Source organism: Arthrobacter sp. B2a2-09, assembly GCF_027587375.1.
Classification (GTDB): Bacteria; Actinomycetota; Actinomycetes; order Actinomycetales; family Micrococcaceae; genus Arthrobacter.
In genome coordinates, this window is record NZ_JAMXIC010000020.1 from 55,575 (window position 1) to 103,284 (window position 47,710).

The 47,710-nt window shown below is 64.1% G+C and carries 46 protein-coding genes and 1 riboswitch (1 of these 47 running past the window's edge); of the genes, 17 read left to right on the plus strand and 29 right to left on the minus strand.

The features are described from left to right. Both NFJ07_RS18740 and gluQRS read right to left on the minus strand, forming a co-directional pair. Window positions 1-491, minus strand: the 5' end (the start) of a protein-coding gene (locus NFJ07_RS18740; protein WP_269996657.1) for an NADP-dependent oxidoreductase. The gene continues 556 nt to the left of window position 1, outside the view; only the first 491 of its 1,047 coding nucleotides appear in the window; its start codon is at window positions 489-491; the stop codon falls past the left edge of the window. Further along, entirely contained in the window at window positions 492-1,400 is a 909-nt protein-coding gene (gene gluQRS, locus NFJ07_RS18745; protein ID WP_269996659.1) for a tRNA glutamyl-Q(34) synthetase GluQRS, read from the minus strand. It abuts the gene before it with no gap. A 101-nt stretch (window positions 1,401-1,501) separates the two neighbouring features. Between gluQRS and NFJ07_RS18750 the strand changes: the two genes are divergently transcribed. Further along, complete coding sequence (locus NFJ07_RS18750) at window positions 1,502-1,726, plus strand: cold shock domain-containing protein (protein WP_269996661.1); 225 nt, start codon at window positions 1,502-1,504, stop codon at window positions 1,724-1,726. A 332-nt stretch (window positions 1,727-2,058) separates the two neighbouring features. Here NFJ07_RS18750 and NFJ07_RS18755 read toward each other — a convergent pair whose 3' ends face one another. The 8 genes from NFJ07_RS18755 to NFJ07_RS18790 form a co-directional block, all read right to left on the minus strand. Beyond that, window positions 2,059-2,649 carry a TetR/AcrR family transcriptional regulator gene (locus NFJ07_RS18755; protein ID WP_269996663.1) on the minus strand — a complete coding sequence of 197 codons (591 nt, stop codon included), beginning with the start codon at window positions 2,647-2,649 and terminating at the stop codon, window positions 2,059-2,061. Between the two features lie 74 nt (window positions 2,650-2,723). Next, window positions 2,724-3,893: a pyridoxal phosphate-dependent aminotransferase gene (locus tag NFJ07_RS18760; RefSeq protein ID WP_269996665.1), complete on the minus strand. Its 1,170-nt coding sequence runs from the start codon at window positions 3,891-3,893 to the stop codon at window positions 2,724-2,726. A gap of 65 nt (window positions 3,894-3,958) precedes the next feature. Beyond that, window positions 3,959-4,756, minus strand: coding sequence for an SDR family oxidoreductase (locus NFJ07_RS18765; protein ID WP_269996667.1), 798 nt, complete (start codon window positions 4,754-4,756; stop codon window positions 3,959-3,961). Between the two features lie 110 nt (window positions 4,757-4,866). Continuing rightward, window positions 4,867-5,907: a biotin-dependent carboxyltransferase family protein gene (locus tag NFJ07_RS18770; protein WP_269996669.1), complete on the minus strand. Its 1,041-nt coding sequence runs from the start codon at window positions 5,905-5,907 to the stop codon at window positions 4,867-4,869. After that, complete coding sequence (locus tag NFJ07_RS18775) at window positions 5,894-6,709, minus strand: 5-oxoprolinase subunit B family protein (RefSeq protein ID WP_269996671.1); 816 nt, start codon at window positions 6,707-6,709, stop codon at window positions 5,894-5,896. Before NFJ07_RS18775 ends, NFJ07_RS18770 begins: the two co-directional genes overlap by 14 nt. 47 nt (window positions 6,710-6,756) lie before the next feature. Further along, window positions 6,757-7,560, minus strand: a complete 804-nt coding sequence (locus tag NFJ07_RS18780; RefSeq protein WP_269996673.1) for a LamB/YcsF family protein — start codon at window positions 7,558-7,560, stop codon at window positions 6,757-6,759. Between the two features lie 111 nt (window positions 7,561-7,671). Next, window positions 7,672-9,021 (minus strand): MFS transporter, encoded by a 1,350-nt coding sequence (locus NFJ07_RS18785; protein WP_269996675.1) that lies wholly within the window; start codon window positions 9,019-9,021, stop codon window positions 7,672-7,674. Between the two features lie 48 nt (window positions 9,022-9,069). Continuing rightward, window positions 9,070-9,702 (minus strand): RraA family protein, encoded by a 633-nt coding sequence (locus tag NFJ07_RS18790; RefSeq protein WP_269996677.1) that lies wholly within the window; start codon window positions 9,700-9,702, stop codon window positions 9,070-9,072. Window positions 9,703-9,968: 266 nt separating this feature from the next. Between NFJ07_RS18790 and NFJ07_RS18795 the strand changes: the two genes are divergently transcribed. Then, window positions 9,969-10,427 (plus strand): Lrp/AsnC family transcriptional regulator, encoded by a 459-nt coding sequence (locus tag NFJ07_RS18795; RefSeq protein WP_269996679.1) that lies wholly within the window; start codon window positions 9,969-9,971, stop codon window positions 10,425-10,427. A 103-nt stretch (window positions 10,428-10,530) separates the two neighbouring features. On the opposite strand, the gene NFJ07_RS18800 is transcribed toward NFJ07_RS18795, so the two are convergent. Both NFJ07_RS18800 and NFJ07_RS18805 read right to left on the minus strand, forming a co-directional pair. Then, a complete protein-coding gene (locus tag NFJ07_RS18800) occupies window positions 10,531-12,084 on the minus strand; it encodes an HNH endonuclease (protein WP_269996681.1) in 1,554 nt (517 codons plus the stop codon). 316 nt (window positions 12,085-12,400) lie between these two features. Beyond that, the gene (locus NFJ07_RS18805; RefSeq protein WP_269996683.1) at window positions 12,401-12,856 is read right to left on the minus strand and encodes an Lrp/AsnC family transcriptional regulator; all 456 of its coding nucleotides are present in this window, start codon (window positions 12,854-12,856) and stop codon (window positions 12,401-12,403) included. A 103-nt stretch (window positions 12,857-12,959) separates the two neighbouring features. Here NFJ07_RS18805 and NFJ07_RS18810 point away from each other — a divergent pair, with 103 nt between their 5' ends. Both NFJ07_RS18810 and NFJ07_RS18815 read left to right on the plus strand, forming a co-directional pair. Next, window positions 12,960-13,595 (plus strand): LysE family translocator, encoded by a 636-nt coding sequence (locus tag NFJ07_RS18810; protein WP_269996685.1) that lies wholly within the window; start codon window positions 12,960-12,962, stop codon window positions 13,593-13,595. 60 nt (window positions 13,596-13,655) lie between these two features. After that, window positions 13,656-13,979 (plus strand): hypothetical protein, encoded by a 324-nt coding sequence (locus tag NFJ07_RS18815; protein ID WP_269996687.1) that lies wholly within the window; start codon window positions 13,656-13,658, stop codon window positions 13,977-13,979. Here the strand turns inward: NFJ07_RS18815 and NFJ07_RS18820 are convergent. Then, the gene (locus NFJ07_RS18820; RefSeq protein ID WP_269996689.1) at window positions 13,976-14,965 is read right to left on the minus strand and encodes a hypothetical protein; all 990 of its coding nucleotides are present in this window, start codon (window positions 14,963-14,965) and stop codon (window positions 13,976-13,978) included. The two genes, NFJ07_RS18815 and NFJ07_RS18820, sit on opposite strands and share 4 nt — an antisense overlap. 197 nt (window positions 14,966-15,162) lie before the next feature. Between NFJ07_RS18820 and NFJ07_RS18825 the strand changes: the two genes are divergently transcribed. Continuing rightward, entirely contained in the window at window positions 15,163-15,636 is a 474-nt protein-coding gene (locus NFJ07_RS18825) for a DUF4383 domain-containing protein (protein WP_269996691.1), read from the plus strand. A gap of 181 nt (window positions 15,637-15,817) precedes the next feature. Here the strand turns inward: NFJ07_RS18825 and NFJ07_RS18830 are convergent, their stop codons facing one another. The 5 genes from NFJ07_RS18830 to NFJ07_RS18850 all read right to left on the minus strand — a co-directional run bounded on the left by NFJ07_RS18830 (window position 15,818) and on the right by NFJ07_RS18850 (window position 21,774). Next, window positions 15,818-16,492, minus strand: coding sequence for a response regulator (locus NFJ07_RS18830; protein ID WP_269996693.1), 675 nt, complete (start codon window positions 16,490-16,492; stop codon window positions 15,818-15,820). Continuing rightward, a complete protein-coding gene (locus NFJ07_RS18835) occupies window positions 16,485-17,897 on the minus strand; it encodes a sensor histidine kinase (protein WP_269996695.1) in 1,413 nt (470 codons plus the stop codon). The genes NFJ07_RS18830 and NFJ07_RS18835 overlap by 8 nt, the downstream gene beginning before the upstream one ends. Window positions 17,898-18,288: 391 nt before the next feature. Next, a complete protein-coding gene (locus NFJ07_RS18840) occupies window positions 18,289-19,482 on the minus strand; it encodes an NAD(P)-dependent malic enzyme (RefSeq protein WP_269996697.1) in 1,194 nt (397 codons plus the stop codon). 239 nt (window positions 19,483-19,721) lie between these two features. Next, a complete protein-coding gene (locus tag NFJ07_RS18845; protein ID WP_269996699.1) occupies window positions 19,722-20,324 on the minus strand; it encodes a TetR/AcrR family transcriptional regulator in 603 nt (200 codons plus the stop codon). A gap of 121 nt (window positions 20,325-20,445) precedes the next feature. Continuing rightward, a complete protein-coding gene (locus NFJ07_RS18850) occupies window positions 20,446-21,774 on the minus strand; it encodes an MFS transporter (protein WP_269996701.1) in 1,329 nt (442 codons plus the stop codon). Window positions 21,775-21,936: 162 nt separating this feature from the next. Between NFJ07_RS18850 and rraA the strand changes: the two genes are divergently transcribed. From rraA to NFJ07_RS18865, 3 genes are all read left to right on the plus strand, one after another. After that, window positions 21,937-22,419: a ribonuclease E activity regulator RraA gene (gene rraA / locus NFJ07_RS18855; RefSeq protein ID WP_269996703.1), complete on the plus strand. Its 483-nt coding sequence runs from the start codon at window positions 21,937-21,939 to the stop codon at window positions 22,417-22,419. Between the two features lie 105 nt (window positions 22,420-22,524). Beyond that, the gene (locus NFJ07_RS18860) at window positions 22,525-24,177 is read left to right on the plus strand and encodes an MDR family MFS transporter (RefSeq protein WP_269996705.1); all 1,653 of its coding nucleotides are present in this window, start codon (window positions 22,525-22,527) and stop codon (window positions 24,175-24,177) included. A gap of 287 nt (window positions 24,178-24,464) precedes the next feature. After that, on the plus strand, window positions 24,465-25,928 hold the full coding sequence (locus NFJ07_RS18865; RefSeq protein WP_269996707.1) for a sugar porter family MFS transporter: 1,464 nt from the start codon (window positions 24,465-24,467) through the stop codon (window positions 25,926-25,928). A gap of 144 nt (window positions 25,929-26,072) precedes the next feature. Here the strand turns inward: NFJ07_RS18865 and NFJ07_RS18870 are convergent, their stop codons facing one another. The 3 genes from NFJ07_RS18870 to NFJ07_RS18880 form a co-directional block, all read right to left on the minus strand. Continuing rightward, entirely contained in the window at window positions 26,073-27,299 is a 1,227-nt protein-coding gene (locus NFJ07_RS18870; RefSeq protein ID WP_269996709.1) for an MFS transporter, read from the minus strand. 43 nt (window positions 27,300-27,342) lie between these two features. Further along, window positions 27,343-27,789, minus strand: coding sequence for a MarR family winged helix-turn-helix transcriptional regulator (locus tag NFJ07_RS18875; protein ID WP_269996711.1), 447 nt, complete (start codon window positions 27,787-27,789; stop codon window positions 27,343-27,345). A 76-nt stretch (window positions 27,790-27,865) separates the two neighbouring features. After that, entirely contained in the window at window positions 27,866-28,369 is a 504-nt protein-coding gene (locus tag NFJ07_RS18880; RefSeq protein WP_269996713.1) for a GNAT family N-acetyltransferase, read from the minus strand. 170 nt (window positions 28,370-28,539) lie between these two features. On the opposite strand from NFJ07_RS18880, the gene NFJ07_RS18885 reads away from it, so the two are divergent. Continuing rightward, a complete protein-coding gene (locus NFJ07_RS18885; protein WP_269996715.1) occupies window positions 28,540-30,018 on the plus strand; it encodes an amino acid permease in 1,479 nt (492 codons plus the stop codon). Window positions 30,019-30,117: 99 nt separating this feature from the next. On the opposite strand, the gene NFJ07_RS18890 is transcribed toward NFJ07_RS18885, so the two are convergent. Next, on the minus strand, window positions 30,118-30,849 hold the full coding sequence (locus NFJ07_RS18890) for an NAD(P)-dependent oxidoreductase (RefSeq protein ID WP_269996716.1): 732 nt from the start codon (window positions 30,847-30,849) through the stop codon (window positions 30,118-30,120). Between the two features lie 60 nt (window positions 30,850-30,909). Between NFJ07_RS18890 and NFJ07_RS18895 the strand changes: the two genes are divergently transcribed. Next, entirely contained in the window at window positions 30,910-31,398 is a 489-nt protein-coding gene (locus NFJ07_RS18895; protein WP_269996718.1) for a MarR family winged helix-turn-helix transcriptional regulator, read from the plus strand. A gap of 114 nt (window positions 31,399-31,512) precedes the next feature. Here NFJ07_RS18895 and NFJ07_RS18900 read toward each other — a convergent pair whose 3' ends face one another. The 3 genes from NFJ07_RS18900 to NFJ07_RS18910 form a co-directional block, all read right to left on the minus strand. Further along, window positions 31,513-32,667 carry a mannitol-1-phosphate 5-dehydrogenase gene (locus tag NFJ07_RS18900; RefSeq protein ID WP_269996720.1) on the minus strand — a complete coding sequence of 385 codons (1,155 nt, stop codon included), beginning with the start codon at window positions 32,665-32,667 and terminating at the stop codon, window positions 31,513-31,515. Next, window positions 32,667-34,661, minus strand: a complete 1,995-nt coding sequence (locus NFJ07_RS18905) for a PTS mannitol transporter subunit IICBA (RefSeq protein ID WP_269996722.1) — start codon at window positions 34,659-34,661, stop codon at window positions 32,667-32,669. The genes NFJ07_RS18900 and NFJ07_RS18905 overlap by 1 nt, the downstream gene beginning before the upstream one ends. A 68-nt stretch (window positions 34,662-34,729) precedes the next feature. Then, window positions 34,730-35,452 (minus strand): TetR/AcrR family transcriptional regulator, encoded by a 723-nt coding sequence (locus NFJ07_RS18910; protein WP_269996724.1) that lies wholly within the window; start codon window positions 35,450-35,452, stop codon window positions 34,730-34,732. Between the two features lie 117 nt (window positions 35,453-35,569). Here NFJ07_RS18910 and ptsP point away from each other — a divergent pair, with 117 nt between their 5' ends. From ptsP to NFJ07_RS18925, 3 genes are all read left to right on the plus strand, one after another. After that, complete coding sequence (gene ptsP / locus NFJ07_RS18915) at window positions 35,570-37,258, plus strand: phosphoenolpyruvate--protein phosphotransferase (protein ID WP_269996726.1); 1,689 nt, start codon at window positions 35,570-35,572, stop codon at window positions 37,256-37,258. A gap of 39 nt (window positions 37,259-37,297) precedes the next feature. After that, window positions 37,298-37,576 carry an HPr family phosphocarrier protein gene (locus tag NFJ07_RS18920; RefSeq protein ID WP_269996728.1) on the plus strand — a complete coding sequence of 93 codons (279 nt, stop codon included), beginning with the start codon at window positions 37,298-37,300 and terminating at the stop codon, window positions 37,574-37,576. A 167-nt stretch (window positions 37,577-37,743) separates the two neighbouring features. Then, window positions 37,744-38,718, plus strand: coding sequence for a class I SAM-dependent methyltransferase (locus NFJ07_RS18925; protein WP_269996730.1), 975 nt, complete (start codon window positions 37,744-37,746; stop codon window positions 38,716-38,718). A 139-nt stretch (window positions 38,719-38,857) separates the two neighbouring features. Here NFJ07_RS18925 and NFJ07_RS18930 read toward each other — a convergent pair whose 3' ends face one another. Then, on the minus strand, window positions 38,858-40,114 hold the full coding sequence (locus tag NFJ07_RS18930) for an acyl-CoA dehydrogenase family protein (protein WP_269996754.1): 1,257 nt from the start codon (window positions 40,112-40,114) through the stop codon (window positions 38,858-38,860). Between the two features lie 209 nt (window positions 40,115-40,323). Beyond that, window positions 40,324-41,109, minus strand: coding sequence for a TetR/AcrR family transcriptional regulator (locus tag NFJ07_RS18935; protein ID WP_269996732.1), 786 nt, complete (start codon window positions 41,107-41,109; stop codon window positions 40,324-40,326). A gap of 60 nt (window positions 41,110-41,169) precedes the next feature. On the opposite strand from NFJ07_RS18935, the gene NFJ07_RS18940 reads away from it, so the two are divergent. Continuing rightward, window positions 41,170-41,568 (plus strand): helix-turn-helix domain-containing protein, encoded by a 399-nt coding sequence (locus NFJ07_RS18940; protein WP_269996734.1) that lies wholly within the window; start codon window positions 41,170-41,172, stop codon window positions 41,566-41,568. Between the two features lie 7 nt (window positions 41,569-41,575). Here the strand turns inward: NFJ07_RS18940 and NFJ07_RS18945 are convergent, their stop codons facing one another. Beyond that, on the minus strand, window positions 41,576-42,196 hold the full coding sequence (locus NFJ07_RS18945; RefSeq protein ID WP_269996736.1) for a TetR/AcrR family transcriptional regulator: 621 nt from the start codon (window positions 42,194-42,196) through the stop codon (window positions 41,576-41,578). A 40-nt stretch (window positions 42,197-42,236) separates the two neighbouring features. On the opposite strand from NFJ07_RS18945, the gene NFJ07_RS18950 reads away from it, so the two are divergent. Together NFJ07_RS18950 and NFJ07_RS18955 are read left to right on the plus strand one after the other, a co-directional pair. After that, the gene (locus tag NFJ07_RS18950) at window positions 42,237-43,340 is read left to right on the plus strand and encodes a flavin-containing monooxygenase (RefSeq protein WP_269996738.1); all 1,104 of its coding nucleotides are present in this window, start codon (window positions 42,237-42,239) and stop codon (window positions 43,338-43,340) included. A 153-nt stretch (window positions 43,341-43,493) separates the two neighbouring features. Beyond that, a riboswitch (cyclic di-AMP (ydaO/yuaA leader) is annotated at window positions 43,494-43,644 on the plus strand. A gap of 2 nt (window positions 43,645-43,646) precedes the next feature. Beyond that, entirely contained in the window at window positions 43,647-44,711 is a 1,065-nt protein-coding gene (locus NFJ07_RS18955; protein ID WP_269996740.1) for a hypothetical protein, read from the plus strand. A 161-nt stretch (window positions 44,712-44,872) separates the two neighbouring features. On the opposite strand, the gene NFJ07_RS18960 is transcribed toward NFJ07_RS18955, so the two are convergent. Continuing rightward, window positions 44,873-46,087 (minus strand): PucR family transcriptional regulator, encoded by a 1,215-nt coding sequence (locus NFJ07_RS18960; RefSeq protein ID WP_269996742.1) that lies wholly within the window; start codon window positions 46,085-46,087, stop codon window positions 44,873-44,875. Window positions 46,088-46,307: 220 nt separating this feature from the next. Here NFJ07_RS18960 and ald point away from each other — a divergent pair, with 220 nt between their 5' ends. Beyond that, window positions 46,308-47,426: an alanine dehydrogenase gene (gene ald / locus NFJ07_RS18965; protein ID WP_269996745.1), complete on the plus strand. Its 1,119-nt coding sequence runs from the start codon at window positions 46,308-46,310 to the stop codon at window positions 47,424-47,426. The last annotated feature ends 284 nt before the right edge of the window (window positions 47,427-47,710 follow it).

Here is a 47,710-nt window from a genome sequence, read left to right on the forward strand (position 1 = left end):
AGCTGGATGGCGAGGGTTCCTACTCCGCCCGCGCCTCCGGAGATGAACAGCTTGGTCCCAGGCTTGACCTTGAGCTCGTCGCGCAGTGCCTGCAACGCGGTGAGGCCCGCCAAGGGAAGGCTCGCGGCCTCGGTGTAGTTGACCGACCTTGGCATGAGCGCCACGAGATCCTCGTGGACGGCGGCGTGCTCGGCAAAGGCGCCCAGCCGGGTCTTGTCCACACGGGCAAACACCCGGTCTCCCGTGGCAAAGCGGGTGACACCCGGGCCTACGGCTTCCACTATCCCGGCCAGTTCGCTTCCGGCCACCAAGGGTAGTCTTGGCCTGGTGATCACCCGGACTGCACCTTCACGCTGCTTGTAGTCCACAGGATTGAGCCCCGCGGCAAATACCTTGACCAGGACCTCGCCCGGGCCGGCAATCGGCCTGGGGACGTCCTGCAGCTCCATTGCGTCGGCGCCGCCGTAGCGGGTCAGCACATAGGCGAGCACTTAGGCCCCTTTCCGGAGGGTTGATTGCTGATTGCCGTTCCATATCCATGGCCCGCGTGGCAATCGGGCCGGATCAAATCTATCCAAGGCCTCGCCAAGCGGCCCTCCCGGCAACCCCAGCGATTCCAGGATCATGTCCCGCACCTCTCCCGCAGACAGCCCGACGGCGGCAAGGTCGCCGAGCGTCACTGCACCGTCGCGCTTGGCCAAGCGGGCGCCATCGCGATTCAGTACCAAGGGGACATGGGCGTATTCCGGAACGGGCACGCCCAACAAAGAGGCCAAATAGGCTTGGCGGGGTGTGGAGGACAGGAGGTCGTCTCCGCGGACCACTTGGTCCACGCCTTGCTCCGCATCATCCACCACCACGGCCAAATTGTAGGCAGTGACGCCGTCGTTCCGCCGGAGCACAAAGTCATCAACGACGCCCGTGAATGACCCGTGCAGCCCGTCCTGAACAGTCCACACATGCGTTTCGGAACGGAGCCGGATGGCGGCCGGGCGGGAGGCCCGGCGGATCTCAAGCTCCGCCGTCGAAAGGTTCCTGCACGTCCCCGGGTAGGCACCTTGAGGCGCGTGCGGGGCGGACGGCGCGTCCTGGATTTCGCGCCGCGTGCAGAAGCACTCATATGTCAGTCCGGCGTCGGTGAGCCGTTCGATCGCGGCGTTGTACAGCCCGGAACGGTTCGTCTGTCGTACGACGGCGCCATCCCACGTCACGCCGACAGCTTCCAAGTCGCGGAGCTGCACGGCTTCGGCGCCGGCCCGCGCACGGTCGAGGTCCTCCACGCGCAGCAGGAAGTCGCGGCCAGTGGAACGCGCGAAGAGCCACGCGAGCATGGCGGTACGCAGATTGCCCACGTGGAGCTCGCCGGAGGGGCTCGGAGCGAAGCGGCCAGCGGAAGTCATGGCACAAGACTATGCGCCGCCGGGCGTGCCTGCAGGATTCCGGCGAGGGTCCGGGCACTGGGACAATTGCCTACGTTTAATTTCCAAAGAGAGGACCAACGTTGAGCTCAGCTCGAATCAAGGCGACGGTTTCCTTGTGGAAGGCAGAAGAAGGCTGGGGGGAACTTATTCTTCCTGACGGGAAGAAATGCTTCGGGCATTTCTCGGTCATCCAGCAATCCGGCGGATACAGGTCCCTCAATGCGGGTGATCTGGTGGAGGTCGAGTGGATGTCCGCCTCCCAAGATGAGTACGACTATGTCGCGGTGTTGATTCAGCCCCTTTGAGAACACAACCCGGGCAGCACAAGAGCCCCTCAGCTACCGCAACGCGTTCGGTGGCTCAGGGGCTCTTATGGTGCCGGCCGCCCTTTATGACGACGCCGACGGGGTGCGGAAAGACGATGCTGTGAACAAGAGTCAATCAGCGGCTGCGTCCTTGCGGGACGGTGTTTCGGGTGGCCGGGTGGTGTGCCGGGGGATCCGTAGCCTGTGGGGTCCGGCGGTAGCCTTTCCCTTCGTTGCCACTATTTCAACAGGAACACTACAACTGGCGCAACGGACTCAACCGTCACTGGTCAATCTGACTAATTCCTCAACAGAAGACGAACAGGAGATGGTCACTTTGCCGAAGTTGGCTCGGCAGCGGCCCACGCGGCCAAGGCTCCGCGGAGAGCAGCACAAAGCTTGGTGGACACTTGGTCCTTGTCCAGGCCGACGGTGTTGAGCAGATCGAAAATTTCTCGGGGGTCAAAGAGGATATTCCAAAGGAACATGGCCTCATCCCCCAGGGGCCGGAGGCCGAGCTCCTCACAGGCCTCCCGGAGTGGCCGCTCCAAAGCCTCAGCCTGGATAGTCAGGTAGTAAGCGCCGGAGCGAAGACGGGCCAGGTACCCCTCGCCGGAACGGGTGTGGACCATGGAACCGCCATGCTTGATGACGAGTCCCACCCAGTGCCGGCTGACGCTCTCTAACAGCTCCACCCCGGACGTGGTCTGGGCAACACTGAAATCGCGCAGCTTCTCGCCAACACCAAAGCGGAACGCGGCCAGGACGTCCTCCACCGAGGCGAAATGTCGGTACGCCGTTGCGGGGGAGATCTCAGCTTCACGGGCGATGTCCGTCATGCTCACCGGGCCCTTGGCCTTGGCGAAGAGCTTCCCGGCGGCCCGCACCAGCTGGCGGCGGTTGCGTTGGGTGTCGCTGCGCATGGGCGCCCCCTTCCGTGTCAGATTCCAGCGTAGCGCCTGAACAGGTGGCGCTACGCTGGCCACGTCCGCGGCACTCACCGGAGCTCGGCCAGTCCGGCCGCCAGCCGCTCCACACCGGCGGTGATCGCCTGGGAGCTGGCCGCGTAGGACAGGCGCAGGTGGAACTCGCCGTTTCGGCCGAACTCGCTGCCGGGACGGACGGCCACGCCGTGATTGCGCAGGTGGGCCACCATTGCGGCCGCCGGCAGCTCGACGTCGTACTTGGGGAAAAGGTAGAAGGCCCCTTCCGGTGAGCTGACCGTGAGACCCGGAATCTGCTGGAGGCCGTTGGCCATGAGTTCCCTGCGCAGGGCATAGGAGGCGTGCATGCGTTCGATGTCCGGCCCACAGGTCTTCAGGGCGGTCAACGCGGCGTATTGCACGGCCTGGTTCATGGAGCCGTTGAAGGTGTTGTGGACCCGGGCTGCGGAGGCGATGACGTCGGACGGGCCCCAGAGGTAGCCGACGCGCCAGCCGGTCATGGCATAGCTCTTGGAGAAGGTCTGGCAGTAGATGGTCCGGCCGGACAGGGCTTCGATTTCCAGTGCAGAGGTGAAGGGCTCGGGCGTGTAGACGAGATCGCTGTAGGCCTCGTCGGAAAGGATCAGCGTGTCGGTTCCGGCGACCATGTCGGCGAGGGCTTCGAGCTCGCGGCGGGAATGAACGATGCCGGTCGGATTGGAGGGGTTGCAGAAGACGAACATCCTGGCGCCTTCAAGCGCTGTGGCCAGCGCCTCGAGGTCCCAGTGCAGGTCATCGGCCAGCGGCACCGGCACGGTGATGCCCCCGGCCATGCTCACGAGGTCCGCATAAAGGGAATAGGTCGGGTCCGGGATAACCACTTTGTCGCCCGGGTTGACGATGCCAAGGATCGCCGCGGACAGGCCGGCCGTGCCGCCCTGCGTGATGAGCACGTCGCCGGGGCTGGCCACTCCGCCGAGGAGCTGGCCGATACGGGCAGCCAGCTCCTCGCGAAGCACCAGCTCGCCAAGCAACGGCGAGTAGTGGGTGAAGCCGTCCTCAAGGGCGCGGGCGGCTGCTGCTCGAACCTGGGCCGGTGTGTCGAAGTCCGGCTCGCCCATGGCCAAGGAGACGAGGTCCCCTTTGGATTGGGGCTGCTGAACACGCAGCGATGTGCGCTGGATGCGCTGCACAGCTTCGGAGGGCTGAAAATCGGCGACGGCGGTGGCTGGCTCGAGTGACATGAGGGTCCTGATCTGGGTGGTGGCTGGTGTTGTTTTGAAGACGGGCGGATAGAGTCTGCGGCGTTTCATCGCTGGGGCAATTCGTCGGCGGGGGCTCCGGCCCAGCGGCTGATCTCGATGTCGCCCGAGGTGTCCCGCTGCATGGTGGGGGCGATGACGAGCTCTTGGACCACGGTGCGCTGTGGCAACGTGGCCACGAGGTGGATGGCGCGGGCCACGTCCTCGGGCTGGACCATCGCATCGCGCTCCTCGGCACGGGGCGGGCGGGCGCGGTTGTCCAGGATAGGCGTGGCGGTCTCACCGGGCAGGATGGTCACCGCGCGAAGTCCATCGTTGCGGAAGGTGTTGTGGAGATAGGTCATGAAGTTCCGGACCGCGGCCTTGGCCGCACCGTAGGCGGCGCCCCCGAGCAAGTTGGGGTTGACGGCTGCGAGCGAGGAGACGGTGATGATGGTTCCGGTCTTGCGGTCCAGCATGTCCGGGAGGACTGCCTGGCTGAGCAGGTAGACGGCGTTGAGGTTGACGTCGAGGACGTCATTCCACTCCTGCTGGCTGATCCAGCGGACGTTGAGGACCTTGCTGGCGCTGCCTGCGTTGTTGACGAGGATGTCCACCTGGCCGAGATTCCCGTGGATCCAGTCCAGCAGCGCGTCCACGTCGTCTTTGGAGGTGATGTCCGCGGCCCGGGCAACTGCGCGGCCGCCGTCGGCGACGATTTCCGCAGCGAGTTCCTGCAGGACGTCTTCACGCCGCCCTACCAGCACCACTGCGGCACCTTCGGCTGCCAGCAGGGCCGCCGTCGAGCGTCCCATCCCGGTCCCGGCCCCGGTGATGATCGCGAGCTTGCCGTCCAGAAGTCCCATGGTTTCAGTTCCTTGTGTTCTTAGTGTGAATCATTTGAGATACCTATCACATATGAGAAGAGTTTCTCATTTTAGAGAATGGTGGTCAAGTGTTTTCTTCGGCCTGTGGGTCACGCCGCAGCCGGACTCTGCGAAGGGGCCGCCGCGGAACTTGTGGAGACAGGGAGCCCGACGGCGGCGAAAAGGGCGTGCACGCGCCCTTCCAGATGCGCGAGGAGGCGCTGCTGTTCGCGATATTGTTCGACCGCTTGGACGTTGCTGATCCAGCGGAAGGTCATCTTCCGGCCGGGACTGGCCTGGCCCAGCATGGACAGGGAGGCCTTGGCGGCGACCGCCACGATCGGATAGCCCGCGGTGAGGGTCCGTGAGCGGCCCAGGATGATGAGCTCGTCGCCATGCGGGATTTCGAATGCACCGATCGGCACACCATGGGACACGATTTCCCCGAGCCCCTCGGGATGCACAACTGGTCCGTCCAGGCGCAGGCCCACGTGGTTGGATTTAGCGCCTACGGTGTAATTACTGGAGCTGAGCAGTTTCCGGATGCCGGGCGTCCGGTCCGTTTCAGGGCCTTCGACGACATCGATAGTCCACACGTCCGGGCTGAAGTCCGGCACTGGAACTGGAAGTTGGAACAGGGGCTGGGTCAGGAACGGGTGGGTGAATCCGCGGTACCGGCTGTGGAGAGTGAGGATCTGTCCCGGAGCAAGTTGTTGGGGGAAGCCCATACGTGATTCGGGCGCGGCGCTGCCCATGAAGCGGGCGGTTTCCAGTTCCCCGCTGAAGGCCAGGTAATTCCGCATGCCGCCACTGGCCTTGGCAATCACAACACGGGCTCCGGCCGGAATACAGAGCGGCTCCCACATGGCCACCGGATCGCCGTTCACCGTGACTTCGGCAGGAACCCCGGTCACGGCGCACATCACGTCATGCGTGGCCGTGAACGCAAAGCGTCCGCCCATGATTTCCAGGCACGTTGCCTTGCGGCTATTGCCGACCAGGATGTTGGCCGCGGCCGCGGAGTGCTGGTCCGCCGCACCTCCGCACGGGACGCCCATGAACTCGGAATTCTCGCGGCCCAGGTCCTGGAACGTGGACAGCCAGCCGGCCTCGCTCACTTTGATGCCGATCGCGCGTTCAGGGAAGGTCACTGTTGGCCCCTTCTGAGCCGGCCTTTGGGCTGGCGCCGGCGCTCAAACTAGCGCCGCCGTCCGAGGCCCGGAGGAACTGCCCCTCGAGCCGCGCCCATTCGCGCTCCGGAACGACTTCAAAACGCACCGAGTCCCCCGGCTTGTAGGAGGTAGCAGGATCTTCGCGGATGTCGCAGATGGTGAGCGGGGTCCGGCCGATCACCTTCCAGCCGCTCGGCCCCGGGAACGGCTGGATGATGGCATTGGTGCCGGCCACCATGACAGACCCGGGTTCCACGTTGGTCCGAGGCTCGACGCAGCGGCTGACCTGGCCCGGGAACTGCACGCCGCCCATCATGGGGGCCATGGCCGCGGCCAACAGGTTGATGGTCAGCACCGAGGACTGGAACTTCCGCAGCACCGCCTCAGGACTCAGGCCCAACTCCTCGGCCACGCCCGGAAGGTCCGGGGAGAATTCCTCGCTGGCCACCATCGGGATGACAAAAAGTGACTGCGAGGCGCTAGCGGCTCCGGGCTCCAGGGCGTTGCCGGCAACCGCAAGGCGGATGGTCTGGGCCAGTTGTTCGTGGGTCACCGCCAGGCAATCGAACTCGACCAGCAAGGACTCAACACCGGCCACGATGTCCAACACCCCGTACGGCCGCACCTCCAGCAGCACATCGCGGAGCCGGCTGCCCGCCGCCCGGCGGAAGTCGGCGTCGTCGTTCTTGACCCTGAGCATGAGGGCTGAGTCGCCGAACGGCTCGGCTTCCAATTCGGGCGGGTGGCGCAGCCGCTCCGCGGGTGCTGTGTGCGTGGTCATGAGTCCTGCTCGGTGGTACGGGTGATGGATCCGGGGGTTGCTCAGCTTCAGACCGTGGCGAGCCGGGCCTTTTCGGCGAGGACTTCCTGCAGCCCGGTGGCTTTGATCCCTGCCTTGTCGAGGGCCGAACGGAGGGCGGTGCCGTTCTGGAGGACCTGCGGGTGGTCGCCGTGGAGGAGGACGACGTCGGCATCGTGACCGAGCGGGACCACCTTGCCGGTGACGGCGCGGACAGTTCCTTCTGTCACCACCTGGACCACGCGGCGGCCGATTTCCTCGGGGTCGTGCAGGAGTGCGCCTTCGCTGTTGCGGGAGACGGGCATGCCGTCTTCACCGTAGCCGCGGTCCGCGAGGAAGACGTAGCCAACCTTAAGACCGCGCTTGCGGGATTCGTCGGCCAACAGGCCGTTCTGGCAGATCACGATATAGGCGGGATCGTAGGCCTTGATGGCGTCCGTGATGGCGCGGGCGTGCTTGGCGTCCGTCTGGGCGATGCTGCCCATGCGCCCGTGCGGGGCCACGTGGCTGATCTTGCCGCCGTGGATGCGGGCGAACGCGTCCAGGGCGCCGATCTGGTAGAGGACGTCGGTGCGGATTTCTTCTTCGCTGGCTTCGATGAGGCGGCGGCCGAAGCCCACCAAGTCCGGATATCCGGGGTGGGCCCCGAGTTCGATGCCGCGTTCCACGCAGGCCTTGACGGTGGCATCCATGACCCTCGGATCGCCGGCGTGGAAACCGCAGGCGATGTTGGAAGCGGTGACGAGGCCCAGGAGGGCGTCGTCGTCGCCGATCGTGTAGTTGCCGTAGCTTTCGCCGAGGTCTGCGACGACGGCTACTGAATTGATGCTCAAGGTGACTCCTGGTGGTTCTGTTCGGTACTAAGGGTTCGAGGGCTTAGCGCTCGACGGCGGCGGCTGCCGTTTCGGTGGCGGGCGGCCGCCGCCGTCGGGGTTCTGGTCTTGCTAGTGCGTCTGCAGCGGCTGACCCTTGGTTTCCTTCAGGAAGTAGACCGAGACGAGCGTGATGATGGCCGTGCCGATCGAGGCGTAGGCGGGAACCATGCTGTTGCCGGTGGCCTTGATGAGTTCGGTCATGACCAGCGGGGCACTGCCGCCGAAGATGATGGTGCTGATGCTGAAGCCGATGCTGTACGCGCTGTAGCGGACCGTGGTGGGGAACATTTCGGTCAGCACAGTGTGGACGACGGCGGCGTGGCCGGAGAACGCGATGGCCATCACGACCGTGGCAACGCAGGCCAGCGGCATGTTGCCGGTGGTGATCATGGCGAACATCGGGTACGAAACCACGGCCATAAGCACGGCGGAGAGGGCCAGCACGGGCTTGCGGCCGATACGGTCGGACAAGCGGGCCATCAGGGGGATCGCGATGATGATGGCCACCAGGCTGACGGCAGTCACGAGGAGAGCCTGGAGCATCGTGAAGTTGTTGGCGGCGCCCAGCTGGGTCTTCAGGTAGGTGGGCATGTAGGCGAACAGCAGGTAGTAGCCGGGGCCGTTCAGTGCCGGGAGGAAGATGGTCAGGACGATGGCCTTGAGGTGGCGCTTGGAGGTGAAGACGGTGCGCAGCGGGTTGCGTTCCACCTCGTTGCGCTCACGCAATGCCGCGAAGTGCGGGGTGTCTTCCATCTTGGAGCGGATGTAGAAGCCGACATAGCCCAGGGGCAGGGCGACGAGGAACGGGATGCGCCAGGCCCAGGCTCCCATGGTGGAATCCCCGAGGGTGGTGATGAGGGTGGCGGAGATGGCGCTGCCGAAGAGCAGGGCGCAGAAGGAACCGACCGCGATGAAGCTCATGGAGTAGTTGCGGTGCTTGTTGTGTGCGTATTCACCCACGAAGGCCATGGCGCCTGCCACTTCGCCGCCGGCGGAGAATCCCTGCAGTATCCGGAGCAGGATCAGCAATGCCGGAGCAGCCCAGAAGATCACAGAGTACGACGGGATCAAGCCAATACAGGCCGTGGCCCCGGAGATGAGGAGCAGGAGGACGGCGAGCAGGTTCTTGCGGCCCAGCCTGTCACCCAGGAAACCACAGATGACGCTGCCGAAGGGGCGGGCCAGGAAGCTCACCAGGAAACCGACGTTGGTCAGGAGCAAGGAGCCGACGTCCTTGGAACCCATGATGTTGATGGCCAGGTACGTGGTCAGCAGGCCGTAGATACCGTAGTCGTACCATTCCACGAAGGAACCCATGGTGCCGGCAAAGGTTGCCTTGCGCACCATCCTGCCGTCCGCGGTAACGACCTTGATTTGAGCGGTGTTCAGATCCACTGAGTCCGTCGATTGCTTTGTCATGGTGGGTGCTTTCAGTCTATGAGGGGGCTGGGGTGGGAGAAAGCGCTGCTAGCTGTATTCGCGGGTGATTTCCGCGGTCATCTCGGCCTCGTGCGCGGCCACGGCGATGACTCGTTCCAGGATTTCCGCGGCGCGGGCCTGGGGGACGATGACGACGCCGTCGTCATCGGCAGCGACGATGTCGCCTGCCGAGCAGACGATGCCGCCGATTGCTACGGGTTCGCCGATGACTCCCGGACCGTTCTTGAACGGACCGGCAGGGGTGACACCGCGGGCAAAGACGGGGAACTTGATTTCGGTGATGGTGGCACGGTCCCGGATGTAGCCGTCAATGACGGCTCCGGTGGCGCCCGCGGCTTCGAAGCGCTGAGACAGCTGCTCGCCCACCAAGGCACGGTGTTCGTGGCCGAAGCCGTTGATCACCACCACGTCACCGGGCTCGATGTACTTCAGCGCTTCGATGACGGCGGCGTTGTCTCCGGCGGCGCCCAGGACCGGGAGTGCCGAGCCGACGCAGCGGGCGCCTTCCCAGACCGGGCTGATTCCGCCGTCGACGATTCCGAGCCGCTCCATCGCGTCACCGATGTTTGCCACCGGGAACGCTTCGAACGCGCGGACCAGTTCGCGGGGCGGCCGGGTCCATGATGCGGTGCGGACGGTGAGTTCGAGTGTTGTTGCCATTTTCTTCGCCTTTGGTTTCTTCCCAGGAGCCGGCGCTTTGGGCGCCGATCGTCTTGAGACGTCAATCACATATGAGAAGAGTTTCGCGTTTTAAATTCATGCCGTCAAGGGTTTCCCGTTACGGGCATGTAAATGATTCGCAACCATGGCTCGCGGGCAACTCGGTTCCGCTGGCGGGCCGTTCGGCAGGCATTGTGCGGGAGAATAGGTTCGGTTGGACATTCTGACCAGTCAGATCTTCGGCGACTAGGCAGAAAGCGGCAGCGATGCAGGAATTGGATTCAACGGACAAGCGCATCCTGGCCGCGCTCGACGACGACCCTCGGGTGCCGATCATGGTTCTCGCCCAGCGCTTGGGCTTGGCGCGCGGGACGGTCCAGTCGCGCCTGGAGCGTATGTCGGCGTCGGGTGCTCTTCGTCCGAACAGCAGCCGGGTACTGCCCTCGGCGCTGGGCCGCGGTGTTGCGGCGGCGGTGAGTGCGGAGTTGGATCAGAGCCGACTGAACGAGGCGATCGCAGCCCTACGCGACATCCCCGAAGTACTCGAATGCCATGCGCCAGCCGGGGACACCGACCTCATCATCCGCGTGGTCGCCACAAGCCCGGACGATCTATACCGGGTGTCGGAAGAGATCAGGCTGTGCCCGGGAATCGTCCGCACGTCCACGAGTATGTTCCTGCGCGAGGTGATTCCGTACCGGACGACGGGGTTGCTTCGGGGGTGAAGGGTGAAGCGCGCGGGTGTTAAGGGCGCCCGGTGGTGGGGCGCCCAATAGCGGCGCGCACCCGGCCGGGCGCGTTGCCGTGCGGCAGGAACAGCGGACGTGTCTAGGCTGGTCGGCGCAGTTCCGGCCGGTGGCGCCTGTGGAACAAGTCGCCGAAAAAGTGCGCCGCCATGACGGGCGGGTCTCCGTTCAGGGGTGTTCCGGGCATTGGTGGGGCTTTTGAGCGGTAGGCATGACCGGTGGGGGTTCGGATTTCGAACAGGTGCCGCTCGCCGGGGCTTGTTGCTGCGCTGGTTTGTGCTGTCCAGCCGGGGAGTTCTTTGGTGTGGTTGCAGGCTTCACACAGGCCCGCCCCGTTGTCCAGGCTGGTGGTCCCGCCCTGGTGCCAGGGAACGACGTGGTCGTAATGCCGGATCGGCGCGTCACAGTACGGGGTGCGGCAGACATCGTCCCGGACCTGGATGAAACGCCGCAACCCGGGCGGGAACAACCGCGCCCTCGAGTCCGCGGCGAGGAGCTCCCCGGTCCCGGGAGCGGTATAGAGGCGCCGGAGCCAAACCTTGAAGTCCTGCTCCCCGGACTCGGGCTGTCCGGCTTGGGGCAGCCCTGCCTGGCCCGGGTCTTCGTCGCTGCCGGGGCTTGAGGCCAGGAGATTCCTTGCCCACGCCGCGGGCACGATCCCATACCCGGTGAGCCGGGCCGGCTCGGCATCGGCTTGAAAGAGGGTCCGGTCGGTCATGACGAGCTGGACCTCCACCCCGGAGATGCCTGAGGGTGTGCCGGTGGTGCGTTCGACGAGGGCGTCCGCCATGATCTGGCCCCGGGACCGGTCCTCCCCGGCCGAACGCAGCGTATCGGCGTGCCGGCTCAACGCCGCATGCACCGCCACGCCCTGCGCCACGGGAAGCAGCGCGGTCAGGTAGGTCATGGTGTCAGGTGCCGGGCGCAGGCTCACACACCGCTCCCCGGCCGCACGGGCAGCCCGCTGCGTCACCGTACGCGGGTCCCGCCGGTACGCCGCGGCTTTCGCCGCCGCAGTGATGGTCTTATCCCCGGCGCCGTCGAAGGCCCCGGTATCGGCGGCCAGCTCCCCGTCCACCGCACAGCGGTCTTCGGCGGACAGGCAGGCCGTTTCCTTCACCAACAACATCGCACGCCACTCGTTCAGCTGTCCCGCATCCAACGCCGCCAAGGTGCGGGGCATTTCCGTGACCAGGGCCCTCGCCAGGCCCACGAACCGCGACCCCCGGGCCGGGGACTCCCGCCGCGCCAAAGCCACCTGCGCCCCGACCCCGCGGCCCCGCTCGTCAGCCGGGACACCCAGATCAGCCTGAACCCGACGCTGCACGGTATCGAACGCCACAGTGATCCTCGCCTGCGCAGCAGCGGCCGCGGACTTCAAATCCTCCAAACCCCGCAACTGATCAATCAATTCGGCGCCCAATTCCGCGCTGCCGACCGGTTCAGCACCACAGGCCGGCTCCGTGCTGCCGGCAGGTTCCGTGTAGCCTGCGGTCGGCCGGATCGCGTTCACCGCCTCGATCAACCCCTGCACCCAGGCACCCGTGGTCCGGCCACCCAGGACGGCAGCATCCAGGCCAGCGCCGCCCGAAGGCGCGCCCATCCCGCTCCGCTGTGCTCCCCGGTTTCCGTCCATAAAACCAGCCTCACATGAGGCTCTGACAAAATAAGCCCAAAGAACCCCACCCACGAAACAAACCCCAGGACTTTTTCCACAGCCCCCAAGAATCGCTTTCCAGCTGGAAAAAGACCGCCGCGCAGGCTCACGCCGGCCCCGGCGCTGGCGCACGCCGCCCCGCACACCCGCGGCACCGGCCGCACCCAAGCCACCACCCCCCGCGCCCCGCCACCGGTCCCCACCCCAGCCGCCCCAGAACCGGCCTCAGATACCCACCGACGCTGGCTCGGCAACGAATCCAAAGCCCCGACCGTTTCCGTGATGGACCACGAACTCAGACCGGTGGCCCCGCGTTGGTCTTCAGGTTCTTCATCACCAACGTCGAGTTGAGGCGCTCGACGGCGGGAAGTGCCGAGAGTTGGTCGTCGTAGAAGCGCTGGTAGGCCGGGAGATCGGCGGCGATCACGCGGAGGAGGTAGTCCGGCGAGCCGAAGAGCCGCTGGGCCTCGACGATGTTCGGAATGGCTGCCACTCGGTCTTCGAACTCCGACATCGTGGCGCGGTCAGCCTGGCGCAGGGTCACAAAGACTATCGCCTCGAATCCCAAGCCAATCGCCGCCGGATCGATGTCCGCCCGGTACCCCCGAATCACGCCGGAAGCCTCAAGATCCCTCAGCCTTCGATGGCACGGAGCCACGGTCAATCCCACCTTTGCGGCGAGCGCGGTGGCAGTCATTCGGCCATCCTCTTTGAGGTGGCGCAAAATAGTTCTATCAATTCCATCAATCACGCAAATATCTTACCGAAACCCCGGCAAGCCTAGCTAAAAACGGGAACACTTATGGGCCGATTTTCCATAAAGTTCATGGTGTAACCGCCAGCCAGGAGCCACCATGAATCCCCAGCTTTTCCTCGCCTTCGTCATTGTCGCCGTGACCTTGGCGTGCACCCCGGGCGTCGATTGGGCGTATTCGATTGCCGCAGGCCTGCGGCAGCGAAGCTTCCTCCCCGCAGTGGCCGGCCTGTGCAGCGGCTACGTGCTCCACACGGCTCTCCTGGTGGCCGGACTCGCCGCCCTTTTGACGGGCGTTCCGGGGCTTCTTGGCTGGCTGACGATCGCGGGCGCAGCCTACTTGCTCTGGCTCGGCGTGAGCACCATGCGCTCGTGGCGCGGCGCAAGCTTCAGTGCGGATGACGCCGTCGGGCAGTCCCGAAACCAAGCGCGCACCTTCCTGAAAGGCATGGGCACGAGCGGCATCAACCCCAAGGGGCTGCTGTTCTTCCTCGCGCTGGTGCCGCAATTTGTGAGCCCGGAGGCGTCCCTTCCGGTGCCGGTGCAGTCAGGTGTACTGGGCCTCACGTTCGTCTTGTTCGCGGGCATCATTTACACAGCGGTGGCCCTGACCTCGAGAAGGCTGCTGCAGTCCCGGCCTTCCGCTGCACGCGTGGTGACCCTTGCGAGCGGCATCATCATGGTGGTGCTCGGGGCTGTTCTGTTGGTCGAACAGCTGCTTCCGCTCCTGCGGTGACTCGGCCGTCGGGTGAGATCGCTCTGGCGTTCCGCGGCGGGTCGCCCTATCGTCGGTTTCATGTCGAATGACTTTTCAGCGCTCGTAGAGTCCTTCAAGAAGGTCGGCGTCTCAAGGGCCTACGGTCCTCCCCTGCAGATCGGCGGCGAAGAACTGATCCCGGTGGCCCTGGTGTCCTTTGGATTCGGAGGAGGAGGCGCTGGAGCCAATGCTGCCGGCGGTGGCGGGGGCGGTCTCGTGCTCCCCGTCGGGGTCTATGGCCGCAACGCCAGCGGACGCGTGACATTCCAGCCGAACACCGTGGTTGTCCTGGCCATGCTGCTGCCACTTGTCGGCGCCGTGGGGGTCTCCATTCGGGGAGTCCTCCGCACGCTTCGGACTTAACCGCCCGGCTCCCCGAAATCCTTGTTCCACAGCCGGCGCACCTCGACATCCTTGCGAATCCCGTCGACGGCTTCCAGCTCAGTCCCCTCTTGTTTGCCACGCGGAACCCGCTTAACGACAAGCGGCCGCGGGTTGGGCCTCCGCCTGACCTCGAGCATCGATAGGGCCCGGTCCGTGAGGGCATCATTGCGCAAGGCGAGGCTGGTCTTCTTCCTCCGGAGTACCTCCACGAGTGCGGCCTGGGCTGCCTCCCGCTCCCCCAACGCCCTGAGCGACTGTGCCCGAATCAGCAACAGCGACGCAGAGAGGTCGTCGGTGTTGCGGAGCCCCTCGGTCCAGGCGACGACGTCGGCGTGCTGCTCGAGCGCTGCCGCCGCGGTGCAGCGGGCCAAGGCGGAGGGCAACGACGGCGGCAGGCTGGCCAGGATGTCCAGGGCTTCGGCCGTCTGGCCCGTTTCCCTGAAGCAATGCGAGAGGGCAAGGAACACTGATTCCTCGCTGAACAGGACGGGAACGTCAATCCGCTCCGCCACCTCAACCCGCGAGACCACCCTGCGAAGGTAACTTGCGGAGAACTGGCTCGCGGCGTCGTCGATCCGTATGGACAAGCCCCGCTGCAGCAGTTCCGACGCCCGAAGGTATCCACCGTGTTTGTACACAAGCAGCCCGGCAATCACGTAGCAGAGGCCAGCCCAGCCGGGGTAGGCGCGGGCCAGGGTGATGAGGCGGTCCGGTTCCGTGCTGGTGAAGACGGCGTCGTAGACCGATTTGGCGGTCTTGCCCGCCAGTCGTTTGAGCCTGGGAACGTCTCCGGCGACCCCGATCCGGCCAGCGGCCTTTCCTTTCAGGACGCCCGCAATCGCATCGCTCAAGCCCTCAGCCAGTCCAGTCACCGATGTGCGGACATGTCCATTCCGGAACGGCGTGATGTCCCTGGTGTCCCCGAAAATCGCTCCGCGGACTCCGGGAACCGATGGCTCACTCACGATTGCCCTGCCATCGCAGGACAAAGCGTCGCAGAATTGGGCATCACAGAACCATGCTAGCTGCGCTTGTCCCAGCTTCTCCCCTCTATTTCCGGGGTTTTCGGGAGTAAGATATCCTCGTCGGCAGGGTTCCGACTCCTTGCCGCGATACGGCCCTCCATTTGAAGGGCCGATGTAAATCGTGATCGGGAGGAGCTATGACTACTGCTTCACACCCCGCGCAGCACCACCACGTGATGGGGCTGACGCTGCACAACACAGCACTGGTTTTAGGCTGGGTTTTCCTGGCTGTTGGCGTCTTGGGATTTATCCCGGGCATCACCAGCAATTACGGCGCCATGACCTTCGCAGGACATGACTCGGGCGCCATGCTTCTTGGAATCTTCCAAGTATCCGTCCTGCACAATATTGTCCATTTGCTGTTCGGCGCAGCAGGCCTGTACTTCGCGAGGACTGGAAGGATGGCGCGCGGTTACCTCATCGGTGGCGGCGCAATCTACCTCGTCCTTTGGATCTACGGTCTCATCACCATGTCGAGCATGAGCGCTGACTTCGTGCCCATGAACGCCGCGGACGACTGGCTGCACCTGGTTCTCGGTGTTGTCATGGTTGCCCTTGGTGTGTGGCTTGGACGCGACGCAAGAGAGGAGTCGAAGGGCCGCGCCATGTAGCGCACCCTGACTCTGCAGGACTCTGCAGTTGCACGACGGCGGCCGTCCCTTTCGGGGCGGCCGTCGCCTTTGCGTCCTGGCCGCCCTGTCAAACCCTCCATCACATATGCTCGCCCAACAGCCGACGCTCGCTCACATATCGGGCCCAAAACGCCAACGCTCGCTCACATATGGCGTCCTTTCAGCCCAGTAGGCGGTGTTCGTAGGCGAAGGCCACGAGTTGAAGCCTGTTACGCAGCCCGAGCTTGCTGAGCACACTGCGCAGGTGGGATTTCACCGTGGCCTCGGAGACAAACAGGCTTTGCGCCATCTCGGCGTTCCCCAAGCCTTTGGCCGCCAGCAGGAACACATCCCGCTCGCGTGGCGACAGTTCGTCCATCACCGCGAGGTCCGGCCCTGCGACCGGCACTGTCCTGGCCGCGTGCTGGAAAAGCTCGTGGACCGAACCAGGCGCGATCACCGAATATCCGGAATACACCGTCCTGATCGCGGCCAGTAGGAATTCCGGTTCGGCGCTTTTGAGCAGGTATCCGCTGGCGCCCGCTTGCACGGCTTCAACCACGGCTTGGTCCCTGTTGAAGGTGGTCAGGGCAATGATCTTTGGCTTGTCCGCCCCGGCCGCATCGGCTTCCTCCGTGATGCGACGCGTGGCCTCGACTCCGTCCAGCACGGGCATCCGAAGGTCCATCAGCATGACGTCCGGCCGCTGTTTGGCCGCGAGCGCCACGGCTTGTTCGCCGTCGTCGGCCTCCCAGGCCATGTCCATGTCCGCTTGGCTCTGCACCAACATGCGGATGCCGGCGCGGAACAGGGGTTGGTCGTCCACTAAGGCAACCGTGATGGGTACCTCAGCCACGTCCGACGCTTTCCCGCTCAGGGCCCGACGACGGCGAGGCGCCCTCGAGCGCCAGCGCCGGCTCCTGCTCGAGCCCCTTGGCGGACGGACCGTCCTCCCGATCCGAGCTGCCTTCCGCTCCATCTTCGGGGAGGACGGGTGCCGGGCGCGAGCCGTACGGGATGAAGACCGTCACACGGAACTGCTCGCCGTCGGGCCCGGAACTAAGCCAGCCGCCGGCAAGGTGCGCACGCTCACGCATTCCGGGGATGCCGCGCCCCACGCGCTCGGCGGCACCGCCGTCGTCCGTCCCCCCAATCGAAACGGACGCCGGCAATTCTGAAGCAACGTGCATGGTCAGGCCTGGGCCGCTCCAGTCGAAGTGAAGGCGCACGGCCGTGCCGCGTCCGCCGTGCTTGAGGGCGTTCGTGAGGCATTCCTGCACAATCCGGAATACTGCGAGTTGCTGGCCCGCGCCAAGGTCCACCGGGGTTCCGGTTTCGCTCTGCTGGACCTTGAGGCTCCCCTGACGCATCCGCTCGACAAGAGGCCCGACGTCGGTGAGCCTGGGCTGCGGGGCCACCAGGCCGTCGTCGCGGACTCCCTCAATGACGCGCTGGGCGTCCACCAATGCGTGGCGGGCCGATACCGCGATGTTCTCCAAGGCGTCGAGCACTGCCTTGGGTTGGTCTTGGCTGAGATAGCGGGTGCCGTCGGCTTGCGCGGCGATCACTGCGAGCGAGTGTGCCAAGACGTCGTGGAGGTCACGGGCGATCCGCGTGCGCTCCTGCTCCACGACCAACTCGACCTCGGTCTCCTTGAGGTTTGCCTGGGCGAGGTTGCGGGCTAGGGAAAGGGTGCCGCGTTCTTCATAAAGGCGAAGGGCGATCCCGACGGCAGCACAGCCTGCGGCGATGAGAAGGAGGAAGGAGAAGAGTTGCCAACCGTAGTTGGCCAACGCGTACCTGTCGCCCATGAACAAAGGTCTAAACCATCCAACGCCGACCCCATATCGCCAGGAAAGCATGATGAACGTCATCACGCCCGCGAAAACGACGTTGCTCCCGGCCACAACAAATTGCAGACGACCTCTCGCAGTCCACATGGAGAACCCCAAGCCAACGAAGGACCCCAAATAGATGGGCCAATCTTCGGAATAAGGTTGCGGGATAAAGTACACCAACTGCCCCGTCAGCAGGACGGCCGTGAATCCCAGAGAGAGGACGGGCTGCCAGGCCGAGACAGCAATGGCGAATGTGGTCAGGACTAATATCGCGAACCTCGGCAGGATGAACGTCCATGTTTCGGACCAATGAGCAATCCACGGAGCCATGCTTCCCGCTTCCGCCACGCACCACAGCGCGAAGAAAATGACGGCCGCCACGGGGGCGCCCCATTGCCGTGCAACTTTCAGTGTCTGTTCCATGTCAGCCACCCTATCCACGGCCAAGGACACGGCGACGCCGATTCTGCCCTCCAGCGTCCGATCTCCACCCGGAAGCCAGCGGATTCATCCTTGGAGCCAACGCAAGATATGAGCGAGGGTTTGCCAAAAGGCCGCCAAAGGTGAGCGAGCGTCAGCCAAAAGGCCGCCAAAGGTGAGCGAGCGTCAGCCAAAAGGCCGCCAAAGGTGAGCGAGGGTTTGTCGAGGCAAACGCTCGCTCACATATCTCGACTTAATCCCCAACGCTCGCTCACGTATCTCGACTTAATCCCAAACCCTCGCTCACATATCCCGAACTTCGGAACAAAGAACGACGGCGACGCCCCCCAGCACGGGAGCGTCGCCGTCGTCGGCTATTCGGGTTGAGCGCGGACTATTCGGCTGCCGCGGCAACCGCCGCCGTGACCGCAGGAGCGACACGGGGATCCAGCGGGCTGGGCACGATGTAATCGGCGGAGAGCTCTTCCTCGGCCAACGCGGCGATGGCCCGGGCCGCGGCAATCTTCATGGCCGGGGTGATGCGGCGCGCACCGGCGTCCAAGGCCCCACGGAAGATCCCGGGGAAGGCCAGGACGTTGTTGATCTGGTTCGGAAAGTCGCTCCGGCCCGTAGCCACGACGGCGGCGTACTTGACGGCGACCTCGGGCAGGACTTCCGGGTCCGGGTTGGACAGGGCGAACACGATCGAATTCTCGTTCATGAGCTTCAAGTGTTCCTCGGCCAGCTTGGAAGAGGAAACGCCGATGAACACGTCTGCGCCCTGCAGTGCCTCGGCGGGTCCGCCGGAAAGGGCGCGGGGGTTGGTGCGCTGGGAGAAGCGGGCCTTGACGCTGCCTGAATCAGCCACCAGGTCGGCGCGCTCGGCGTTGATGATCCCCTTGGAATCCAGAAGGACAACGTCCTTGACGCCTGCTGTCAGCAGGATCTCGGAGACTGCGATGCCCGCGGCACCAGCACCGGAGACCACAACTTTCAGTCCCTCAAGTTCACGGCCGGTCACCTTGGCGGCGTTCGTCAAGGCTGCGAGAACCACGACGGCGGTGCCGTGCTGGTCATCGTGCATGACGGGGCAGTCAAGGGCTTCGATGAGACGCTCTTCGAGCTCGAAGCAGCGGGGCGCGGAGATGTCTTCGAGGTTCACGGCACCGAAGCTCGGACGCAGGCGGACCAGGGTCTCGATGATTTCGTCCACGTTGGTGGTGTTGAGGACCAAGGGGATGGAATCGAGGTCGCCGAACGCCTTGAAGAGCGCAGACTTTCCTTCCATGACCGGGAGGGAAGCGCTGGGTCCGATGTCGCCCAGGCCCAGGACCGCGGTGCCATCGCTGACGACCACCACGAGCCGCTCGGCCCAGGTGTGCGTGCGGGCAAGCTCCGGGTTGGCGTGGATTGCGCGGCTCACCTCGGCGACGCCGGGGGTGTAGGCAATGGAAAGGTCACGCTTGTTCAAAAGCGGCACGGTGCTGGAAACGGAGAGCTTGCCACCTTCGTGGGCGGCGAAGATTTCCTCTTCGCTCAGCGCCAGGGCAGTCAGGTTCTGTTCGGGGGTGATGGTTTCGACGGACACGTCGTTGTCTCCTCAGGCTAGCCGTGAACCCACGGCACAATTCGGGCAGGTATAGAGGTTTCGGTGCCGGACCAAGGGTGGCTGGTCCGTGCTGTGAAACTCCTGCGGATATGGGCTGCTAGCCGCTTGGGTCCTGTCTTCGTAGACAGGGGCTTGATAGGAAGACTAGAGACATCCAGTCATAAACTCATACTTTTGCTCGTAGTGGTCTAGACCAATTACGTTGATTCCCGGAAAAGCTACGCGTCCGCGATCAACTTGCAGGCGTTCTTGAGGTCCTTCTCGGCGTCGAAAAGTGAGAGCCGGCGGCAGTTGACGGACTGGACCAGACCACTGACGACGTGGAGCAGAATCCGGGCCCTCCCGGCGTCGCCGATCGCGGCCGCGACCATCTCGGCAGAGAGCACTTCGATATCGCGCAAGAGTACGGGGATGTCACCATCGCGAGTGTCCCACGTGCGGGACAGACAGTGTTCGACGGCGGGTTGCATGACCCGCATGTGGAAGATCTCCATCCCGAGTCCTGTGAGCTCCTGCTGGCTGCACCTCGAAGACGCAGGCTTGGCGTCATTGAGTTCCCGGAGCTGCTGACGGTAGACCGCGAGCATCAGATGGACCGTGGACGGAAAGTAGCGGTAGAGCGTCCCAAGCGGAACATGGGCTCTGGTGGATACGTCCGAAAGGCTCACGGTATCGAACTGCCGCTGGGCGAATCCCGCGGCAGTCTTCAGTATCCGGGCGTAGCGCAATAGCTGTCTCGGGGTGGTGGGAGCAGCCGCCATTTGGGGCAACCCCGCGGCCAGATCCAGCGAATACGGTTCCAAGGAGTTCGGTTCGGACATTTCCGGCGTTCTGTTGGTTTGGGCTTCGTTCTGGGAGATTGCGCGGCCCCCCAAAGACCGATCGCGTCCTGACAATGATACGGCAGCAAGTTGTCAGTTCCCTGAGAACGGATTCGCAGGGCTACGCCACGCCCTTGATCTTCACGACGAATACGGCGCCCAGCAAACCTATGACAGCCGCGGCCACATACAGCGAGACGTAGCCACCCCAGAGCACGACGAAAAAGGAGGCAATCGCCGGCGCGATCACTTGCGGCAAAGAGTTGGCGATGTTAATGACCCCGAGATCCCGTCCCCGGTCCAGCGCAGTGGGCAGCACTTGGGAGATCAAGGCGAAATCGACGGCGAGGTACGCGCCAAAGCCGACGCCGAGCACCGCGGCACCCGCGATGGCTCCCGTCCACGTGGGTTCGAACGCGAGAATCAGGGCAGCCAGCGAAATGACGACGGACGAGACAATGACGAGGGGTTTGCGTTTGCCCATGCGGTCGCTGATGGCACCGCCCACCACGCTGGTGATGATCACCATGACGGCATAGAGGCCTGTGAGGATGAGTACCCCGAACTCAGGCTTGATCCCCTGCGTTTCCTCGAGGTGCACGGCATCCTTGAGGAAAAAGAGCAAGTACAACGTGACCAGGTGGTTGCCGACATTGACCAGGAACCTCGTCAGCCAGGCCCACGCGAAGTCCGGGTATTTGACGGGCGAGATCCAAAAGCCTTTGACGAAAGCCCAGAGTTTGAACGGCGGCCTGGCCTCCGGAAGAAGAGGCACGTCGTCGTTCTTGAATAGATAGAGCACGACGCCGGCCAGCAGCGCGGCGGCGCACACAACGTAGCCAAAGGCAAAGTTCCCTGAAACCACCGACGCGATTACCGCGCCTGCAAGAATCCCCACCGTCTGGCCCATAGCTGCAAGGCCGCCGACCGCGCCGCGCTGCGGCACTGGTACTCGATCCGGAATGGCCGCTGTGATGGCCGCGTAGGCTCCGTTACATCCGGCCTGGACAAGGCACCACAGAATAGTCATGACCGCCACGTTGGGGGCGCCCGCCAGGGCCACCAAGGCTGCGGCGCCCAGGATGGCTCCAAAAAGCACCCACGGAACCCGTCGCCCAAGGCGGGACGTAGTGCGGTCGCTGAATGCTCCGAATATGGGGTTCGCCACGAGGGACACCGCAGCACCGCATCCCGAGACGAGCGCAAAGATGGCTTCCTTCTGGCTTTCGTCAAAGTGGATGGCCTGCTGCCCCAGCAAAACCTGGATAGGTCCGAAGAAGGCGGCGTTGATGCCCACATTGACGAGCACAACTCCGGTGACCCACAACGAGCGGACGCGATCCACGGGCTCGGCGAGCGCCGTCGTCGGGCCTTGTGTTGGCGCAGGATCGAGAGCAGGATCCGTCACCGGTCTTTCAGGCAGTGAACCGGGCAGATCGGACAGGCTCATGACGGTGCTCCCCTAGCGTCTGGACGTGTGAATTCAGCCTAGCGCCGCGGGAGCCTGCCCGACTGTTATGAAGACCCGTATGTGGACAACCGCCAAGTCACGGACGCGCCAGGGCAAGTCCGCACACGTTAGGGTAACTGCAACGGACACGGAGGATCAACGATGAACAGCCCAGCGAACCCCATCAACACCGCCGATCTCTACGACGATCGTGCCGAAGAAGTTGAGTCGATATCACTGCAGTTCCAGGACCTCGGCGGCGTCTCGCACTTCAACGGCCCGGTTCGCACCGTCAAGTGCTTTGAGGACAATGCACTCGTAAAGACCGTCCTGGCAACTCCTGGCGAAGGTGCAGTGCTGGTAGTGGACGGCTACGGCTCGCTGCGCACAGCCCTCATGGGGGACATGATCGCCGAGAGCGCCGTCGCGAACGGCTGGGCCGGCGTCGTGATCAATGGGGCCATCCGCGATCGCGTGGCGATCGCGAAGCTACCCTTGGGCGTCAAGGCCCTCGGAAGCAATCCCAAGAAAAGCTCCAAAGTGGGCCGTGGCGAAGTGGACATCCCCTTGGTGATTGACGGAGTGCACATCGAACCTGGCAACCTGATCTACTGCGATCCTGACGGGATTCTCGTGGAGCGCTGACATTTTTTCCCCAATCGGGTAAGACAGGGAATACAGGAGCGATTAGGATAGTTACTGAAAGCAACTATCCTGCTTAGTCCCCTTTTTCCCACCCTTGGAGAAGCAATGTCCAAAACCACGCCCGTACGGGCCGCCGGTGAGGTCCTGACACACCGTCAGACGCTCACCGTCATGGTGGGCCTTATGCTCGGCATGTTCCTGTCCTCCCTGGACCAGACCATCGTGTCTACGTCCATTTACACCATCGCCAACGACCTCGATGGCCTGTCACTGCAGGCGTGGGCCACCACGGCCTACCTCATCACCTCCACGGTGAGCACCCCGCTGTACGGCAAGCTCAGCGACATCTTCGGCCGCCGCCCGCTCTACCTGGCCGCGATCCTGATCTTCCTGGCCGGCTCCCTGTACGCCGGTTCCGTGCACTCCATGACCGAGCTCGCCATCGCCCGCGGCATCCAGGGTATGGGCGCCGGCGGTCTGCTGGCCCTCGCGCTGACCATCATCGGCGACATCGTTGCCCTCAAGGATCGCGCCAAGTACCAGGGCTACTTCATGTCCGTCTTTGGCGTTTCCTCGGTCCTCGGACCCGTGGTCGGCGGTGCCTTCGCAGGCTCGTCCAACATCCTTGGCTTCGACGGCTGGCGCTGGGTCTTCTTCATCAACCTGCCGATAGGCCTTGCCGCACTGGCCGTAGTGTTCCTCTACCTCCACCTGCCCGCGAAGCACGTCAAGCAGAAGATCGACTACTGGGGCGCAGGAGCCATCACGCTGGCAATCGTTCCGCTGCTGCTCGTTGCCGAACAAGGCCGCAGCTGGGGCTGGACCTCCCTCAACTCGTGGATCTGCTATGGCCTCGGCGTCATAGGCATCGTCACGTTCCTGCTGGTTGAGCGGCGTGCCGGCGACTACGCGCTGATTCCCCTGCGGCTCTTCAGGAACATCACCTTCGGTTTGTCCTCCCTGCTGAACTTCATCATCGGCATCGGCATGTTCGGGGCCATCGCCATGCTCCCGATGTACCTGCAGCTGGTCAAGGGCCTCACCCCCACCGAGGCGGGCCTCATGATGATCACCTTCACGGTGGGTATCCTCTTCGGTTCCATTACCGCGGGACGGACCATCTCGGCGTCGGGCGTTTTCCGGATCTTCCCGATCCTCGGCACGGGCATCCTGACCGCCGCAGCCATCGTCATGGGTCTGACCCTCGGCGTGGACACCGGGCTCTGGGTTCCCGGCCTGATCGCCGTATTCTTCGGCATGGGCCTGGGCTTCTGCATGCAGCCGCTCACGTTGGCCATGCAGGTCTCCGTGCCGCCGAAGGACATGGGCGTGGGCACGTCCACCGCGGCGTTCTTCCGCTCCATGGGCGGCGCCGTGGGAACCGCAGTGTTCATCTCGATGCTCTTCAGCCTGGCAGCCGACAAGATCGCCTCGGGCATGAAGGACGCCATTGGCAACGCGGACTACCTCAAGGTGCTCAAGGATCCTGCGGTTGCCGCGGATCCCGCCAACGCCAAGCTGTATGACTTCTTCAAGAACGGCGCCACGAACGATTCCCTGAACGACACCAGCTGGCTGCACCACGCCAACCCGGCGCTCACACGGCCCATCCTTGAAGGCTTCGCGCAGTCGATCGACACCGTGATGCTGACCGCCGCGGCGCTCACCGGCCTCGCGTTCCTGATCACCTTCGCTTTGCCGAACAAGAAACTGACGGATCCGAAGGCGGCAGCGAAGGAATCCGTTTCCGCGCACTAGGTCCCGTCTCTTCGACCGCGTCCCGGCAGGCAGTCTTTTGGACTGCCTGCCGTTGTCGTTTCCAGTGTTCGCGCTGTGGAGTGCCCGACGGCGGCGCTAAAGTTTGCGTGGCGTGACACGTCCGGCGTGGCTGGCCGCGTTTGCCTCTCGCGGCGCGCGTCACTGACTGGAAGTCACGCTGGCAGCGTGCCACACTGTGTAGCGCGAGTGCCCCGGCGTCCCCGTCGGAACCAGCTGCCAACGACGACCGCGCCGCACAATCGACTAATTTTCCTCAAGGGAGAGCCATGCCCAATTCCAGCTCCGACAGCCATTCCGGCGTCCCACGCAAGGTAATTGGCCTGGCCGTTGCCGGAGCTGTGGGCGGTTTCCTCTTCGGCTTCGACTCCTCCGTGGTCAACGGCGCCGTGGATGCGATGAAGGACGAATTCATGCTGAGCGAGGCCGTCACGGGCTTCGCTGTGGCGGTCGCGTTGCTCGGCTGCGCGGCAGGGGCGTATCTTGCCGGCAAGGTGGCGGACCGCTACGGCCGTATCCCCGCCATGAAGCTTGGTGCCGCCCTCTTCCTGGTCAGCTCCATCGGGACGGGCTTGGCTTTCAGCGTCTGGGATTTGGTTTTCTGGCGGCTGGTGGGCGGACTGGGCATCGGCCTCGCGTCTGTGATCGCGCCCGCCTACATCTCGGAAATCTCGCCGCGCCAGGTCCGTGGCCGGCTCGCTTCGCTGCAGCAGCTGGCGATCACCACGGGCATTTTCGCCGCCCTGCTGTCGGACGCCGTCCTGGCAACTTCCGCGGGAAGTGCCCACCACGATCTGTGGCTCGGAATTGAGGCCTGGCGCTGGATGTTCATCGCCTGTGCCGTGCCCGCCGCGATCTACGGCCTGATCGCCTTCCGGCTGCCGGAATCCCCGCACTTCCTCGTCCTCAACGGCAAGGAAGACACCGCACGCAAGATCTTCGACACCCTGATGCCCGGCGACGATACCGAACGCCACATCCGCGAAATCCGTGACTCCATCAAGCAGGACGAACTCTCCACCAAGAAGGGCTCGCTACGTGGCAAGGCCTTTGGCCTGCAGCCCGTGGTGTGGATCGGCATCATCCTGTCCGTGCTGCAGCAATTCGTCGGCATCAACGTGATCTTCTACTACTCCACCACCCTGTGGAAAGCAGTCGGCTTCCACGAGCAAGACTCCTTGGCCATCTCCGTGGCAACGTCCATCACCAACATCCTAGTCACCCTCGTAGCCATCGCCCTCGTGGACCGCATCGGTCGCCGGCCCATCCTGCTGACAGGGTCCATTGGCATGGCCGTCTCCCTGGGTGCCATGGCGCTGGCCTTTTCTTCCGCCAGTGGGACGGGTTCTTCGGTGTCCTTGACCGGCGCCTGGGGACCGGTGGCCCTGGTGGCCGCCAACGTGTTCGTGGTGAGCTTCGGCGCTTCGTGGGGACCGTTGGTGTGGGTGCTCCTGGGAGAGATCTTCCCCTCACGCATCCGCGCCCGCGCGCTCGGCCTGGCCGCGGCAGCCCAGTGGATCGCCAACTTCGCCATTACCTTGAGTTTCCCCATCATGGCGGCGGGTTCGCTGCCGCTGACTTACGGCATGTACGCGCTGTTCGCCGCGGCGTCGTTCTTCTTCGTCATGTTCAAGGTGCCCGAAACCAACGGCATGTCCCTCGAGCAGGCCGACACCTTGTTCGTCCCCAAGGGCTCCAAGCCCGCGGAGCTCGCGGTCATAGAACCCAAGTAACCAAGGCTGTCACGCACCCAAGTAACTCGCAGTTGTTGTCGTTTTGAAGCCTCATAACGACAACAACTGCGTGGGCCCACGCCGCCAGGGTTCCCTGGCCGAGCTTGCGAGGCGAGGGAGGCGGTGGGGAGCAGTTGGGCTCTCCTACACGAGGTGCGGTTCGTGCGACTTCAGGAAGCGGCGGCCGCCGGCGGCCACGAGGATCGCGAACGCGAGGGCAAGGGCCGCGGCGAAGAACGGGACCTGCGGGCCGAAGTGCTCGCCCAATTGTGCCGCGACAAACGGAGCCAGCGCGCCGCCCATCCAGCGCACAAAGTTGTAGCCGGCCGAAGCCACGGGACGCGGCGAATCAGAAACTTCCATCGCCAGTTCGGTATAGAGCGTGTTGTTGATGCCCAGTAGGGCGCCCGCCACAATGACAAGCACGACGACGGCAGTCACCGAGTGCCCCGCGGCCAGTCCCAGCCCGACGAGGTCCAGCAAGAGGGCCCCGAGGGTGCCGACCAGGACGTTGGTGGTGCCGAAGCGACGCTGCAGCACGGGTGCCACGAAGACCGAGAACACGGCCACCGCCACGCCCCAACCGAAGAACACAGCACCGATACCGTAGGCGTCCATGCCGAGGATGAAGGGTGTGAAGGCCAAGATCGTGAAGAAGCCGTAGTTGTAAAACAGGGCACTGGCCGCGGTGGTGCGAAGGCCCTTGTGGCCCAGGGCAAGGAGCGGGTCACGCAAACGGGCCTTCGTGGCCGGCGTCGGGGTCTTGGGCAGCAGGGCCAGCAAGGCGATAAAGGAAACGGCCATGAGGACCGCGGTGCCAAAGAACGGTGCGCGCCACTGCCAGCCGCCGAGAAGTGCGCCGAGCAATGGGCCGAGGGAAATACCCAGGCCAAGGGCGGCTTCGTAGAGAATGATCGCGGTTCCGGTTCCGCCGCTCGCGACGCCGACAATCACGGCAAGCGCGGTAGCCACGAACAGGGCGTTGCCAAGTCCCCAACCAGCGCGGAATCCGACCAGCTCACCTACGCTTCCGGACATGCCTGACAGCGAGGCGAACACGACAATCAGGGCCAGGCCGATCATGAGTGTCTTTTTGCCACCGATCCGCGAGGAAACGAAGCCGGTCACGAGCATCGCGACGGCGGTCACCAGGAAGTAGCTCGTGAAGAGCAACGACACTTGGCTCGGGCTGGCCTGGAGGTTCTTGGCAATGGCCGGCAGAATCGGGTCCACCAGGCCGATGCCCATGAAGGCGAAGACGGCGGCAATCGCCGTGGCCCACACAGCCTTGGGCTGCTTGAGGAACGAGGCCTTCTCGGCCTCGAGGGTTTCTTCCGCTGGCTGCAGTTGGTCTGCGAGCTGGCCTTTCATGGACTGCTCTCCTCGTTTTTGGGTTGTTCAGTTCTTGGCTTGTTCAGTTCTGGACTGAATGGTTGATCTTGTCGAACACCGGAAGGGCGGCTTCGACGGCGTCGCGTTCGGCCTGGCTCAGCGTTCCGAGAATCCCCGCGATGTATTCGTTGCGGCGACGGTCTGCGTTCTCGACGGCGGCACGCCCCGCCGCGGTCGCGGCGACTCGGACGGCGCGGGAGTCGTCCGGGTCTGCTTCGCGCTTGACGAGGCCTGCGCGCTCAAGCTTGATGATCTGCTCCGTGGCGCTGGGGACCTTGACGCCAAGGTTCCGGGCGATCCCTCCGACGCGGGCACCGCCGTCGAGCGCCATCTTGAGGACGCCAAGCTGGGCCGAGCTGAGTTGCTCCTCGGAATCGAGGCGACGCATCACATAGACGCTCTGCCGCAAGGCTTCCCGGAATGATTGGGCGAGGGCGAGGAGCGCGTCGTCAGCTTGATTGGTGTTCATATTTAGGTATCCTAACAGTTAGGCTACCTAAATATCAAGTGATGCGGGCCCCATTTTCCAGCCTGGGAGCCTGTCGCTACAGCGCCAGCTTCATTCCCTCGTGACTGGCCACGAAGCCAAGCCGCTCGTAGAAGCGGTGGGCGTCCTTGCGGGACTTGTCGCTGGTGAGCTGGACCAGGGTGCAGCCCCGGTTCCGCGCCTCTTCGATGGCCCATTGCATCATTGCCGCGCCGACTCCATGATCGCGGAGTTCAGCGGCGACGCGCACGGCCTCGATCTGGCAGCGCAGCGAGCCCTTCCGAGCCAAGCCCGGGATGAAACTCAGCTGGAAAGTTGCCACGCAGGCACCGTTCAAGTGGCCTACCACCAACAGTTGGGCTGGATCCTCGTTGATCTGCTGAAAAGCCTGCAGATAGGGGCCGACGTCGTCGGCATTTTCACGGGAACTGCCCAACTGATCCGCGGCGAGCAATCTCAGAATGGCGGGCAAGTCCTCCCAGTGGGCCCGGCGAAGCGTGAAGACCCCTTCGTCCAGAACCATGCTCAACAGCGGCTTCACTCCAGGATTTGCGTGACTCATAACACCAGCCTGACACACGCGGAGACTACTTGGCCGCATCGGTTCTGCGAGACTTCATGAATTCTGAGTGAAACGTTCAATCACAATTTCTTGGATGGTTCGAGTTACTTTGGACTAGCAGATTTGTTAGCCACGTCACCATTGCGGCGAATCACTCGAAGGATGCAGATATGTCTGACCAGACAACTACGGGGCACCGCACTGCCTCCAGCAAAGACAGCGAGCCGCATCTGGCGCGCTCACTGAGCAACCGCCACATCCAGTTGCTTGCCATCGGCGGCGCCATCGGCACAGGCCTGTTCATGGGCTCCGGAAAGACCATCTCCGTCGCCGGACCATCCGTGATCTTTGTGTACATGATCATCGGCTTCATGTTGTTCTTCGTCATGCGCGCCATGGGCCAGCTCCTGCTGTCCAACCTGAACTACAAGTCCTTCAGCGACTTCGCCGGCGACCTCCTTGGTCCCTGGGCAGGCTTCTTCACCGGTTGGACCTATTGGTTCTGCTGGGTCGTAACGGGCGTGGCCGATGTCATCGCCATCGCGGGCTACGCCAATGAGCTCTGGCCGGGGGTGCCGCTCTGGATTCCGGGCCTCGCGACCATCGCCATCCTGCTGTTGCTCAACCTCCCCACAGTGAAGGCCTTCGGCGAGACCGAGTTCTGGTTCGCCCTCATCAAGATCGTTGCCATCGCCGCTTTGATCATCGTGGGTATCGTGATGATCTCCACCGGCTTCAAGTCCGACGCCGGAGCCGCCAGCTTCACCAATCTCTGGAGCCATGGCGGATTCTTCCCCAAGGAATTCATGGGGTTCGTTGCCGGCTTCCAGATCGCGGTCTTCGCCTTCGTGGGCATCGAACTGGTGGGCACGGCTGCGGCCGAGACCAAGAACCCGGAGCACAACCTGCCCCGCGCCATCAACGCCATCCCGGTCCGCGTCATGCTGTTCTACGTCGGAGCCCTCATCATCCTGATGTCCGTCATCCCGTGGACCGAGTTCAAAGCCGGCCACAGCCCGTTCATCGCCATGTTCTCCCTGGCCGGCCTTGGCATCGCGGCCACCGTGGTGAACCTCGTGGTCCTGACCTCCGCCATGTCCTCGGCCAACTCCGGTATCTACTCGACCTCGCGCATGGTGTTTGGCCTGGCGAACGACGGCGATGCCCCCAAGTTGTTCGGCCGCCTTTCCAGCCGCAAGGTTCCGCAGAACGCCCTGTTCCTGTCCTGCGTGCTGCTCCTTGGCGGCGTCGCACTGCTCTATGCGGGCAAGGACATCGGAGCAGCCTTCGACATGGTCACCACCGTGTCCGCCGTCTGCTTCATGTTCGTCTGGTCCATCATCCTGGCCAGCTACCTCGTCTTCCGGAAGCGCCGGCCCCACCTGCACGAAGCATCGACGTTCAAGATGCCCGGCGGGATCGTGATGGTGTGGGTGGTCTTCGCCTTCTTCGGCTTCCTGGTCTGGGCGCTGACGACGCAGCCGGACACCCTCACGGCCCTGCTCGTAACGCCCATCTGGTTCGCCGTCCTCGCCGTGGCCTACGCCCTGGTCCGTAAGTCGCCGCTGCACCAGGCCCGCGTGGCCGAGTGGAAAGCCATGGCCGAAACCGAAACGGCCGCCGTCGTCGTCGGGACTTCAGCCCGCTAAGACGCTCGCTCACATATAGCGGCAATTCCTAAGACGCTCGCTCACATATAGGGGCAAAAACCGAAACCCTTCTTCACATCATGTGAAGAAGGGTTTCGTTCATGACCGCCTACCCTCGGGGACGCTGTCCGGCGCGGCCTTCTTGCTGCTGGCCTCACGGATAAGTAGCTGAATGAGGCTCGGCTTCTGCGAAAAAGTTGCAACTGCGACGTTCTTGCGCACGAACTCGTCCGAAGTGAGTTGCCTCAGCATGGAGTCCGCAAGGTCGGCCCGCGACGTGAAAGTACCATCTATGTAGTCAACGGCCATCTTGTATTCGGTGACGGAATCGGTCTCGAAAAGGCCGGAAGGCCGCATGATTGTCCAATCCAGGCCGCTGGCGGCGACGGCCGACTCCATTCGCCGCATGTCCTCGTACAGGGTCTTCCCCAGCAGCTTGGTAACGAGGGGCTGCAGCACTTTCTCGAAGAGGAACCCGCCATGCGGGCCAGCCGTAGTGTCCGTGGCGCTGGAGCTCACGCAAACCAGCCGGCGGACGCGGTGGCTGCCCATTGCCCGGATGATGTTGCCGGTGCCCACTGAATAGACCGTGATCGGCTGGCGGCTGTATGGAACACCGAGGGTTGAGAGAACAGCATCCTTTGCTTCGACGACGGCGCTCACGTCCTCGAAGTTGTAAACATCGGCGCCGACCACGCTTAGGCCGGGTGCGGATAGCGGGAATTCGTGCGGCCTGCGCGTAACAGCGGTGACGACGTGTCCGGCGTCGAGCGCTTGCGCGGTGAGAATCCTTCCGGTGGGGCCGTTTGCCCCGAATACTGCGATCTTCATGTGATGCGGCCTCCGGTACTCTTGTCCTAGGAAAACCATACAATACAGAAACGATATCATATGAGTTTCATATCAAATCAAGAAGCCGCAACTCCGCGCCTTCGGCGGCGTGCTGTTGCTCAGCTCAAAGCCGAGCTTCGCGGCGTGCGCGTCCAACTGTCCGTGCTCAATCACCAGATCGGCACCCAAGCCGAGCTGAAGGACGTTGACCTTGATTGCCTTGATCTGATCTCGAGCCGCGGGCCGCTCAGCCCGAGCATGTTGGCCAAACACACGGGCCTGCACCCGGCCACCATGACAGGCATCCTCGACCGGCTTGAACGCGGAGGCTGGATTGCGCGGGACCGCGATCCCTCGGACCGGCGCGCCGTGGTAATCCGGGTTCTTCCCGACAGAAACGCCGAGATGTTCCGCCTCTACTCGGGAATGAACAGCCTCATGGACACCATCTGTGCAGACTACGACGACGCTGGAATCGCCGTCATTACCGACTTCCTTCGGCGCGTCCAGGCCGCCGGACGAACGGCCTCGGAAGAACTCAGCAACTAGTTGACGCTCGCTTACCTTTACAGCCCAAAACGCTCACCCTCCTGCATATCAAGTGAAGGAGGGTGAGCGAGCGTTCGGGAAGAAGCCCGCATATCTGAGCGAGCGTTGCCGAGTCTACGACTCGGACTTGCGGTCTTCGATCAGCTTCCGCACCTGAGGGAACAACGGGTGCGACGGCGGCAGGTCCGTGATGCGCTCAACCGCCTCGGCGGCGTCCATCTCGGCGAGCATCCGGGCGAGCTCCACGGCTTCGTCATCTGCTCCGTCGTCGAAACGCAGGGCAGCGGACATCGCGTCGAGCAAGGCAACAGGAGTAACTCCGCGCTCGGCAAGTTCCGCAGCCGGGCCGATGAACCGTTCGTGCCGGCCCAACTTACGGAGCGGAGCACGGCCCACCCGGCTCACGGTGTCCGGCAGGTACGGATTGGTGAAGCGGGACAGGATCTTCTGCACGTACGCCTCCTGCTCAGCCTCGACGAAGCCGTGTTTGGCCACGAGAAGCTGCTTGGTTTCCTCCAACACGGCCCGCACTCGAGCGGCCACGGAGGCGTCGGCCATCGCATCGGAGATCTTCTCCAAGCCGGCGCCATAGCCGAAGTACGCTGCCGAGGCGTGGCCCGTGTTGACCGTGAACAGTTTCCGTTCGATATAGGGACCGAGCTCGTCCACGAAGGTCGCGCCCGGGATCACCGGCGCCGCACCCGCAAACGGAGTGCGGTCGATGACCCACTCGTAAAAGGTCTCCACAGTGACGTCCAGGCCTTGGCCCGGCGCCTGGTTGGGGACGATCCGGTCCACCGCGGTATTCGCAAACACAGCAACGGAGGAAAGGTCACCCGCCGCGCCGTCCCAAGCGGCTTCCACTTCGGAATGCAGGAGGTCCGTGGCATTGATCGCGTTCTCGCAGGCCATGACCTGGAGCGGAGCCAACGACTTACTATGGGACCGCGCGGCCGCCCCCTTGGCAATCACGGGTGCCACGAACTTGAGGATGTGCGGCCCCACCGCCGTGGTGACGAGGTCCGCCGTCGCGATTTCCGCGACGACGGCAACCTCTTCGGTGCCCGAATTCAGGGCCCGGAAACCGGACACGGTCTTGACCGCCGCGTTTTCGCCAACCTCGTGGACCTCGTAGGAGGACGCTGAGGCGAGCTGGCTGATCAAGGCATCCGCGACATCGGCGAATACCACCTCATATCCAGCCTCGTGCAGCAGCAAGCCGACGAATCCTCGTCCGATGTTCCCTGCCCCGAAATGGACTGCCTTCACTATGCGTTGACCTTTCCGAACAGATCCAGCACTTCCTGCACCGACGTGGCCTGCTCAAGCTGGGCCACTTGCGCCTTGTCCGTGAAGATCTTGGCGATGGAGGACAGGATGTGGAGGTGCTCGTTGTTGATGCCGGCGACGCCGACGACGAACTTGACCTGCTTGCCGCCCCAGTCGATGCCCTCGGGGTAGCGGATAATCGACACACCGGAGTGCAGGATGTGGTTCTTGGCAGCGTTGGTGCCGTGCGGGATGGCCAGGAAGCTGCCCATGTAGGTAGACACGGATTCCTCGCGCTCATGCATGGCGTGAATGTAGCCCATGTCTACGGAGCCGCGGTCCAGTAGGAGCTTGCCTGCCTCGTCTATGGCCCCGTCACGGTCTGTCGCGGTTCCGTTGAGGATCACGCTTTCGGGGAGCAGGACATCCTTGCCCCCGACGGTGGTGGCCGCCTGGGCGGCCTCGGCACCAGCAGCCGGTTCGGCAACCGTCGTCGAGCCCTCAGCGCCGGATCCGGCGTTGCTGCTCTTGACCAGTTCCACAATCTCCTCGTACCGGGGACTGTTCATGAAGTTGTCCACGGAGACGTGCACGGCACTGGAGGTGACCGGCCGGGCGCGTTCTGTCAGGTCCTGGTGTGTGACCACGACGTCGTAGGTGTCGCTGAGGTTGGCAATGGCCGCATTGGTGACCTTGACGTCCGGGAAACCGGCTGCCTTGATCTTGTTGCGCAGCACCGAGGCACCCATCGCGCTGGAACCCATGCCGGCGTCGCACGCGAACACGATGTTCTGGATAGGACGGGTCAAGACGGCGGTACCGCCACCGGCGCCCAAGAGGGCGGAGGAAACGGAACTCTTCTTGCCCTTGAGCTCTTCCATCTTGGACGTTGCCTGGCCCAAGTCAGTCTCGTCGCTGTGATGCGTGGTGCGGAGAATCAACGAGGAGACGAGGAACGATACCGTTGCCGCCAAGATGACCGACAAAATGACGCCCACGTAGCTGTCTCGGGAGGTCTGGGCAATGACTGCGAAAATGGATCCCGGGGCTGCCGGAGCCACGAGGCCGGAGTTGGTGACTGAAAGCGTCGCAATGCCTGTCATGCCTCCGGCGATAGCTCCGAGGATCAGCAGCGGGCGCATCAGGACGTACGGGAAGTAGATCTCATGGATTCCGCCAAGGAACTGGATGATCAAAGCGCCGGGCGCCGAGGCCTTCGCCACTCCGCGTCCAAAGAAAATATAGGCGAGGAGAATTCCGGCTCCCGGGCCAGGGTTGGCCTCAAGCAGGAACAGGATGGACTTGCCCTGGTCGAGCGACTGCTGGATCCCCAAAGGCGTCAGCACCCCGTGGTTAATGGCGTTGTTGAGGAACAGTACCTTGGCGGGTTCGATGAAGATGCTCGTCAGCGGCAGAAGTCCGTTGTGCACCAGGAACTGGACGAAATTACCCGCCGCCGTGCTGAAGGCCTGAACCACAGGCGAGATTCCGAAAAAGCCAAACATGGCCAAAAGAGCGCCCCAAATACCTGCGGAGAAGTTGTTCACCAGCATCTCGAAGCCCGGACGGATCTTGCCATCCCAGATGGAGTCGATCTTCTTCATCGTCCACCCGCCGAGAGGGCCCATGATCATCGCACCGATAAACATCGGAATACCGGCGCCGACGATCACGCCCATAGTGCCGATGGCCCCAACAACGCCGCCGCGCACTCCGTGTACAGCTTTGCCGCCCGTATACGCGATGAGCAACGGCAGCAGATAGGTAATCATGGGGCCGACAAGTCCCACGTTCGGTGTACCAGCGGCGCTGTTGCCGAATCCACCGAGTTCGGGGACAGGCAGCCAGCCAGTCTTGATGAACAGGGCGGTAATGATGCCCCATGCAATAAAGGCCCCGATGTTGGGCATGATCATGCCGGAGAGGAAAGTTCCGAACTTTTGGACACCAACGCGCAGGCTGGTGCGCGGTTTCGCAACGGACGCTGTTGCCATCTGTGAATTCCTAACGGGAGTCCCGCATCAGTGCGGGATCAGTCGATATGTATCGAAGGAGGACAGCTCTAGGAGCTGCTGGAGATTCGGTGAAGCCATTCAAGGAAAAGCTTCAGTTCCGAACTGGATAGCTGGTCTGAATGCGAGGCTTGGAGTGCCGCATTCAGCGCGATTGCCGCAACAACAACGGACGACTTGCCGGAGTCGTCTGCTGCGGCGCCACGGGCTGTTTCCGTGGACACGGCGAAAATCATGGAATCCCGGGTCATGGTGGAGAGCTCGAGGCTCCGGTCTTCCAAAGGCTCTGCAATGAGCATGAGCGTGACGCCAACGTTGGCCGCCAGGATGCTCCTGGCCGCCTCACGCGGAGGTACATTGATCTGCCCGGCAATGGCCGCCTTGCTCAGCATCTCCTCCAGGAGCGACTCGGCATCAGCCACGATGGCCGGCCTGCTTTCCGGACGGATGTTGCCGAACATCACCAGGTAAAGGTGCGGTTGGGTAAGCCCGAACTCGACGTGGTTGTCCCACATCCGTCGGACGTCCTCCAGGGGTTCCCCAGAGGGTGCGAAGTCCCGCTCTCCCGCCACGTACTCCTCGAAGCCGGCTGCAACGACGGCGTCGAACAGCCCCTCCTTGTCGCCGAAGTGGTGGTAAAGCGTGGGCGCCGTGACGCCGGCAAGTTTGGTGATTTGGCGCGTAGAGACCGGCGACCCGTCCGAATTCGCCAGCAACTCGGCAGCTGCACGGAGCAGCCGAGTTTTGGGCGGAAGCTGGTCATCGAAACTCATAGCCGCTACCCTAGCACCTATAGCAACGCTATATGAAGTGAGTCACAGGAGATTTTTTCGGACCCCGAGGCGCCGCAGCCGGTGGGTCCGATCCGAGAGCAGGAACAGAGGATTTCAGTGCAGAATTTCCAAGGAGTAGGCGTCAGCCCTGGCCGCGTCATTGGCACTATCCGTCAGATGCCCAAACCGGTCAGCGAGCCGCCGTCGGGCGAGCAGCTAGCCGCTTCCACCACTGCGGAAGACGCCGTCGTCGGACTGAAAGCGGCGGCCCAATCGGTCCACGACGAACTCAAAGCACGCGCGGACAAAGCCAGCGGAGACGGTAAGGCCGTGCTGGAAGCCACCGCGCTGATGGCCAAGGACACCATGCTCCTGAAGTCGGCCACCAAGCTCATCAACAACAACGGGAGCTCCGCCGAACGGGCCATCTGGGAAGCCGGCGCCTCCGTGTCCGAAATGCTCCACAACCTGGGCGGATACATGGCCGAGCGCGCCACCGACGTCCTGGACGTACGCGCCCGGATCGTCGCTGAACTCCGCGGAGTCCCCGCCCCGGGGATCCCGGCGTCGGACACTCCGTTCATCCTGGTGGCCGAAGACCTCGCTCCCGCCGACACCGCAACGCTGGACCCCGCGATCGTGACAGCACTGGTCACCTCGGGCGGCGGACCGCAGTCCCATACGGCGATCATCGCGCGCTCGCTCGGCTTGCCCGCCGTCGTCGCGGCCCGCGGAGTGGACGAAATTCCTGACGGCGCCGAAGTCTTTGTGGATGGCGCTGCAGGCTCACTCTCCCTCGAGCCCTCCGAAGAGCAGCGCGCGGCCGCCCTCGCATGGGTCGAAAATAGCGCCACTCTGGCGGTTTTTGATGGAAAGGGCACGACGGCGGACGGTCACTTGGTGCCTCTCCTCGCCAACGTCGGCGGCGCCAAAGACGCTGCCGCGGCCGCTGCGCTGGGCGCCCAGGGCGTGGGCCTTTTCCGCACCGAATTTTGTTTCCTGGAACGCGACACCGAACCGACTGTGCTGGAACAGGCCGCCGCGTACAGGGGCGTATTCGACGCCTTCCCGGGCAAGAAAGTGGTGCTCCGGACCCTCGACGCCGGCGCCGACAAGCCCCTCCCCTTCCTCACGGACGCCACCGAACCCAACCCGGCACTCGGTGTGCGCGGCTACCGCACCGACTTCACCACGCCCGGCGTTTTGGAACGCCAGCTCGAGGCCATCGCCATAGCGGCCGACGAATCAGAAGCTGAAGTGTGGGTCATGGCGCCCATGATCTCGACGCCAGCCGAGGCAGCCCGTTTCGCCTCGCTGTGTGGCGCCGCGGGAATCAAGACACCGGGCGTGATGGTGGAAGTTCCCTCGGCGGCATTGACCTCTGCGTCCGTCCTGCGCCACGTGGCCTTCGCGTCGCTCGGCACCAACGACCTCACGCAGTACGCCATGGCCGCCGACCGGCAACTCGGCCCCCTCGCCGAACTCAACACCCCATGGCAGCCTGCCGTTCTGCGCCTCGTCCAGCTGACGGTGGCGGGCTCGGCGGAAGAGGGCAACGGCAAACCCGTTGGCGTCTGCGGTGAAGCGGCCGCGGACCCGGCCCTCGCCGTCGTGCTCGTTGGGCTGGGCGTGTCCACACTGTCCATGACCGCCCGCTCGCTGGCTGCCGTCGGAACCGTGCTCAAGACGGTGACGTTGGAACAGGCGCAAGAGCTGGCTCGGCTGGCCCTCAGCGCACCCGACGCGCTCGATGCAAAGGCCTGGGTCCGCGCCAAACTGCCGATCCTCGAGGAACTCGGGCTCTAAGCCCAGCTGTACCGCCCTACCTGAATACAAGGAGAAACCATGCCCGAACGCACCGCCACCATCGCCAGCCGCTCCGGACTGCACGCCCGTCCAGCGGCGATCTTCGCTGAAGCCGCTTCCGAGCAGCCTGTGGAGGTCACCATCGCGATGCCCGGAGCCCCTGCCGACGACGCGCTCGACGCCGCCAGCATCCTTTCGCTCATGACGCTTGGTGCGGCAAAGGGCGACGTCGTGGTGCTTCGCGCGGAGGGCGACGGCGCCGACGCTGCCCTGGATTCCCTGGTGACGCTGCTGGAAACGGACCTCGACGCGGAGTAGGCGCCCCCGGGTTCCACCCACCCGACGCTCGCTCACATATGACGCCCTCCCGCCCGACGCTCGCTCACATATGACGCCCTCCCGCCCGACGCTCGCTCACATATGGTGGCTTCCCGCCAGACGCTCGCTCACATATGGTGGCTTCCCGCCAGCGAAAGGGGCTGGAAATGCGCAAGCCAAATGCCGCCGTCGCCTTTTATGCGCTCAGCATTGTGCTGTTTCCGTTCGCGCTACTCGGCTATGCGATCTGGGTGGGGAAGCTTCTGGCCGCGAGGCCTTCAGGGGTGTCGACCAGCGCGCAGGCTCCGCTCTCCGCCAGGTGGGCGATGCACAATTTCGGCGTGCGCGAAGACCAAGCCGCGAACCGGCTGTTGCCCCTGCTGCCCGGCGTTCCTTGGCTGGGCATGCGGCTGGCATTCTGGCCGACGGTCTTCGCGCACCGCGTCACCGGCTTCGTCCCGAAGACCTTCCGGTACCCCTTCGAAGGTGATATACCTCCACAAGCGGAGGCGTCGGCCAGGGTCACGTTCTTCGACAAGGCGGTGGAGCGCGCCCTTCCCGGGATCGACCAGTTGGTCATCCTTGGCGCCGGCTTCGACACCCGCCCGTACCGCCTCCCGCGGGACACGCGCGTCAACTCCTTCGAGGTAGATGCCCCGAAAACGCAGGCGGTCAAGCGCGACATACTGGACAAGGCAGGAATCGACGTGCGCAAGGTCGCGTTCGTGCCCGCGGACTTCGAGAAGGATGATTGGCTCGCCGAACTCGTGGACGCCGGTTTCGACCTCGGGCGCCCGGCGCTTTTCCTCTGGGAAGGCGTCACGATGTACCTCGACCGGGAAGCGATCGAGGACACGCTGCGCAAGGTCGCGAGTTGCGCCAAGGGCAGCATGCTCGCGTTCGACTACTTCACAACCGAGACCCTTGAGTCGAGTACGCCGTACTGGCGATTCGGGAGGGCGGCGGCCAAAGCAGCGGGCGAACCGTTGAAGTTCGGCGTGGACAGGACACCGCCGTCGCGGGAGCGCCTCACCGAACTTCTCCGATCCGGCGGGTTGGCGCTCCTCGAACAGCGTGGGCTTGGCCGCGAAACCAAGAAGAAGCGGGCGTGGGGCGGCTTCGCGATCGCCGTGGTGGAGTGACCTGCATGGCCCCAGCGTCCGCACTGATCTGAGCGAGCGTTATGTCGATTGGGCTCATATCTGAGCGAGCGTCCGGAATTTTGGCCACATAGGTGAGCGAGCGTTTCTGGGGGTGCGGCCGGGGGCTGGGGGACCCCGCTTAGGCGAAGGCGGAGATACCTGTAATCGAGCGTCCGATAATCAACGCTTGCACGGTCTCTGTGCCTTCATAGGTATGGATGCCCTCTATGTCGGCGAAGTGCCGGGCCACGCGGTTGGCCAACAAGATCCCGTTGCCACCGAGCAGGTCGCGCGCGTTGGAGGCGATACTGCGGGCAGTGCGGGTGCACGTGAACTTCGCGAGGGCCGCCTGCGCGGGAGTCAGCACGCCCTCTTCGTCCAGCTTGGCCATCTGCATGACCATGAGCTGCATGGTGGCGAGCTCGGAATGCATGCGGGCAAGACGCTCCTGCACAATCTGCGAAGCGGCCAGCGGGCGGCCGAACTGCCGGCGTTGGGCAGCGTACTGCACCGCGGTTTCGTAGCAGGCGGTGGCATGCCCGACGGCGGACCAGGCCACTCCGAGCCGGGTCGCCAAGAGCACCCGGGCCGTGTCCTTGAAACTCCGGGCACCCGGGAGCACGTTTTCCACCGGGACGAAGACATTCTCAAGGCGGATGTGTGCCTGCCAGATGGCCCGGAGTGACAGCTTGCCTTCAATGGTCGTAGCTGAGTATCCGGGGGAATCCTGCGGGACAAGGTATCCGTGAACTTGCCCGTCGTCGCCACGAGCCCAGACCACGGTCAGGCCGCCGATCGAGCCGTTGCCGATCCATTTCTTTTCACCGTTGAGCACGTAACCGCCTTCGACGGCCGTCGCAGTCGTCTCGAGTCCCACCGAGTCGGAGCCGTGCGCCGGCTCGGTCAAGGCGAAGGCGCCGTATTCCTCGGCTCGGGAAAGCGCGGGAAGCCAGCGGGTCTGCTGCTCGAGAGAACCGCATTCGGCCACGGACCGCAGAGCCAAGCCGCCCTGGACCGCAACCACCGTGCCGATGGAACCGTCGCCGCGGCTCAGTTCCATGGTGACCAATCCGGCGGCGGTTTTGCTCATGGCCGGGAACCCGTCGACGTTGATTCCGTCGCGCAGCAGGTCAAGTTCACCCAGGCGCTTCACCAGGTGCAGCGGATACTCCGCGCGTTCCCAGTACCCCGCGATGACCGGGAGCACCTCGTCCTGGACAAAGGTCCGCGCACGGTCCCAATAGGCACGGTCTTCGCCGCTGATGTCCTTGAAAACGGAGGCAGGGTCCGGGTCCAGGGATTCATTCAGAACGTACTCGGGCTCCATGGTGCCCGCCGGGAAACCAGCGCCCGCCGGGAAAACGGCATCCAGTTCTTCGGAGGTGCTATCGGACATCGTCGTCATGGGGGGATCCTCGCTCTGGGGTTCGATCTGCGACTCCCAGCATGCGCTGACACTGAGTTCCATGTCAAGGAACTCGGTGTCAGAGAGAGATTCTGCTGGATCATTCCGCCCCCGCTCACGGGCAGGCCGCGAAAACACGGGGTTGTTTTGAGTGGACACCCGAATGATCCAGCAGAATCCGACGCCGGGGCCGACAAGAGCTAGGCCAAGGCGTCGCGGACTGCCTGAAGGATCTGTTCCGTACCCGCTGTCGGATCCAGGACAGCAACCACGACGGCGGGACGGGCGCTTTCCGCGGATGGCCCACCGGCGGCCTCACCACTCGCCTCGCCGGCGGAAACCCTGACGAAGGTGTCGGCCAAAGTACCCAATTCACGTCCGAGCCGGGCGGCCAGCTCTTGGGCTTCGGCTTCCCGCGCCTCGCGCTCGGCACGCTCGCCGCGCTCGGCACGTTCGCCGCGCTCGATGCGTTCGCTAGCAGCAATAGCCCGCAGCCATTGGCGCAGCACGCTATTGTGCACCGCAACTACCGATGCAGCAAAGGCCACAGCCGTGACCTCCCGGCTTTCGCCCTCCGGCAGCGCAGAAAGGAGATGATTCCGAAAAGCCCGCTGATAGCGATGTGTCATGACCAGTTCACGATCACGAAGGGCTGGCACTTGATGCAGGAGTTCGTAGCGGGCCAGAGAGGTTTTCCGATTGCCCACATGGTGCCCAAAGACCAAGAGCGCAGCGTCCACGACGGCACGTAACGGATCCGCTGTCGTTCCCGAAAGCGACTCCTGGACTCGCGCCAGAATACGGTCGTGATCGGCGAAAACGATGTCCTCTTTGGAACCGAATTTGCGGAAAAACGTGCTCCGGCTGATTCCTGCGGCATCGGCAAGGTCGTCCACGGAGGTCGCGTCGTAGCCTTGCCGCACCAGTAGCTCGATTGCCGCAGCCACGGCGGGGCCTGGATCCGGATTGGCAGGGTAGTTGACCATAGGCGTGAATCTAACACGAGGGCGTCACCGCACTGCCTTGAGCGCGGCTAGGCTTCTGCCATGGCATTGATAGCTCCCCGCGTGACGCCTGGCTTGCCCGCGGACGACGCCCGGAACCTGGCGCGCTCACTCCAGGACAGCAACGACATCACCGTCTTTGTGGACGGCACGGTCCACCGACTGCCAGCTGAGGCGAGGGACGCCGTCGTCGATCTGCTTGGCAGGCTGGGCCGAGGCGAAGCGGTGACCGTGAGCAGTGTCGAGGAAATGCTCACGACGTCGCGGGCGGCCGAACTCGCGGGAATCTCGCACACCTACCTGCGGAACATGACCGACCGTGGCGAAATCCCGGTCGAATACCGCGGAACGCACCGCCGCATCAGGCTCGCGGACATCATGGCGTGGCTGGAAACCCAGAAGAAAACGGCCGTGGGCAACGAGGAAACCACCGGCGAGTAGCGGCAAGCTAGGCGAGGGCCGCCTTGAGCGCCGCGTGGACCCAATCCCGGTAGCGCTCCAGGCCCCAAGCGAAATCCAGCACAAGTGACCGATAGGTGTCCGGGTGGCCCACGGACCAGATCACTGCGGCGGCTTGCTCGTCACTCATGCCGGAGGTCAGTGCCCCGCGCCGCCTGAGCGCCGCAGCAGCCTCCGCATAGTTCCGTAACCGGAGTTCGGCCCGGTCCCGCTCCACTTTTGCCGCTTCAGCGTCGACTGCGGAGGCCTGCCTCATGACGTTGAACAATTGGCTGCTTCGGGGATGCACTTCGGCGAACCAGTCGGCCAACAGCGCCAGGACCGCGCCGGCGTCGGCGGCTGCGGCAGTCCGCTCGCGCATCGTCTCCGGGACGGTGCGGGGAGCATCCGGACCCGCGGCCGTCGCGTCAACCACGGCCGAGAGCAGCGCAGCCTTGTTGCCCACGGAGTTGTAGATGGTCTGTATTGCCACGCCTGCTTGCTCGGCAACAGCCCCGATGGTGGTGGCCACGTACCCCCTGCTCAGAAACAACTGCCGGGCGGCCTCCACCACGGCAGCCCTGGTTGCGACAGCTTGAGCTAACCGCCTGTCATTGTGCCGGATTTCCACGGAAAAAGAATAGCATTCCAGTGACTGGAATGCTATTCTAATGACCTCGAGCACCTCAGGAGGCTTCGCGATGGACAGCAATGAGGCAGTGAACACGGTAATCGTGGGCGCCGGGCAAGCAGGGCTCGCCACCGGATTCCACCTGAAGAAGCACCGGCAAGACTTCCTCATCCTGGACTCGCAGGACCGCGTTGGCGACGTGTGGCGGAACCGATGGGATTCTTTGCGGCTCTACACCCCGGCGCAGCACGATTCCCTTCCCGGCATGCCATTTCCCGGCGCCCGAGGGAGCTTTCCCGGCAAAGACGCGATGGCCGAATACCTTGAGGAATACGCCAGGAACTGGGAACTCCCGGTACGCCATGGGGCCCGGGTCACCGGCATCGAGCGGGAGGACGGACGGTACCGGGTGCAGTCGGGCTCCGGGTCGGTCCTGGCCAAGAATGTTGTTGTTGCCACGGGCCCGAACGCACAGCCAAGGATCCCGGCTTTCGCAGAGGAGCTAGATCCCGGCATCCACCAACTGCACGGAGCCGAATACACCAACCCGGACTCGGTTCCGCCTGGGGATGTCCTGGTGGTTGGCTCGGGCACCTCCGGCGTCGAAATCGCCCTGGAGCTCGCACCGACCCACCGCACTTACATTGCCGGAACCCCTCCGTTCCACATTCCGGGCCCCGTGACGCGATACGCCGGCGGGCTGTGGTGGCTCTTCATCCACAAGGTGCTGAACAGGTCCACCCCTATCGGCCGCAAAGTCGCGGTCGGGTTCACCAAGCACGGCGCGCCGTTGATCCGGACCTCAATGCGGGAGCTCGACGCCGCGGGAGTCACCCGCCTGCCACGCGTGACGGGCACGCGCGAGGGACAACCCCTGACTGAAGGAGGCCACGCGATCCCGGTGTCCACGGTGATCTGGGCTACCGGTTACCAACCGGACTTTGGCTGGATCCGAGGACTTCCCGCGGACGAGGACGGCTGGCCGCTTACCTGCCGGGGCGCAGTGGAACAACAGCCGGGACTGTTCTTCGTGGGCATGCCCTTCCAATACGGACTGACCTCGGGCCTCGTGGGCGGGGTCGGCCGCGACGCCGAACACGTCGCCGGACTCATCGCCGGGCGGGCTGGAGCGCCGCAGGACTAGGCTTGCGAAATTAGATCCGCACGCGAAACTCCCGGCAAACCGGTCACCCCGCCCGTTATTCAAATGTGACTTTGCATGCCGGCTGTTGTACCGTCGAGGGGCGACCCAATCCCCAACTGGGCCGCTTCCGGGTTGACGCTGAGCTCTGCCGCAACCCGGATTCCGCCAGACCCGCGGCAGAGACGGGGGACCCAGAGTCTCCGGGCCTACTTTTCCACAGGCCCTCGGGGTGAAGCCGCCACGCGCGGCCGGACGGCCTCGTCCGAACCCGACAGCTAACCTCGAAGGCGTTGAGAGGCAATCACCATGTCCCCAACCATGGATCAGCCTCGTCGTGCCCAAGTGGCGCGCGAGCGCATCAAACCAACCGGACGTCGTCGGGCCAAAGACAGCGGACCGTTCATCGCTGCACCGGCTTCTGAACCTTTGAGTTCGACGGCGGCACCCACCCCCGCGGCAACCCCGACGACGGCGGCGCCCACCACGCGCGCGGCCGCCCGGGCGGCCGAACGGAAGCAGGCCTCCCAAGCCAGCGAAACCGCGGCCATTCCGACGGTGACTGCTGCAACAGTGGTTGCTGAGACGGCCGAACCAGCCACCGCGGCCATTCCGACGGTGACTCCCGCCAAACCCGAGAAGGCAGCCACAACGGCACTTCCGGCGGCACCCCGTGCCAGCGTCGGTCCGGCGTCCTTTGCCGGTTCGTCGTTCAGCCGTGAACCACACGCCGTCCTCAAGAAGGCCGCCACCATCCGGACGATGAGTAACCGAATGGCAGTGGTGACAGGTGCCTTGGGCATCTTGTTGGCGGCGGCTTCCGTCAGCCAGGCTCTTGAGTTGCCCTTCTTTGGCCAGGAAACACAGACCCAGGACGCTACCAGCGCGGATAGTCAAAGCTCGACACAATCCGGCGCTCCTTCCACGACGGCAAGCACTTCCCCGAGCCCTGCGGCATCACCTTCGGCAGCTACCCCAAGCGCCAAGGCCGGGCAGACCGCCGCGGACCCGGCGCAACATTCGCCGCAAGGACCCGCCCCGGTCGGGTCGTCGAGTGCCTCGGCACCATCGATCTCCGTTCAGCTTCCGGCCGCAATCCCGTCAGCGCTGCCCCCAACTCTCGGCCCGGTGCCTGTTCCTTCCATTCCGGTTCCGGCCCAGCCCGCGCCGGCTCCCAGCCCGGTTCCGACCGGGCCAGCGACGTCCACGCCGCCTCCGACGCCGGATCCGACGGACCCAGCGTCTCCGACGCCTGCACCCACAGGTTCTTGGCGGCCACGGACCCCGGCCAGTCCTACTCCCTCACCGCAGCCCACCCAATCAGGCGTGGATCTTGGGTCGATTTTGGACGCAGCAACCAAGGCCCTGCAGTGAGGATGGGACAGCATCGAACATTTGCCGTCGAGTGGCACGGGCGGTGCTGCCGGAACACCCGGACGCAGATGATTCAGCACCGCCCGGACCGCTGGGGCTGCAGCCTTCAGCTGAGGCAGTTCAAGCGGTAATCCGGGGCAGCCTCGAATACCAGCAAGACTTCAAATCCGCGGGCGGCCAGCCCAGCGACGCGCTTTGAGCGTTGCATGGAGTTCGAGCCGGGTCGCGCCATTCAGTGGATCTGCACCGATGAGCTGGCGGACCCTGGCCAGCCGGTTGTAGATGCTGCTGCGGTGCAAGTGGAGCTTCGCGGCCACGTCCTGCACGGAGCCGTCGCTGTCGTAGAGCAGTTCGAGCACGGGCAGCAGCTCGCCGTTGCGGTCCGCGTCCTCGATCTCTTGGAAATGCGCCGAGCCCGAATCGTCCCAGCCACCGGGAGCCTGTAGCCGTTCGAACAACTGGTAGATTCCGGCCGCACTGCTGTCCACGAGCTCGCCGAGCGGAGGATCGACGGCGGCAGCCTGGGCCGCGAGCTTCGATTGCCGGTACGCCCGAGCCAGTTGGCGGATGACTGAAAACGGTTCGCTGATGCCCAGGATGACGCGGTCCACCTTCCGGCCGGCCCGCTTGGCGAGCTCCAATTGGTAGTGGACCAGGACCTGGGCATGCTCTGCCCGTCCGCCGGTTTCGCGGAACAACAGGACCGAGTGCGTCTCGGTGCCGGCGCTGAAAAGCACGGAGTCGACGCCGATAGTAGCCTGCAGAGCGGCGGAACGGTGCGTCAGGGTCGCCGCGATCGGGTCTGAGACGCTGCCACTGTCCTCGGCGTCGAGCACGGTAACCAGCTGCCACGGTCCCCGGCCTTGGATCTCCTTCCATCCCGCCACGGCCGCCACCGCATTGGACTCTCCCTGGCACGCAGCCAGGAATTCCTGCTCACGGCGGCGCCGGAACTCCGACTCGGCCGTATTGGAATCGAGCAGCAACCCCGCGAGGAGGTCCAGCTCGTCCCGGACGCCCGGCAACTCGGCGAGTATCGCCGTCGCGGTCTGCTCGTCAAGGTCCTGCTGGACCCAGAGGTACCCCACGCGGAATCCGCGCACCAGCAGCGGAACGCAGACGCGTCCCACCATCCCGAGTTCCTCATTGGCGGGCACGACGACGGGACGCACCGCGGTAGCGATGCCGTGCGAGAGCTGCCACGCACTGACGTCCACCGGGACCCGCTTGCTCAGGAGGAAATTCACGCGCACACGGTCGGCGTGGGACTGGTTGGAACTGTAGGCGAGCAGCACGCCGTCGAGGTCTTCCAGGGAGAGGCCGCGGCCCAACTTGAGTGCGACGTCCTCGACGATCTTCTCCACGTCCTGCTGCATGGAGGAAACACTACTTTGCCCAACGAACATCAGGCGACACCTGCCGCTCTCAACTTCGACAAATGTCGAGTTGCGAGCGGCAAAAACCCCGAAATTCCGGCGAACTCCGCGACGGCGGCGATCACCTTTCCTGTCGCCTGGCTCACAGCGGATCTATTCTGGAATCACAGTCCCCCGCAGAGAAAAAGGCCGTTGAAGCCTTTCGAACATGGAGCCCAAAATGATCATCGGTGTCCCCAAAGAGATCAAGAACAACGAATTCCGCGTTGCCATCACGGCCGCGGGCGTTCACGAGTTCCGCACCCACGGCCACAGCGTGCTGGTGGAACGGGGCGCAGGCCTGGGCTCCGGTATCACGGACGAGGAATACGCGGTTGCCGGCGCCGAGATCGTGGCCGAAGCCGACGACGTCTGGGCACGCGCCGACATGGTCATGAAGGTCAAGGAACCCATCAAGGCCGAGTACCACCGCTTCCGCAAGGGCCTGATCCTCTTCACCTACCTGCACCTGGCCGCCGAGCCCGAGCTGACCCAGGAACTCATCAACTCCGGCGTCACGGCAATCGCCTACGAAACCGTCCAGGACGGCCGCACCCTGCCCCTGTTGGCACCGATGTCCGAGGTCGCCGGCCGCCTGTCGGTCGTCGTCGGCGCTTCCTCCCTCATGGCTCCGGCCGGTGGCAAGGGCGTGCTGCTGGGCGGCGTCCCGGGTGTCCGTCCGGCCAAGGTTGTTGTCCTCGGCGCCGGTGTTGCCGGTACCAACGCCGCCACCATGGCCCTTGGGCTCGGCGCCGATGTCACCATCATGGACATCAACATCAACCGCCTCCGCGAGCTGGACGCCCTCTACCAGGGCCGCCTGAAGACGGTCGCTTCCAACGCGTACGAGATCGAGAAGTCAGTGGTCGACGCCGACCTCGTCATCGGTTCCGTGCTGATCCCGGGCGCCAAGGCTCCCAAGCTGGTAACCAACGAGCTTGTCTCCCGCATGAAGCCCGGCTCCGTGCTGGTGGACATCGCCGTGGACCAGGGCGGCTGCTTCGAGGACACCCACCCCACCACGCACCAGGAACCCACGTACAAGGTCCACAACACGATCTTCTACTGCGTCGCCAACATGCCCGGCGCCGTTCCGAACACCTCCACCTACGCACTGACCAACGTCACCCTGCGCTACGCGGTGTCACTGGCCAACCTGGGCGTCAAGGCCGCGTTCGACCGCGACCCCGCCCTGGCAGCCGGCCTCAACATCGCAGCAGGCAAGGTCACGCACCGCTCGGTTTCCGAGGCGCACAACCTGCCCCTCGTGGCCGACTGGCACAACCTGGTTTCGGCTTAGTTTCTTTATTGATCGACTGCTGAGCAACTGTCGTTTTGAACGCTCAGAACGACAGTTACGGAGCAATGGCTCACCCTTAACGATCGCGACGGCGGGGTGCGGCTTCCATGGGAAGCGGCACCCCGCCGTCGTGGTCCCCGCCGACGCTCGCTCACTTATGTCGGTGTTTTTCGGAACGCTCGCTCACTTATGTCGGTGTTTTCCGGAACGCTCCCTCATCGTCAAGCTGGTTGTGAGTCATTCATTACCTGTTGATTGAAGGAGCCGGCGATGGCCGTTGATAA

What these genes read in the sequence shown, in the direction of transcription:
- gluQRS (WP_269996659.1), bottom strand. Translation starts at nt 1,400, where the DNA reads ATGACTTCCGCTGGCCGCTTCGCTCCGAGCCCCTCCGGCGAGCTCCAC.
- NFJ07_RS18755 (WP_269996663.1), bottom strand. Translation starts at nt 2,649, where the DNA reads ATGCGCAGCGACACCCAACGCAACCGCCGCCAGCTGGTGCGGGCCGCC.
- NFJ07_RS18760 (WP_269996665.1), bottom strand. Translation starts at nt 3,893, where the DNA reads ATGTCACTCGAGCCAGCCACCGCCGTCGCCGATTTTCAGCCCTCCGAA.
- NFJ07_RS18765 (WP_269996667.1), bottom strand. Translation starts at nt 4,756, where the DNA reads ATGGGACTTCTGGACGGCAAGCTCGCGATCATCACCGGGGCCGGGACC.
- NFJ07_RS18775 (WP_269996671.1), bottom strand. Translation starts at nt 6,709, where the DNA reads ATGACCACGCACACAGCACCCGCGGAGCGGCTGCGCCACCCGCCCGAA.
- NFJ07_RS18785 (WP_269996675.1), bottom strand. Translation starts at nt 9,021, where the DNA reads ATGACAAAGCAATCGACGGACTCAGTGGATCTGAACACCGCTCAAATC.
- NFJ07_RS18790 (WP_269996677.1), bottom strand. Translation starts at nt 9,702, where the DNA reads ATGGCAACAACACTCGAACTCACCGTCCGCACCGCATCATGGACCCGG.
- NFJ07_RS18795 (WP_269996679.1), top strand. Translation starts at nt 9,969, where the DNA reads ATGCAGGAATTGGATTCAACGGACAAGCGCATCCTGGCCGCGCTCGAC.
- NFJ07_RS18800 (WP_269996681.1), bottom strand. Translation starts at nt 12,084, where the DNA reads ATGGACGGAAACCGGGGAGCACAGCGGAGCGGGATGGGCGCGCCTTCG.
- NFJ07_RS18810 (WP_269996685.1), top strand. Translation starts at nt 12,960, where the DNA reads ATGAATCCCCAGCTTTTCCTCGCCTTCGTCATTGTCGCCGTGACCTTG.
- NFJ07_RS18815 (WP_269996687.1), top strand. Translation starts at nt 13,656, where the DNA reads ATGTCGAATGACTTTTCAGCGCTCGTAGAGTCCTTCAAGAAGGTCGGC.
- NFJ07_RS18825 (WP_269996691.1), top strand. Translation starts at nt 15,163, where the DNA reads ATGACTACTGCTTCACACCCCGCGCAGCACCACCACGTGATGGGGCTG.
- NFJ07_RS18835 (WP_269996695.1), bottom strand. Translation starts at nt 17,897, where the DNA reads ATGGAACAGACACTGAAAGTTGCACGGCAATGGGGCGCCCCCGTGGCG.
- NFJ07_RS18845 (WP_269996699.1), bottom strand. Translation starts at nt 20,324, where the DNA reads ATGTCCGAACCGAACTCCTTGGAACCGTATTCGCTGGATCTGGCCGCG.
- NFJ07_RS18850 (WP_269996701.1), bottom strand. Translation starts at nt 21,774, where the DNA reads ATGAGCCTGTCCGATCTGCCCGGTTCACTGCCTGAAAGACCGGTGACG.
- rraA (WP_269996703.1), top strand. Translation starts at nt 21,937, where the DNA reads ATGAACAGCCCAGCGAACCCCATCAACACCGCCGATCTCTACGACGAT.
- NFJ07_RS18860 (WP_269996705.1), top strand. Translation starts at nt 22,525, where the DNA reads ATGTCCAAAACCACGCCCGTACGGGCCGCCGGTGAGGTCCTGACACAC.
- NFJ07_RS18865 (WP_269996707.1), top strand. Translation starts at nt 24,465, where the DNA reads ATGCCCAATTCCAGCTCCGACAGCCATTCCGGCGTCCCACGCAAGGTA.
- NFJ07_RS18870 (WP_269996709.1), bottom strand. Translation starts at nt 27,299, where the DNA reads ATGAAAGGCCAGCTCGCAGACCAACTGCAGCCAGCGGAAGAAACCCTC.
- NFJ07_RS18875 (WP_269996711.1), bottom strand. Translation starts at nt 27,789, where the DNA reads ATGAACACCAATCAAGCTGACGACGCGCTCCTCGCCCTCGCCCAATCA.
- NFJ07_RS18880 (WP_269996713.1), bottom strand. Translation starts at nt 28,369, where the DNA reads ATGAGTCACGCAAATCCTGGAGTGAAGCCGCTGTTGAGCATGGTTCTG.
- NFJ07_RS18885 (WP_269996715.1), top strand. Translation starts at nt 28,540, where the DNA reads ATGTCTGACCAGACAACTACGGGGCACCGCACTGCCTCCAGCAAAGAC.
- NFJ07_RS18890 (WP_269996716.1), bottom strand. Translation starts at nt 30,849, where the DNA reads ATGAAGATCGCAGTATTCGGGGCAAACGGCCCCACCGGAAGGATTCTC.
- NFJ07_RS18895 (WP_269996718.1), top strand. Translation starts at nt 30,910, where the DNA reads ATGAGTTTCATATCAAATCAAGAAGCCGCAACTCCGCGCCTTCGGCGG.
- NFJ07_RS18905 (WP_269996722.1), bottom strand. Translation starts at nt 34,661, where the DNA reads ATGGCAACAGCGTCCGTTGCGAAACCGCGCACCAGCCTGCGCGTTGGT.
- NFJ07_RS18910 (WP_269996724.1), bottom strand. Translation starts at nt 35,452, where the DNA reads ATGAGTTTCGATGACCAGCTTCCGCCCAAAACTCGGCTGCTCCGTGCA.
- NFJ07_RS18920 (WP_269996728.1), top strand. Translation starts at nt 37,298, where the DNA reads ATGCCCGAACGCACCGCCACCATCGCCAGCCGCTCCGGACTGCACGCC.
- NFJ07_RS18925 (WP_269996730.1), top strand. Translation starts at nt 37,744, where the DNA reads ATGCGCAAGCCAAATGCCGCCGTCGCCTTTTATGCGCTCAGCATTGTG.
- NFJ07_RS18930 (WP_269996754.1), bottom strand. Translation starts at nt 40,114, where the DNA reads ATGTCCGATAGCACCTCCGAAGAACTGGATGCCGTTTTCCCGGCGGGC.
- NFJ07_RS18935 (WP_269996732.1), bottom strand. Translation starts at nt 41,109, where the DNA reads ATGGTCAACTACCCTGCCAATCCGGATCCAGGCCCCGCCGTGGCTGCG.
- NFJ07_RS18940 (WP_269996734.1), top strand. Translation starts at nt 41,170, where the DNA reads ATGGCATTGATAGCTCCCCGCGTGACGCCTGGCTTGCCCGCGGACGAC.
- NFJ07_RS18950 (WP_269996738.1), top strand. Translation starts at nt 42,237, where the DNA reads ATGACCTCGAGCACCTCAGGAGGCTTCGCGATGGACAGCAATGAGGCA.
- NFJ07_RS18955 (WP_269996740.1), top strand. Translation starts at nt 43,647, where the DNA reads ATGTCCCCAACCATGGATCAGCCTCGTCGTGCCCAAGTGGCGCGCGAG.
- NFJ07_RS18960 (WP_269996742.1), bottom strand. Translation starts at nt 46,087, where the DNA reads ATGCAGCAGGACGTGGAGAAGATCGTCGAGGACGTCGCACTCAAGTTG.
- ald (WP_269996745.1), top strand. Translation starts at nt 46,308, where the DNA reads ATGATCATCGGTGTCCCCAAAGAGATCAAGAACAACGAATTCCGCGTT.